The sequence below is a fragment of the Azospirillum sp. UENF 211521 genome, from assembly GCF_058780535.1.
In genome coordinates, this window is the sequence record NZ_JBSNCF010000001.1 from 1685509 (window position 1) to 1741220 (window position 55712).

Sequence of the window (55712 nt, forward strand, 5' to 3'; positions counted from 1 at the left end):
GCTGCTCCAGCGGCGACACGGCCACGCGGGCCACCGCACCGCCGGACAGCACGCCGTGGGTGCAGTAGGCGTGGACCGACTTCGCGCCGGCGTCCATCAGGGCGACCGCGGCGTTGCACAGCGTGCCGCCCGAATCCACGATGTCGTCGAGCAGGATGCAGCGGCGGTTCTTGACGTCGCCGATGATGTTCATCACCTCCGACACGCCGGCGCGCTCACGCCGCTTGTCGATGATGGCGAGATCGGCGTCCAGCCGCTTGGCCAGCGAGCGGGCGCGCACCACGCCGCCGACGTCGGGCGACACCATCGTCACCTCGCCGATGTCCTCGAAGGTCGCGCGGATGTCCTTCTCGAACACCGGGGCGGCCATCAGGTTGTCGGTCGGGATGTCGAAGAAGCCCTGGATCTGACCCGCGTGCAGGTCCATGGTCAGCACGCGGTTGGCGCCGGCCTGGGTGATCAGGTTGGCGACCAGCTTGGCCGAGATCGGCGTGCGCGGGCCGGTCTTCCGATCCTGGCGCGCGTAGCCGTAGTAGGGGAGGACCGCCGTGATGCGCCGGGCCGACCCGCGACGCAGGGCGTCGATGGTGACCAGCAGCTCCATCAGGTTGTCGTTGGCCGGGAACGACGTCGACTGGACCACGAACACGTCTTCGCCGCGCACGTTCTCCAGGATTTCGACGAACACCTCCATGTCCGAAAAACGGCGGATGCTCGCTTTGGTCAGCGGCACGCCGAGACAGGTGGAGATGGCCTCGGCCAGCGGACGGTTGCTGTTGCCGGCAAGCACCTTCATCGCAGTCGGCTCTCTCTGCAGGGAATAGGTTCCGGTGCGCCCGTCAGTCCCTTGCCGACGCCGCCCCTTGAAAACGCGGCGGACCATAACAAAGGGCCGCACCCATGTAAACGTTCCATGACGGGCGGTTCAAGACGCCGCAGCCAGCCGGCCCTGCGATTCCCGCATGGCGCAAGCGTGGCGTTAGGACGTCTGCGCATCACCGCACCGCGAACTTCGCAAGGTGCGTTTTCATGGGCAGGTCGGCCTTCACGAAATGGTCGAAGAACCAGAATTGCAGAAGCTCGTCCGCCTTGCCCTTCACGTAGGCGTACTCGAACGCCGACTCCTCGGCGTCCACCTGCCCGATGATGTCGTCCAGCAGGGTGGCCAGCCGGCGGTGCTGCGCCCGGTGCTCCTCCAGATGCGGGTAGCGCATCGAGGCCTGGACCCGCTCCTCCCGCAGGAAATGGCGGACCGAGACGCGGCGCAGCTCGTTCAGCAGAGCCAGCGCCGGCTTGCGTTCGGCTTCCTCGCCCGGCAGGGCGACGAAGCGGCGGATCAACTCGTGCTGCATCCGGTGATCGGCGTCCAGCCCGCCGTTGTCGAGCACCATCCGCGCGCTGCGCCAGTCGCTCCGCCCATCGCCGTTCCGTCCCTCGCCCCCCAGCGTCGCCTCCCGGTGCGCGTCCATCGTCATGCCGGCGTCCCCCTCCGGAATGTCCCTACCCATGAGACTTGATCTTACCCGAAATGGGTCGTATCGCAATCAGTCAGAGGTAAGAACAATTTTGGGGCAAGCAATTTCCCGCGCGCGGTCAGCCCTGGAGGACGATGGCCGACAGGCCGCGTCCATAGTCCTTTTCGCCGCGCAGGCAGGACCGGCGGTAGCTGAAGAAGCGGTCCTCCTCGACCACCGTGTCGTTGGGGCAGCGCTGAATGATCTCCACGCCGGTGTCGCCCAGGCGGCGGGTGATGTAGCCGGCCAGATCGAACAGGAAATGGTCCGGGCGGCGAGCCGGGGCGAAATAATCGCGGTTGCGCGGGTCCTCATCCAGGAAGGGCGCGGGAAATTCGGGCCCGACCTCGTAGGAGCGCTGGGCGATGCAGGGGCCGATGGCGGCGACGATGCGGTTGCGCTTGGCGCCCAGCTCCTCCATCCGCGCGATGGTCGCCTCCAGAACGCCGCCCTTGGCGCCCTTCCAGCCGGCGTGGGCGGCGCCGATGACGCGGGCCTTCTCGTCGGCGAACAGCACCGGGGCGCAGTCGGCGGTGAGGATGCCCAGCGCGATCCCCGGACGGTCGGTCGCCATGGCGTCGGCGTGCGGTGCCTGATCGGGCGCCCAGGGCTCGGTCACGGCGACGCAGGTCGGGCTGTGCACCTGATGGCAGGTGACGAGCCGCTCCGGCGGGACGTCCATGCGGGCGGCGGCGCGCGCGCGGTTCTCCGCCACGGCGGCGGGCGCGTCCCCGGAGCCGAAGCCGACGTTCAGCGAGGCGTACAGCCCCGTCGACACGCCGCCGGTGCGGGTGAAGAAGGCGTGTCGGATGTGGGTGATGTCGTTCAGCGCGCCAAGCGTAATCACGAACCCGTCCCTTTGCTGTCGCGGTCTCTTGTTCGGATGCCAGTGTTCAGGATGCCAGATCCGGGCTTTCGAAGCCCGCCGGAGGCCCGAGGCCGGGGGAGGCGAGGGCCAACACCTTGAAGAGGGTGCCCATTTGGTCGGGCGCGATCAAGCGGGCCAGCGCGGAGTCGATGTCCGCGGCCTGCTTCGTCGTGGCGCGGCGCTTCAGCGCGGCGGCGCGCGGCTGGATGCCCAGCCGGGCCAGCCAGTCGCCCTGATCCACCGGCCCGAAGCCCTCCGCACCGCCCTCGCGCGCGGCGGCGGCGATGGCGGCGAAATCCACATGGGCGGTCAGGTCGGCCTCGCCCGGCGCATCCAGCACCGGGGCGTAGGCGTGGCGGCGCAGCGCCTGGAGCGTGTCGCCGACCGCCGGCCCGCCGCGGTAGCCGTAGTCGATGACCAGGGCCGCTCCGGGATGGGCCGCCAGACGCTCCCCGATCAGCCGGGCCACCGCCTGGGAGGCCGGGGAGACCTCGACCACGCTGCCCTCCGGGGCGTCGCGCAGGGCCGGCGGGATCAGCCGGGCGCCGGCGCTGCCGAAGGCCTCGAGGACGAAGCGGAAGCGGGGCGTGTCGGCCGCCGTATCGGCGGGCGCGGCGGGATCGATGTCGATCAGCCGCTCGAACCAGCCGTGGTTGGTCTTCTGGACCTGACGGATGGGCAGGGCGTCGAAGAATTCGTTGGCGAGGATCAGGGTCGGGCCTTTGGGCACGTCCTCCAACCGGTCGTGCCACGCGACCGGGATGCCGGCCAGGGTTTCCTTCTGGCGGGCGCGCAGCGTCGGGCTGGTCTCCACCAGATGGACCTGGGCGGCCTCGCGGAAGGCGGGGACGAGCGCGGCGGCGCGCAGGGCGTCCTGCATCAGCGTGCCGCGGCCCGGCCCCAACTCCACCAAGTGAAAGGGGGCGGGGCCGCCCAGCCGCGCCCAGCTGTCGACGCACCACAGCCCGGCCAGCTCGCCGAACATCTGGCTGATTTCCGGGGCGGTGGTGAAGTCGCCGGACACGCCGAAGGGGTCCTGGCGCATGTAGTAGCCGAAGCGCGGATGCCCCAGCGCCTCCGCCATGAAGGCGGCGACCGACAGCGGCCCGTCCATCAGGATGCGGCGGGCGAGGTGGTGGGCGAGGCTGTCCGGGGCGGCATCACTCATGACGGGACCTTCCGACCTCAGATGGCGGCGGGGCGGCGGCGGGCCTGGGCGACCAGCCACACACCGAACAGAACCATCGGCACCGACAGAAGTTGTCCCATCGTCGCCCCGGCGTAGAGGAATCCGAGCTGGGCGTCCGGCTCGCGGAAGAACTCCGCGATGATGCGCGACAGGCCATAGCCGATGAAGAAGATGCCCGCCGTCATGCCGGCCCGCCCGCGCACGGCGGGCATCCGCACCAGGATGGCCAGCAGGACGAACAGCACCGCCCCCTCAAGGAAGGACTCGTAGAGCTGGCTCGGGTGCCGCGGCACCTGCAGCGGGTCGCGCGGGAACACCACCGCCCAGGACACGTCGGGCGCCGGGCGGCCGTACAGCTCGCCGTTGATGAAGTTGGCGATGCGGCCGAAGAACAGGCCGATGGGGGCCGCCGCGGCGATCAGGTCGCCGAAGGCCAGCGGCGACAGCCCGCGCTTCCAGCAGAACAGCAGGATGGCGCCCAGGACGCCGATCAGCCCGCCGTGGAAGGACATGCCGCCGTGCCAGACCATCAGCGCGTCGAGCGGATTCTGGAGGTAGAAGGGCAGGTTGTAGAACAGCACGTAGCCGATCCGCCCGCCCAGGATGACGCCGACCACGGCCCAGGTCAGGAAGTCGTCGTAATCCTCCGCCGAGGGACGGCCCGGCGTGCTGCGGGCCAGCGCCAGGCAGTAGCGCCAGCCGAGCACGAAGCCCGCCAGATAGGCCAGCGCGTACCAGCGGATGACGATCGGCCCGAGTTCGAACGCCACGGGGTCAATGGCGGGAAAGGCGATGGCGAGCATGCGCGGCGGGTGCCTTATGTTGTTTGGGCCATGTTGTCGGGGCCGGTGTGCCGGCGCCCCCTTCACGGCGGGGGAGGCGAGGCCGTCAGCGGTAGGGGTCGGGCTGCGACAGGAAATCCTGGACGTAGCGGCGCACGCCCTCCTCCAGTTCGGTGAAGGGCTGGTCGAAGCCGGCGGCGCGCAGGCGTTCGGTGCGCGCCTCGGTGAAATACTGGTATTTGCCCTGAAGTTCGGCCGGCATGTCGAAATACTCGACGCGCGGCTCCAGCCCCAGAGCGGCGAAGGTGGCGAGCGCCAGATCCTTGAAGCTGCGGGCCTTGCCGGTGCCGACGTTGAACAGCCCGCTGACCTGCGGGTTGTCGTAGAGCCAGAGCATCACCGCCACGCAGTCGTCGACGAAGATGAAGTCGCGGAGCTGGCCGCCGTCCTCGAACTCCGGACGGTGCGACTTGAACAGCCGCGCCGGCTCGCCGGCCTTCAGCTTGGGGTGCAGCTTGGCGACGACGCTCATCATGTCGTCCTTGTGCCGCTCGTTCGGGCCGTAGACGTTGAAGAACTTCAGGCCCGCCCATTGCGGCGGCACGATGTCGCCCTCGGTCACCACGCGGGCGACGCGGCGGTCGATCAGATGCTTGGACCAGCCATAGGCGTTGAGCGGGCGCAGTGCGGCCAGCGCCTCCGGCGACCCGTCGTCGTCGAAGCCGGCGGAGCCGTCGCCGTAGGTCGCAGCGGAGGAGGCGTAGATCAGCCGTGCCCCCCGCCAGGAGGACCAACGCCACAGATCCAGCGTCAGCGCCACGTTGTTGGCGACGATCCGGTCCACGTCGCGCTCCGTCGTCGCCGAGATGGCGCCGAGGTGGAAGATCACGTCGATCTCCGCGGCGTGCTGGTCGAGGAAGGCGAGCGCGTTCTCCGGCGCGACGAGGGTGGCGAGTTCCCGCTTGGCGAGATTCTGCCACTTCTCCCCGTCGCCGAAGCGGTCGATCACCGCGACGTTGGTGATCCCGCGCGCGGCCAGGGCCGCCACGAGGTTCGAACCGATGAAACCGGCCCCACCGGTGACCACGATCATGCGCTTTTCCTTGCCGCCGGACCGAAAGAAAGGACGAGCGTCCTTATAGGGTCCGGGGGGCGGGGCCGCAAGGTGGGGTGGGGCGTATGGCCGCCCTGCGGTTCCGAAAGAGGCGGTTTCGCAAGGTCTCGCGGTCCCTTACGCGCCCTTGCGCCGCGCCTCCTCCTCATCGAGCAGGGCCTTGCGCGACAGCTTGCCGATCATCGTCTTGGGCAGTTCGCCGCGGAACTCGACCGCCTTGGGCATCTCGATCGGGGAGAGCTTGTCCTTGAGGAAGTCGATCAGTTCCTCCCGCGTCAGGGCCTTGCCGTCGTCGACGCGGATGTAGGCCTTCACCGTCTGGCCGCGGTACTCGTCGGGCAGCCCGGCGACCACGCATTCCGCGACAGCGGGGTGCAGGTAGATCGCCTCCTCGACGTTGCGCGGGTAGACGTTGAAGCCGCTGCACAGGATCATGTCCTTGATGCGGTCGACGATGTGGGTGTAGCCGTCCTCGTCCATGTAGCCGACGTCGCCGGTGTGCAGACGCCCATCCACCAGGGTCAGCGCCGTTTCGGACGGCTTGTTCCAATAGCCCTTCATCACCTGCGGGCCGCGGATGCACACCTCGCCCTTCTCGCCGACGGGCAGGACGCGGCGCGGCTCCTCCAGGCTGACGATCTCGATCAGCGTGCCGGGCAGGGGCAGGCCGATGGAGCCGGCCTTGTTCAGCCCGGTCACCGGATTCGCCGTGGCGACCGGCGAGGATTCGGACAGGCCGTAGCCCTCCACCAGGACGCAGCCGGTGTTCCGCTCGAACGCCTCCTTGACCTCCACCGGCAGGGGCGCGCCGCCCGACAGGCAGTAGCGGATCGAGGAAAGGTCGTATTTCTCGAGATGCCTGTGGTGGTTGATCGCCGTGTAGATGGTCGGCACCGCCGGGAACAGCGTCGGCTTCCTGGCGTGGATGGTCTCCATCACCTGGTCCAGCTCGAAGCGGGGCAGCATGACGATCTCCGCCCCGATGCGGATGCTGAAGTTCATCACCACGGTCATGGCAAAGACGTGAAAGAAGGGCAGGACGCCCAGCATCCGCTCCTCCCCCTGCCGTGCGCCGACGAACCACAGACTGCACTGCTCGGTGTTGGCGTAGAGGTTGGCGTGGGTCAGCATGGCGCCCTTGGGCACGCCGGTGGTCCCGCCGGTGTATTGCAGCACCGCCACGTCCTCCGCCGGGTCGATGGCGACCGGCTTCGGGGCGCCGTCGTTGGCGACGAGCCGGCGGAAGGACAGGTGGCGGTCGTCCGCGGGGATGCGCGCCAGCTCCGCCCGCTTGACGATCGGGAACAGCCAGTTCTTGGGGAAGGGCAGGATGTCGGCCATCGGGCAGATCACCAGCCGCTTCAGCCCCGATTCGGCGAGCATCCGCGCCATCTTGCCGTAGAGCACCTTGAGGTCGAGCGTGACCATCAGCTCGACGCCGCTGTCGGTGATCTGGTGGTGCAGCTCCCGCTCGGCGTAGAGGGGGTTGAAGTTCACCACCGTCCCGCCGGCCTTCAGGATCGCGAAATAGCAGATCACGTAGTAGGGCGTGTTGGGCAGGAAAAGACCGACGCGCACGCCCTTGCCGACGCCGATCGCCTGGAAGCCGCGGGCGGCGCGGTCCACCATCCGCGCCACCTCCGCGTAGGTCGAGCGCTTGCCCATGAAGTCCAGGAAGGGGCGTTCGGCGAAACGGGCCGCCGCGTCCTCCAGCAGCGCGGTCAGCGGCTTCACCGGAATCGGCGCGTTCCAGTCCACGTCGGGCGGGTAGCCCAGGGTCCAGCTCTGCTCCGGCAGTTTGCGGGCCGCATCCCCCATCATCGTTTTCCCTCCCATGGTCTGTTCTTGTTCGGCCGCAGTGCCCCTTCGGGCTTGCTTGCGGGCCTTTGGCTCATTGTAGCCTTTTTCGTAACCCGTCCCTTGGAGAAATGGTCCCTGCAACGGGGGCGTCGCCAGAGGCAAACGGTGGTTGTGAAGAAAAAATTACTCTGGAACCCCTATTTTCTGTGTGGCTAAATTCACGCTTGGCGGACGATCCGGCGAAGCCGGGCGGCGCCGGCCCCGCTCACCGCGCCTGGCGCCTCGACCGAAAGGTTCGGACTCGTGTCTACAGCCGATTCGCACTCCAGCGGCGTCCTGGGCGTCGCCTTTCCGGGCGAAGGCGCCCAGGTCCGGGCCCTGGTGAAATGGTTCGATCCGGTCAAGGGCTTCGGCTTCGCGGCACCGCAGGACGGGACGACCGACGCCTTCCTGCACATCTCCGTCCTGAACCGGGCCGGGCTGCACGAGATCGGCGAGGGGGCGGAGCTTCTGTGCCAGGTGGTTCCGGGCGGCAAGGGTCCGCAGGTGGCCGACATCCTGGAGGTGCTGAGCACCGGCACGCCCGCCGAAAGCCGCAGCGCGCCCCCCACCGCGGCGTCCGGCCCCGAGGAGGAACTGACGGGCACCGTGAAGTGGTTCAAGCCGGAGCAGGGCTTCGGGTTCGTCACCGCGGACGACGGGGCCAAGGACGTCTTCGTGCACAAGAGCGTCCTGCGCCGCTGCAACCTGACCGGCCTGGACTCCGGCCAGCGGGTGCTGTTGCGGGCGCGCGCCGCGCCGAAGGGGCGGGAGGCCTCCTGGATCGTGCTGCTGTGACATGCGCCCCGGTGCCGGGCCGGTCGGCGGGGCATACGGATTTGTTGTATTTTCCTTAAGTACCACGGGTTACCGTCGTCGACGTTTCCCGCCTCATCCAGGCTGACGGTGATGCCCCTGTCCGGACCTTTCCACTTCCAATCCTCCGCCGGATTCGACGGCCGCGGCGCGGACGGCGACGGGGCTCGCGCGGACGGCAGCTATCTGGACCGCGAGTTCGGAGCCTATGTGGTGCCGGTGGTGCTCGGCCATCACCGGATCTCCGGCCGCGACGACGACATGCTGGTGACCACGCTCGGGTCCTGCGTCGCCGCCTGCATCAACGATCCGGTCGCCCGGATCGGCGGCATGAACCACTTCCTGCTGCCCGGCTCCCCGTCCGGTGGCGAGGGCTATGGGGTGGCGACCCGTTACGGCAGCGTGGCGATGGAGTGGCTGATCAACGACCTGCTGGAGCGCGGCGCCCGGCGCGAGCGGATGGAGGTCAAGCTGTTCGGGGCCGCCCGCGTCATCGACACCAGCCTGGACGTCGGCGCCGCCAACGCCGCCTTTGCGGTGGACTATGTCCAGCGGGAGGGGCTTTCCCTGGCCGTTCGTGACCTGGGCGGGGAGAAGGGCCGGCGCATCCATTTCTTTCCGGCCACCGGGCGGGCCTTCCGCCGCCTGCTGCGCCCCGAGGCGGAGCGGGAAACGGTGCATCAGGAAATGGACTATCTCCAGGCGCTGCGGCGCTCTCCCCTGGAGGGCGAGATGGAGCTGTTCGAGCGGCGCTGATCGAATGGCGCTGGCGGGTCACTCGCGCAGGATTTCCGCGGCCTCCACGGTCATCCACTCCGCTTGGTCGTTGTCCTCGCCGTCGGTGAAGAGGGCGACGGTCACCGGCTCCTCGCCGGCGGCGCGGGCGGGGAAGTGGTAGGCGCAGGCCGACCCGCCCGGCCCGCCGCCGGTGTGCCCCCAATAGGGGCCGGCCTGCGCGTCGCGCTCCACCATCAGGCCGAGGCCGTAACCCGGCTCCACCCAGGGACGGCCGCGCATGGTGCCGGGAACCGGCAGGGAGTCGTGCATGCGCGCCGCCTCGGCGCCGGGCAGCAGGTCGCCGGCGAACAGCGCGTGGAGAAGATCGGCGATGTCCGCCGCCGTCGCCGCCACCACGCCATGGGCCACCCAGCCGGGATGGTAGCGGACGGCCACGTCGGCGGGCGGGCCGTCCTTGCCGCCGAGATAGGGGCTGGGGCCGGTCCACAGGCCGGACAGGTCGCCACGCTCCGTCGGCACAGACCAGCCGGTCAGGCCCAGCGGGGCGAACAGCTCGCGGTCGAGAGCCTGGGCGAAGGGCAGGTCGGTGACCCGCTCCAGCACCCGCTTCGCCAGCAGATAGCCGATGTTGGAATAGGAGAACTCGCGCCCCGGCGGGGCGAACAGGTCGGCGGCGCGGCAGCGCTCCAGGAAACCGTCCTCGCTCCAGGGGGCCTCGCCGGCCCGAACGGCGGCGTGGTAGGCCGGGCTGCCGCCGTAATTGCGCAGGCCCGCGCGGTGGGACAGAAGCTGGGCCAGGGTCATCCGGTCGGCCGCCGCGAAGTCGGGCAGCCAGCGGTCCAGCGGGGCATCGGGGTCGATCAGCCCTTGCGCGCACAGGCGCAGCAGGGCGGCGGCGGTCAGGGTCTTGGTGATGCTGTAGACGAGGAAGCGGGCGGTGACCGGCGGAGGCGCCGCATCGCCGCGGATCAGGCCGACGGTCCAGGAGCGTGAACCCGAACGGACCGCCACCACCGCGGCGTTGGCGGCGGCGGGACCCTCACCCTCGTCGAGGCAGGCGCCGAGACGGTCGGTCAAACGGTCGATGTGCCGGGTCGGCAGGGCGGCGTCAGTGTCCACGGAACCATCCCTCAAAAAACGAAGGCCCCCAAGGGTGGGGGCCTTCGCGTCGTCGGGTACCGGTCAGTCGCGCTTCACCGTGTCGGCGTCGAGCGCCGCCTGGGCGGCGGCCAGACGGGCGATCGGCACGCGGTAGGGCGAGCAGGACACGTAATCCAGCCCGACCTTCTCGCAGAAGGAGATGGAGGCCGGGTCGCCGCCATGCTCGCCGCAGATGCCGAGCTTGATGTTCGGACGGACCTTGCGGCCGCGCTCCGTGGCGATGGCGATCAGCTCGCCGACGCAGTCCTGGTCCAGCGTCTGGAACGGGTCGTGCTCCAGGATGCCCTGGCGCTGGTACTCCGGCAGGAAGGCGCCGGCGTCGTCGCGCGACAGGCCGAAGGTCGTCTGGGTCAGGTCGTTCGTGCCGTAGGAGAAGAACTCCGCCGTCTCGGCGATCTCATCGGCCTTCAGCGCCGCGCGCGGCAGCTCGATCATGGTGCCGACCATGTACTCGAACGTGACGCCGGTGGAGTCCATGACCTCCTTGGCGACGCGGTCGATGACCGCCTTGAGGATGTCCAGCTCCTTCTTGGTCACGATGAGCGGGATCATGACCTCCGGCATCACCGTCTCGCCCCTGGTCTTGGAGACCTCGGCGACCGCGCTGAAGATGGCGCGGGCCTGCATCTCGTAGATCTCGGGATAGGTGATGCCGAGGCGGCAGCCGCGATGGCCGAGCATCGGGTTGGCCTCGTGGAGCTGCACCACGCGGTGGTTCACCTTGAGCTGGTCGGTGCCGGTGGCCTTGGCGACCTCCGCCATCTCCGCCTCGGTGTTGGGCAGGAACTCGTGCAGCGGCGGGTCGAGCAGGCGGATGGTCACCGGCAGGCCCGACATGATCGTGAACAGCTCGACGAAGTCCTTCTTCTGGAAGGGCTCCAGCTTGGCCAGCGCGGCGCGGCGGCCGGCCTCGCTCTCGGCCAGGATCATCTCGCGCACCGCCAGGATGCGGTCCGGGTCGAAGAACATGTGCTCGGTGCGCGACAGGCCGATGCCCTCGGCGCCGAACTTCCGCGCGGTGCGGGCGTCCAGCGGGGTCTCAGCGTTGGTGCGGATCTTCATGCGGCGCAGCGAATCGGCCCAGCCCATCAGCGTGGCGAAGTCGCCCGACAGCTCCGGCTGGATCGTCGGCACCTGGCCCAGCATCACCTCGCCGGTCGAGCCGTCGATGGTGACGATGTCGCCTTCCTTGATGGTGACGCCGCGGACCGACATGATCTTGGACTTGTAGTCCACGCGCAGGTCACCGGCGCCCGACACGCAGGCGCGGCCCATGCCGCGGGCCACCACGGCGGCGTGGCTGGTCATGCCGCCGCGGGTGGTCAGGATGCCGCGGGCGGCGTGCATGCCGTGGATGTCCTCGGGCGAGGTCTCCACGCGGCAGAGGATGACCGCCTCGCCCTGGCCGGCCAGCGTCTCCGCCTCGTCGGCGGTGAAGACGACCTTGCCCGAGGCCGCACCCGGCGACGCCGGCAGGCCCTTGGCGATGACCTTGCGCTCCGCCTTCGGGTCCAGCGTCGGGTGGAGGAGCTGGTCGAGCGAGGCCGGGTCGATGCGGCGCACGGCCTCCGCCTTGTCGATCAGCCCTTCCTCGGCGAGGTCGACGGCGATCTTCAGCGCCGCCGGGGCGGTGCGCTTGCCGTTGCGGGTCTGCAGCATGAACAGCTTGTTCTGCTGGACCGTGAACTCGATGTCCTGCATGTCGCGGTAGTGCTTCTCCAGCGTGAGGCGGACCTCATTGAGCTGGTTGAAGACCTCCGGCATGACCTCTTCCATGGCGGGGAGGTCGGACTTGTTGGCCTCCTTGCCGGCGATGGTCAGGTGCTGCGGCGTACGGATGCCGGCGACCACGTCCTCGCCCTGGGCATTGACGAGGTACTCGCCGTAGAAGGCGTTCTCGCCGGTGGACGGGTTGCGGGTGAAGGCCACGCCGGTTGCGCAGTCGTTGCCCATGTTGCCGAACACCATGCACTGCACGTTGACGGCGGTGCCCCAGTCGGCGGGGATGTCGTGCAGCTTGCGGTAGGTGATGGCGCGGGCGTTCATCCACGAGCCGAACACGGCGCCGACGGCGCCCCACAGCTGCTCCTGGACGTCCTGCGGGAAGGGCCTGCCGAGCTCGTGCTCGACGGCCTTCTTGTAGTCCTCGATGACGGCCTGCCAATCGGCGGCGCTCAGGTCGGTGTCGAGGTTGTGGTTCTTGTCGCGCTTGTGGTTGTCCAGGATCTCCTCGAAATGGTGGTGGTCAACGTCCAGCACCACGTTCGAGTACATCTGGATGAAGCGGCGGTAGCTGTCGTAGGCGAATCGGGCGTCGCCCGAGCGCTTGGCGAGGCCGGCGGCGGTCGCGTCGTTCAGCCCGAGATTCAGCACCGTGTCCATCATGCCCGGCATGGAGGCGCGGGCGCCGGAGCGCACCGAGACCAGCAGCGGGTTGGCCGGATCGCCGAAGGTGGCGCCCATGGCCTGCTCCAGCCCCTTCACCGCGGCTTCCACCTGGGCCTTCAGCTCCGGCGGATAGTTGCGGCCGTTGGCATAGAAATAGGTGCAGACCTCGGTTGTGATGGTGAAACCCGGAGGAACCGGGAGGCCCAGATTGGCCATCTCGGCCAGATTGGCTCCCTTGCCGCCGAGCAGGTTCTTCATATCCGCCCGGCCTTCGGTGGCATCGGCACCGAAGCAGTAAACCCACTTGTTCTCGCCCTGGCTCGCCATCGTGAAATCCTCGTTCACCTCTATGGTCGTCCGGCCGTCGGCTGTGCGGGGAACCGGTGAAGATCCGTCCTGCGAACGGGTGTCCTTCTGGTATGACCGCGCAACCGCATCCGATGGAGCCCCTTCTAGCCCCCCGCGGAAGGAGAACACAAGACGATCCGTTGCATAGCGTGAGCGCGACGGTGCTGATCCCATTTATGCCACGGCGCGCAAAGGGGGGATGCCGGACGGAAAACTACCCCTTATCCCTTGCGCGAAAAGGGAAATCCGCCGCGGCCCTCACGGGCCGCGGGCCAGATCGAGGACGGCGTCGGTGGCGGGCGGCGGCGGCCGTTCGCGGTCGGCGCCGCGGCGGCTGCGGAAGGTCCGGAAGGCGATGGCCATCCAGGTGCCGTGGAAGACCATGCCGCAGAGCAGGACGATCTCCCCCGCCACCGGCCCGATGGTCGCCCGCGCGAACAGCTCGTCCAGGCTCGACAGCGGGACCGGGTGGATCATCAGCTTGCCCAGATAGGCCACCACCTGGATGAGGAAGATCCAGCCGTAGTTCCGCCGCAGCCGGCGGCCCACCGCCTCCAGGTAGGTGATGTGCAGGTTGGGGTGCTGGTAGTCCTGGAACAGCGTCTCGTTCCAGCCCCGGGCGAACTGGTCGCCCTGGCCGCGCAGGATGGGGCCGAGGAAGTACAGCTCCAGCACATGGGCGCGGATTCGCCAGAAGTCGAAGAAGCGGTAGCGCCGCGCCTCGATGTAGAGGAACACGGCGACCAGAAGCCCCACCAGCACCAGCGGCAGGGGGGAGGCGGTGGCGCTGCTGAAGGTCAGCGACAGGGCGATCCCGGTGGTGACCACCGCCCAGTTGGTGGTGGCGTCCAGCCGCGTCCGCCAGACGGTGCTGCGGTAGATCTCGGCCCTGTAGAGATGCGACAGGGCCGTGACCTCGGCCGAGGTGTAGTGGGTCTTGGGTGCTTTGGCGGCGATGTTGTCCATGCTCGGCGTCCTCCCCCTGGCTTTTCTTGGCGCAGGGGCCGGGGACGCCGGCGCGTCAGTGGGCGCCGCCGTCGGCCTCCAGCCCCAGCCGGTCGAACAGCTGCCGGTCGGCCTCATGCTCCGGGTTGCCGGTGGTCAGCAGCTTGTCCCCATAGAAGATGGAGTTCGCGCCGGCGTAGAAACAGAGCGCCTGCCCCTCGTCGCTGAGCGAGCGGCGGCCCGCCGACAGGCGGACATAGGAGCGCGGCATCAGGATGCGGGCGACGGCGATGGTGCGGATGAACTCGAAGGCGTCCAGCGCGTCGACGCCGCCCAGCGGGGTGCCGGCGACCGACACCAGCTTGTTGATCGGCACGCTCTCCGGCTGCGGCGACAGGTTCGCCAGGGTCTCCAGCAGGCCGGCGCGGTCCACACGGCTTTCCCCCAGCCCGACGATGCCGCCGGAGCAGACCTTCAGCCCGGCGTCGCGGACGTTGGCCAGCGTGTCCAGCCGGTCGCGGTAGCTGTGGGTGGAGACGATCTGCTCGTAGAACTCCTCCGACGTGTCGAGGTTGTGGTTGTAGTAGTCGAGCCCGGCGTCCTTCAGCGCGTCGGCCTGCGGGCGGGTCAGCATGCCCAGCGTCATACAGGCCTCCAGCCCAAGGTCCTTCACGTCGCGGACGATGTTCGCGAGCTTCTCGACGTCGCGGTCCTTCAGCTCGCGCCACGCCGCCCCCATGCAGAAGCGGCCGGCGCCCGCCTGCTTGGCCTTCTCCGCGGCGGCGCGCACCTGGGCGCGGTCCAGCAGCTTCTCCGCCTCGACGCCGGTGTCGTACTTCACGCTCTGCGCGCAGTACTTGCAGTCCTCCTGACAGCCGCCGGTCTTGATGTTCAGCAGGGTGGAGAGCTGGACCTTGTTCGGGTCGTGGTGCTGGCGGTGCGTCTCGTGGGCGCGGTGCAGCAGCTCCATGAAGGGCAGCTCGAACAGGGCCAGGATGTCCGCGCGGGTCCAGCGCCGGGCGATGGTGGAGGCGGCGGAGTCCGCGGTCTGCATGGCGGTGTCGGGCATGGTCGGTCCTCGGGAAAAAGGCAGATCAGAGAAGGGTATCGGCGGCGTCGCGGATCGCGGCGTAGGTGCGGTCCAGCTGCCCGTCCGTCACGCAGTAGGGCGGCAGCAGGTATATCACGGGGCCGAGCGGCCGCAGCAGCAATCCCCGCTCCAGGAAGAAGCGCTTCAGCGTCTGCCCGACCGCGGCGGTGTAGCCCTGCGCGTCGGTCACCTCGATGGCGGCGATGGTGCCCATGACGCGCCCGCGCGACAGCTTCGGGTGCCGAGACAGGTCGGCGATGGCGGCGCGGTGCTGCGCCTCGATGCGCGCGAGGTTGGCGGCGGTCTCCGCCGAGGTGGTCAGTTCCAGCGAGGCCAGGGCGGCGGCGCAGCCCAGCGGGTTGGCGGTGAAGCTGTGGCCGTGGGCGAAGGCTCGGTCGAAGCCGGCGCCGAGGAACGCCTCGTAGATCGAGGCACCGCAGGCGGTGACCGACAGCGGCAGGAAACCGCCGGTCAGCCCCTTGGACAGGCAGATCAGGTCCGGGGCGACTCCGGCCTTCTGGCTGGCGAACAGCGCGCCGGTGCGGCCGAAGCCGGTCATCACCTCGTCGAAGATCACCAGACCGCCCGCCGCCCGCACCCGCGCCGCCATGGCCCGCAGGAACTCCGGACGGCAGAAGCGCATGCCCGAAGCGCCCTGGACCAGCGGTTCGATGATGACGGCGACCATCTCCGTCCCGTTGGCGGCCAGCCAGCGGTCGAGCCAGTCCAGCGCCGCGGCCTCCTTGGCCTCGACCTCCGGGTCGCCGTCCCAGGTAGAGGGGTAGGGCATGCGGTCGACGGCGAACAGCAGCTCCTGGAACGGTTCATAGAAGCCGGAGCCGACCCCCGCCGCCATCGCGCCAAAGGTGTCGCCGTGGTAGCTGCCCTCGAAGGCGAGGAAGCGGCGGCGCTGGCCCTCGCCCTTGTTGCGCCAGTACTGCCAGGCGAGCTTCAGCGCCACCTCCACGGCGGTCGAGCCGTTGTCGGAGTAGAAGACGCGGTCGAGGCCGCCCGGCAGCACCTCCGCCAACCGGGCGGCGAGGCGGGCGGCGGGGCTGTGGGTGAAATCGGCGAAGATCACCTGCTCCAGCTTGTGCGCCTGCTCCGCGATGGCCCCGGCGATGGCCGGGTGGGCGTGGCCGTGCAGATTCACCCACCAGGAGGAGATGAGGTCCAGGATTTCCCGCCCGTCCTCGGTGAACAGGCTGACCCCTTTGCCGTGGGTGACGGCCAGCGGCTCCGGCGCGGTCTGCGCCTGGGTGAAGGGGTGCCAGACGTGAAGGCGGTCGAGAGAAACGGTGTCGGTCATGAAAACACGCTGTCGAAGGAAGGGATGAGCGTCGCCGCTTCCGCGACGGTTTCGGCGTCGATTCGGTCGAGCGTTGGGATTTCGGCCAGTACGTGGACCTTGCCGAACCGCTCGATGGCGGCGCGGTTGCCGGGGTTGGGCGGGCCGTTCAGCACCACCCCGGCCACCGCCAGCCCGCGCGCCCGCAATGCTTCCAGGCTGAGCAGCGTGTGGTTGATGGTGCCGAGCGTGCTGCGCGCCACCAGCACCACCGGCAGGCCGAAGCGGGCGATCAGGTCGATGATGAAGACGTCCTCCGTCACCGGCACCATCAGCCCGCCCGCCCCCTCCACCACCAGCGGGCGGCCGGTGTCGGGCAGGGCCAGGGCGCCGGGGTCGATGGCGACACCCTCCAGCTCCGCCGCGGCGTGGGGGGACAGCGGCTCGGCCAGCGCATAGGCCGGCGGATGCACGCGTTCCGCAGGCAGGTCGGCGAGGGCGGTGACCGTGGGGGTGTCGCCCGGTTCGTCCTTCAGGCCGGTTTGCAGCGGCTTCCAATAGGCGGCGTCCCAGGCCCGCGCGAGGCACGCGGAGACCAGCGTCTTGCCGACGCCGGTGTCGGTGCCGGTGACGAACACCCCGCGGGGCCGGGCGCCGTCCTTGCGGAACAGGCCGTAGGCGATGTGGTGGGTCATGGTCAGTCCTTCCGGCCGTTCCAGCCGGCGCAGCACGCGGCGCAGGGCGCCCGGCGGCAGGGGGCGGCGGCCCTCCGCCGGCAGGTGGGCGCCGATGCCCTTCAGTTCGGCCAGGAACTCCAGACCGTCGGCGTGACGGCGGAGCAGCCGCTCCTCCTCCACCGCTCCGCTGCCCCCGGCGGGCCACAGCCGGTCGAGGGCATGGCGGGTGGGATAGGTGGGCACTCCGGCTTCAAGCCCCAGCGCGTGGTGGGCCTCCCGCCACTCGCGGAAGCTGTCGGCGGCCAACGTGGCGACGGCGATACGCCCGCCCGGAGCCAGCAGCCCCACCCAGCGGGCCAGGGCGGTGGCGGGGTCGCGGAACCATTGCAGGGCGAGGCTGGAGACGATGAGGTCGAAGGGACCGTCGAGGTCCGGCTGTTCCCCGTCCATGATCCGGAACGCGGAATCGATCGGGTCGCCCAGCGCGGCGCGGCAGCGCGCCAGCATGTCCGGCGACAGGTCGGTGAGCAGCCAGTCCGCCGGCCCGATCCGCTCGCGCAGGGCGCGGCTGAGGAAGCCGGTGCCGCAGCCGATCTCCAGCACGCGGGGGCGGGGCGACAAGGGCAGGCGGGCGACGCGCTCCGCCAGACGCTCCGCCGCGATGCGCTGCACGGTGGCGTGCTCCTCGTAGCGGGGGGCGGCCTTGCCGAAGGCGGCGGCGATGGCGGCCTTGCGCGGGTCGGCGGTCATGCGGTCAGTCCGGCGGCAAAGGCGGCGATCCGCTCGGCGCACCAGCCCGGCGCGGTCAGCGGCAGCAGATGCCCGCCTTCGGTGTGCCATTCGACCGAAATCCGACCGCATCCATCATCCCCTCTCCCCTCTGGGGAGAGGGTTAGGGTGAGGGGGTTGCGCAATGCCTGATCGTCCGGTTCCCCGAGCCCCCCTCACCCGGCGCCTTCGGCGCCACCCTCTCCCCGGAGGGGCGAGGGACAGAGTGGTTGCGAAACGCCTGTTCGGTCATGGTCGGGGGGACGATGGGGTCCTGCGCTCCCGCCAAGGCCAGCACCGGGCCGGTGAGCGCAGCGCGGGCGTCCCAGTCGCGCAGCGCCCGCAACGCCTCACCCAGCCGGGCCGTGTCCAGGCCCTCAGTCAGCGGAGCTTCGACGCCGCAGCGGCGCAGGAAGTCGGCGGTCACCGACTCCGGCGCGGCGGCGAAGCGCGCGAGCATGCGGTCCAGCAGCCGGCGCGGCGTGGCGGGGGCGAAGCCGTCGCCCTCGGTGAAGCGGGGGAAGCCGTTGACCAGCACCAGCCCGTCCCAGGCGAAGGGCCGCTCGTGCAGCAGCCATAGCCCCCCGAAGGAGTGGCCGACCGCGACGACGGGGCGCCCGGCGGGAAGATCGGGAAGCGACGGCGGGCCATAGAAGCCGAGATCCACCGCCACGCTCTCCCCCTCGGAAAGAGCGCGCCGCACTGCGTCCCAGACGGCGGGGCCGAATCCCCAGCCATGGGCGAACACGAACAGCGGTGCGGTCATTATGGGCTGGGTCATCGCCGGCTCCAGGCGTCGGCCACCGCGCTCACCAACGTTTCCAGATCGGCGTCCGTGTGGGCGGCGGACAGAGCGAAGCGCAGACGGCTGGTGCCCGGTGGCACGGTCGGCGGGCGGATGGCGATGCCCAGGATGCCGCGCTCCTCCAGCCGCCGACTGAGGGCGAGCGCGTCCTCCTCCGCCCCGATCATGGCTGGGACGATCTGCGTGCTCGACCCCGCCGTGGCGATGCCCAGCCCGTCGAAGGCGGCACGCAGCCGTTCCGCCATGGCCTGGAGCCGGGCGCGCTCGGCGTCCAACGTCGGCACGAGGTCAAGCGCGGCGTCCATCGCCCCCAGCACGGCGGGCGGCAGGGCGGTGGCGTAGATCAGCCCGCCGCAGCGGTTCACCAGATAGTCGCAGAGCGCCCTCGACCCCGCCACATAGGCGCCGAAGCCGCCCAGCGCCTTGCTGAAGGTGCCCATGGCGAGGTCCACGCGCCCGCCGCCCAGCGCCGCCAGCCCCATCCCGCGCGGGCCGAGCACGCCGGTCGCGTGCGCCTCGTCGAGGAACAGGAAGGCGCCGTGCCGCTCCGCGAGAGCGGTCAGCGCCGGCACGTCGGCGCGGTCGCCGTCCATGCTGAAGACGCTCTCCGTCACGATGAAGCGCGCGCCCGGCTCGCCCGCGCGCTGGGCCAGCAGGCTGTCCAGATGGTCGAGATCGTTGTGACGGAAGCGGATCTGCCGCACCCCGGCGGCGGCGCAGCCATGGTGCAGGCTGGCGTGGTTCAGCCGGTCGGTGAAGACCAAGGCCTCCGCGCCCAGAAGCTCGCGGTCGAACAGGGCGGGCAGGACCGCGGCGTTGGCCTGCCAGCCGGAATTGAACAGAAGCGCCGCCTCCGTCCCCTTCAGCCGGGCTAGCTTCGCCTCGACCTCCGCGTGAAGCTCCAGCGTGCCGCAGACGAGGCGCGACGCCGTCGCCCCGGCACCCCAGCGCCGCGCCCAGTCGCCGGCACGCTCCACCAGCAGCGGATGGGAGGCGAGGCCGAGATAGTCGTTGCTGGAGAAATTCAGCAGCGTCCGCCCGCCGCGCCGGATGCGCCCCGCCCCCTCCGGGCGCACGGGCAGCAGATGGCGGCGCGCGTGGCGCCGGTCGAGGCGGTCGAGATGCTGGCGGAACAGCGGGTCGAGCAGGGACATGATGCGGGCGTGATAGCAGAGCGCGCCGCTGGGGCGAAAGGTCCGAATGGCACAGGTGCCCCGACGGCCCAGCGGGCGTAGACTGGCGCGGCCATGCCGTCCGATCCGCGCTTCCACGACCGCCCCGACAATCTGCCGCCCGATCCCGGCGCCTATGTGCTGCTGATTGCGCTGGAGAGGGATCTGCCGCTTCGCCTCCCCGGCCGGCCGGAACGCGTTCTGGCGCCGGGCCGCTACCTCTATTGCGGCAGCGCGCGGGGGCCGGGGGGCCTGCGAGCGCGGGTCGGGCGCCATTTCCGCCAGGGCAAGCCGGAGCGCTGGCACATCGACCGGCTGACCGCGGCGGGGCGGATGCTCGGTGCCTGGATCGTTCCCGGTGGTGACGAATGCGCCCTGGTCGCCGCCCTGTCCGGGCTTCCCGTGCCGGTTCCCGGCTTCGGCAGCAGCGACTGCCGTCGCTGCGCCAGCCACTTGCTGCATTGGCCGGACGGGACGCCGGTTCCGCTGCGCGATGCGCCTTTTTGAGGCGCCGGACGGGCGTCGGCGTGGGAATTGAGGCGAATTGCTTGGTCTGACCATCCTCCAAGGGTTATAGTCCCCCGTCATCGGGAGGCGGGCATGAAGACAGTGACCCATAACCGCCGGGATGTCCTCCGGGCGTTCGGGGGCGCCTTTGGGGCCGCGGCCATGCTTCTGACGGCGCCCCAGGCGTTGGGGCAATCGGCACCCTCGGCATCGTTCGCCCTTGGATCGTCGGACTTGGGCGTCGGCGTCCTCTATTGCGGCGACCGGGCGGATTTCGGCTTCAATCAGGCCCATGCGGAGGCCGCCCGCGCCCTGACCAGCCTGCCCGGCCTGCGGCTGGAGGAGCGGGAGCACGTCGCCGGCACGCTGGCCGCCACGGCGGAGGAGCTGGTCGGTCCCGAGGGCTGCCGGGTCGTCATCGTCACCGCCGCAGGCGACGCCCTGCCGGGGCTGCTGGCCCAGGCCGACGCCCACCGCGACACGGTGTTCCTGTTTTCCGGCGCGCCGCTGGACCGCGACCGGCTGCCGATCAACACCGGCTTCTTCGAAGGGTATATCGAGGAAGCGCAGCACATCTCCGGCCTCGTTGCCGGCTACGCCAGCCGGGCGAAGATCATCGGCCTCGTGGCCTCCCACCCCGCTCCGGACGTGCTGCGCTGCGTGAACGCCTTCGCGCTGGGCGCCCGGCGCGCTGATTCCGCCACCGCGCTGCGCGTCGCCTTCGTCGGCGAGGCGGCGACGCCGCGGCAGGTCGCCGAAGCCGCGCGCGCGCTGGCCGACGGCGGTGCCGACGTGCTGGCTGCCCAGCTCGACGGAGCGCGTCCGGTCTGCGAGGTGGCGGAGGCGCACGGCATCCTGTGCTGCGGCTTGCACACCGACCTGACCGCCTTCGCGCCGCAAGGCTTCCTGACCGGGGCCGAATGGGCCTGGGAGAAGGCCTACGCCGAGGCCGTCGCGCTGATCGCCGCGGGAAAGCCGTGGAAACATCTGCGCCAGGGCGGCTTCGACCAGGGCTTCGTCCGCAACACCGCCTATGGGCCGGCGGTGGGGGTGGAGGCGCGGGCCCACGCCGACGCGGCGCGGATGCAGCTCGCCAATGGCAACGCCGCCGTCTTCCGCGGGCCGATCCAGGACAACACCGGACGGACGGTGGTCGCCAAGGGCAAGGCCCTGCGCGGCGGCGACGCAGAGCTTGGCCGCATGGTCTGGCTGGCCGACGGCGTCACCGAGGTCGCGCGCTGACCCTTACGCCCCGCTTTGCTCCGTCCAGCCGCAGGCGGCCAGCGCGTCGCGCATGTGCGGCGGGGGCGGCGCCACGGCGATGACCGGTTCGCGGTCGAAGGCCATGGTGAAGGTGACCGACCGCGCCAGCAGGTGCAGGTTTCCCGGCGGCACGCGCACCGGACCGTAATAGGGCTCTCCCACCAGCGGGCAGCCGATGGCCGCGCTGTGGACGCGGAGCTGGTGGGTGCGCCCGGTCCGCGGCCGCAGCTCCAGCCAGGCCCGCCCGTTGCCGGTTCCCAGGACCTTGTACTCGGTGACGGCGGGCTGGCCGGTGGGGTGCGTCACGATGTTCCAGGCGCCGGGGTTCAGCAGCTTCAGCAGCGGGAAGTCGATGACTCCCTCCGCCGCCTCCGGAATGCCCTCGCTGACCGCCCAGTAGGTTTTCTCGACATGGCCGGCGGCGAACATGTCGCCCAGCCGCTTCAGCGCCCAGAGCGACCGGCCGAGCACGAGGCAGCCCGCCGTGTCGCGGTCCAGCCGGTGGGCCAGCCGCGGCGGCGTGCCGTCCCCCTCCGCCAGGAAAGGCAGGTAGAGGTCGAGATGGTCGGTGATCCGCCCGGCCTTGTGCACGGCCAGCCCGGCGGGCTTGTCGATGATGAAGACGTCCGAATCCTCGTGCAGGATCCGGTCGCGCAGCGTGGTGGGGGTGAAGGTGGTGCCGGCGTCGCTCATGGGCGCCACCCAAGCACGGCGCGGGGGGAGGGGCAAGCCCGCCGGCGGCGTTGCGCCGCGGAACCCTATCGGCGCGCGGCCTGTTGCCCAACGGGCGGCGCCGTGGACGAAGTCTGGATGGACGAGTCTGGACCCATGCCGCCGCGCCGCCCATCTGTACGGAATGACGACTCACCGTGGCGAAGGGATGCGTGCAATGGCTGAACGCGACAATCTCCCGGCGCAGCAGCGGTCCACGCAGAGCGAGGTGGATGATTTCCTGAGCCGCGTGGCGGCCCTGCCGCGGGCGACGGGGGGGCCGCGCGGGCGGCTGATGTTCGCCATGGACGCCACGGCCAGCCGCGAGCCGACCTGGGACCGCGCCTGCCAGATCCAGGGCGAGATGTTCCAGGCGACCTCCGCGCTGGGCGGGCTGGATATCCAGCTCGTCTACTACCGGGGATTCCGTGAATGCCAAGCCAGCCCGTGGGTTGGCAACGCGCAGGACCTGCTGCGGCGGATGACCGCGGTGTCCTGCATGGCCGGGCAGACCCAGATCGCGCGTGTGCTGGGGCATTGCATCAAGCAGACGCGGGACCGCAAGGTCAACGCGCTGGTCTTCGTCGGCGACTGCATGGAGGAGGACGTCGATCAGCTCGCCCATCAGGCGGGCCAGTTGGGGTTGCTCGGCGTCCCGGTCTTCATCTTCCACGAGCGTGGGGACCTGATCGCCAAGCGCGCTTTCCAGACCATCGCGCGGCTCAGCGGCGGCGCCTATTGCCCGTTCGACGGCTCCTCCGCGCAGCAATTGCGGGATCTGCTGAGCGCGGTTGCCGTCTACGCGGCGGGCGGCCGGGCGGCGCTGGAGCATTACAGCCGCGGGCGGGGCGACGCGGTGCGGCTGCTCACCAGCCAGCTTGGTAACGGTCAGGGGGGACGCGGCGGGCAAAGCCATGCATCATAGGGCAGGATTCGGCTAGGGAAGGAACAGAGCGGGATGTTTGGGTTTTTCCTCCTGGGCATCGCGCTGGTGGCCGGTCTCGCCATGCTGGCCCGCGTCTTCGTGTCCGCGGACCCGAGGACGCTCGCCACCGCGGTGCGCTATGGCGGAATCGCGCTGGCGGCGGTGACGGTCGTCGTGCTCACTCTGACCGGGCGGCTGGGCACCGCCATGATGCTGGGGGCGCTGGCCTTTCCGCTGCTGACACGCTGGCGGACGTTGCGCGACGCTTTCCGCCCCGCGTCCTACGGAGCGGCAAGCGGCGGGCAGACCTCGCAGATCGAGACGCTCTATCTGCGGATGACGCTGCAGCACGACACCGGGGCGATGGCAGGAGAGGTTTTGCACGGGCCGTGGCGTGGGCGGACGCTGGAGTCGCTGACGCTGGGGCAGGTGCTGGCGCTGCTGGAGGAGTGCCGGCGCGACGATCCCCAATCGGCCTCCGTCCTGGAAGCGTGGCTGGAGCGTTCCCATCCCGGCTGGCAGACGGCGGAGGAACAATCCGCTGGGTCGTCAAACAATTCCGGTTCGAAGGACAGTGGCGGCCGCGGTGGCGGCGGTTCTATGACCCGTGACGAGGCCTATGATATTTTGGGGTTGTCGCCCGGAGCCACACCCGAACAGGTAAAGGACGCCCACCGACGGCTGATGATGAAAGTGCATCCAGATCATGGGGGGTCCACCTATTTGGCAGCCAAGATCAACCAAGCGAAGGATTTGCTGCTGCGCAACTAACCTTTTGCCGGGTTACGGAAGGGGAGTTGCGTCACCGAATTGCCTGTGGCAGAAAGCTGGACGAGCGTTTTGCAAATCTGCGAATCGTCTCCATATTCGAAGTATTTCCTCAAGCAACCACAAGAGAACCCCAATGCGAAAGCCTGTGCGCAAGGTGGTGTTCCCCGTCGCCGGTCTCGGTACGCGCTTTCTGCCGGCGACCAAGGCGATTCCAAAGGAAATGCTGCCTTTGGTCGATCGGCCTCTGCTTCAGCATGCCGTGGAAGAGGCGCGGGCCGCCGGCATCGAGGATTTTGTGTTCGTCACGGGCCGCAGCAAGCGCGCCATCGAAGACCATTTCGACACCGACACGGAGCTGAACCGCACCCTTGAGGAGCGCGGCAAGCAGGATGCCCTCGATGTGGTGCGCCACAGCGAGATCGCGCCGGGCCGCTGCTTCTACACGCGCCAGCAGGTCCCGCTGGGCCTCGGCCACGCGGTGTGGTGCGCGCGGGCGGTGATCGGCAACGATCCCTTCGCCATCGTCCTGCCCGACGACTTCGTCCAGGGCGACACCCCCTGCCTGAAGCAGATGGTCGACGCCTACAACGAGGTGGGCGGCAACATCGTCGCCGTCGTGGACGTCCCGCGCGAGCGGACCAGCAGCTACGGCATCCTGGACGTGGAGAAGGACGACGGCCGTCTGGCCACCGTGCGCGGCCTCGTCGAGAAGCCGAAGCCGGAAGAGGCGCCCTCCACCCTGTCCATCATCGGCCGCTACATCCTGCAGCCGGAGGTGTTCGATCATCTGGAAAAGCAGCAGCGCGGCGCCGGCAACGAGATCCAGCTGACCGACGCCATGGCCAAGCTGATCGGCACGCAGCCGTTCCATGGCCTGCGCTTCGAAGGCACCCGCTACGACTGCGGCGACAAGGTCGGCTTCATCGAGGCCACGCTGGCCCACGCGCTGCGCCGTCCGGACATGGCGGACAAGGTCCGCGACATGCTGCGCAAGTACTGCTGACGCGGAAGCGCTGATGAGGCATCCGGCCTGCGGGGAGGGGCGCCGCCCTTTCCCCGCGGGCCGGATGCCCGTCAACGGCCGGCGGCGGCCCGGCGGGGAGCGCGCGCTGCTTCCTCCGGCGGGGCGGAGCGCCGGAAGGTGCTGAGTTCGGGGATGCGGTTCACCGACAGGCCGGCGACCCGGCAGGGCACCACCTCCAACACCTGGAATCCCGCCTTGCGCGGGTAGCGGGCGCTGACGCGCTCGCGCACCTCCCGTTCCGTTTCGGCGGTCAGGAGGCAGCGGCGGATGCCCATCCAGCCGCGCTGCCCCGTCATCACCGTCGCGTCGCTCGGCACGTGGCGCACCGCGGCCTCCCAGAAGCGGCCCGGACGGGGCTCGGAGCGGTCGAAGACGTGATAGCGCACGACCGGTGCCGCCTGCCGCGCCTCCAGTTCGTTCAGGGCGGCCTGCATATCCTGCTCCGCCTTCAGGGCGCGCTTCTCGGCCTCGGCGTGCTTCTGGGTAATCTGGGAATAGGCGGTGGCGATGTCCTCCACGTCCTTCCCAACTTCCTCCATCTTCTCGCGGATGCGCAGCTGGCCCTGCCGCAACCCCTCCAACTGGCGCCGCCAGTAGCGGTTGGACAGCACCGTCAGCACCATCAGCCCGAGGCTGAGGTAGAGCATCATCCCGGTCATGCCGCCTCTCCTTGCGCGTCGGGGTCGGGGGCATGGGCGAGCGGGACGACCATGGTCGGCAGGACGCCGTTTTTTACCGTGAAGGCGACGCGCGCCATCGCCGCAGCCTGATCGGCCGAATAGGTCCAGACATGGGCGACGTTCGAATAGCTCCAGATCTGGCGGGCGAAGATCACGTCGCGCCGTTCGATGGCGGGGAATTCGTCCTGCACGGTTAGCCGGACCCAGAAGGCGCTGGCCTCCTCGCCGTCCCCCAGCTCGTGGACGAACTCCACCTTGGTGAGTTCCAGCGCCCGGATTTCCGACAGCGCCTTCTGCCGCCGCCCGTTGCATTCGGTGGTGCGGGCCAGGAAGGCGGTCATCTCCTCCTGCCGCTGCTCCAGCTTGCGGCTCCATTCGCCCAGCGCGGTCTTCTTCCGGTCGTGCTGGCGCATCATCATGGTCTGGCGCGCCTTCTCCGACGTGATCTGCCCGACGTCGATGACGATGGACAGGCCGAGCGCCGCGGCGCTGGTGACCAGCAGAAGCATGCCCAGGAACTCGGCCGATAGAACCATTGGTGTACCTTATGGTTGCGGCGGAAGCTTCGCGTCTCCTTTATTGAGGACCGGGTTTCACGACTTGGCACCGCGGTATTCCGTCGCACGGCCCGTCGCATGCAGACAGGAATATGTCTCGCGATTGCAACAACAGGTCGTTCGGCCTGAATTCCATTGATCTTTTCTGACCCATGCGCAAGCGTTCGGCCACAATGTCGCAGTGCTTGGACACAGTCCTGAAATGTTGCGCACCCCTGGTCACAGGACTGACATTTCCACCGTTTGAAGGGAGGACCCATGCTGGACCTGATGACTCGCAGCGACGAGGCGCTGGACACCATCCGCCGCACCTTTCCGGTGGCTCTTGGCGATTACGCCATGCCGGCCGGGGGCACCGGGCTGGTGATCATCGACGAGGTGAAGGGGTTCGCCGCCGTCGGTTGCGGTCCGCTCGCCCCGGCGGCGCCGAACGCCCAGGTGGAGCGCATGATCGCCGAGACGGACCGGCTGGCCCGCCGCTTCGCCGGGGCCGGCTGGCCGATCTGCGTTTCCCTGGACCGTCACGACCCGGACAGGCCGGAGCCGCCCTATCCCCCGCACTGCCTGGTCGGCACCGGCCATGACGAACTGGTGTCCGAACTGGCTTGGCTCGAGTCGGAGCCGTCGGCCACTCTGATCGCCAAGGACTGCATCAATTTCTTCATCGGTGCGACCGAGTTGGGCGCGGCCGGCAAGGCCGGGCGCAACCGGCTGGTGGACTGGGTCAACGGCAACCGGCTGGTGTCGGTCGTCACGGTCGGCATCTGCACCGACGTCTGCGTGATGGATTTCGTCCTGACCCTGCTGTCCGCGCGCAACCACGGCATGATGCCGACGCTGAAGGACGTGGTGGTCTACGAGCCGGGCTGCGCCACCTACGATCTGCCGGCGGAGGTCGCGGAGGAGCTTGGCCTGCCGGAGACGGCCGCCCACCCGCAGGAGCCGGCGCACCATATGGGCCTCTACATGATGGCGTCGCGGGGCGCGCGTCTGACCGACACGCTGCGCTGAGGTGCGGCGGATCAGGGCTTTCGCTTTTTGCCGACGGCTCTGGTAACATCCCAGCGTGGCAAGGGTCCCGAACGTTCAACCGGTGTGCGATGCCGGGGGAGACGGCCGGACGGCGCGGAGACGTCGCACGTGGAAGAGCGATATCTGAGGGCGATCCGCAACGCGCTGGTCCGGCATCAGCAGTGGCTGACGCGCGACCCCAGCATGAAGGGTCGTTGCGCCGACCTCAGCTTTCACAACCTGTCGGGCCTGGGCCTGCGCCGCATCAACCTCAGCAGCGCCAAGCTCAGCGGGGCGAACCTGAGCAGCGCCCGGCTGACCGGCGCCGACCTGTCGCGCACCGATCTGTTCGGCGCCGACCTGTCGAAGGCCGAACTCACCGGCGCGTCCCTGGAAAGCGCCGATCTGCGCGGCGCGCGGGTGGAGGGCGCCACGCTGGAGGAGGCGAACCTGCGCGGCGCCGACCTGCGCAAGGGCATGATGCTGGGAGCCGACGAGCGCAAGCCGGCGGGCAACGCCGACGGCAGCACCACCTTCATCGGCTCCAAGATGGCCCGCGCCATTCTGTCCGACGCCCGTCTGGCGCAATGCGACTTTTCCGGCTGCGACATGGCCGGAGCGACCTTTTCCGGCAGCGACATGACCGGGACGATCCTGATCGGCGCCAATCTGATCGGCGCGGTGATGGAGCGGGTGGAGATGCAGGGCGCCCTGCTGTGCGGCGCCCGGCTGGACGACGAGCTGCGCCAGACGCTGGAGCGGCGCGGGATCGACGTGGACGGCACCGGACTGGTCAGCCTCGCCGGGCGGATGGCCGACAGCATTTCCGCCCACCAGCTCTGGGTCGAGCGCAACGCCGCCGCCGGCTTGAGGCTGGAGATGCAGCGCGTCGACCTTCGCGGCTACAACTTCGCCAACCAGCTTCTGGCCGGTTGCGTGATGCGCTTTTGCGGGCTGCGCGGGGCGGATTTCTCCGGGGCGAAGCTGGTCATGGCGGACCTGTCCTACTGCGACCTGCGCGAAGCGGACTTCACCAGCGCCGATCTGTCCGGCTGCAACCTGCGCGGCGCCAATCTGGCGGGGGCGAAGTTGTGGCGGGCGCGGCTGCGCCCAGTGGACCTCGCCGGGGACGGCAGCCGCCTGTGGCCGACCAACCTCGCCGAGGCCAGCCTGACCGGCGCCGACCTGCGCGACACCAGCCTCGCCCGCGCCATCCTGCACGGCACCGACCTGACGCGCATCCGCGCCACGGCGGAGACCCTGCGCGGCGCCGACCTGAGCTTCGCCGTCGGGGTCGAGCCGCAATACGCCTGAGACGGTTTTACGAAGCCTCCGCCACCCGGATGCGGCCCTGGATGATCGCCTCGCGCGCCTCCTCCAGCCGGTCCTTCATGGCGGGGGTGACCAATGCACGGTTGTTGTCGTCCAGCGCGTAATCGACGCCGCGCTCGGCCAGCCCGAGGGCGCGCGGGCCGGGGGTCCAGGCGCCGCTGCGGCCCTCCCCGAAGGCGCGCTCCACCGCCAGATCCACCCGCTTCAGCATCGAGGTCAGGATGGTGCCCGGGTAGAGGTGGTTCTGGTTGCTGTCCACCCCGATGGCGAGGCGACCGCCGTCCTTGGCCGCCGCGAAGATGCCGAAGTTGGAGACGCCGGCCCCGGCGAACACCACGTCGGCACCGCGCTGGAACTGGGCCTTCGCCACCTCGGCCCCGGTGGTCGGGTCGTTGAAGGCGGCGGGGGTGGTGCCGACGAAATTGACCAACAGGCCGACGTCCGGGCGGGCGTGGCGGGCGCCCTGCTGGAAGCCGGCGATGAACTTGCGGATCAGCGGGATGTCCAGCGCCCCGATGAAGCCGACGGTTCCCGTCCGCGAGGCCATGGCCGCCAGCATGCCGACGAGGAAGGACCCCTCCTGCTCCTTGAAGGTCACGGACTGGACGTTTGGCGCCTCCACCACCGCGTCGACGAGGGTGAAGCGGACGGCGGGGTGTTTCGGCGCGAGGCTGGCGAGCGGGGCTGCGTAGTAGAAGCCGATCAGCGCGAGGTCGGTCACGCCGCGGCGGAGCAGGGCGGCCACCGCCTGTTCGAACTGCGCCGTGCTGGCCGGCAGATAGTCGCGGTAGGCGACCCCGGTGGCCTCCTTGAACCGCTCCGCGCCGGTGAAGGCGCCCTCATTGAAGCTCTTGTCGAACTTCTGCCCGACCGCGTAAAGCAAGCCCGGCGCAAAGTTCTGCGCCCGCGCCGGAGCGGCGAGCGTGGCGAGGCCGGCAGCACCGAGTGCCAGGACGGAACGGCGGGAGAGATGGGTCGTCATCGGGCGGGCTCGGCGGTCAGAATTTCGGACACCAGCGCCGCGTGCCGCGCCCGCAGCGGGGCGAGGGCAGGGCTGTCGGGCTGGGGCGGCTGGAGGACCAGCCGCGCGTCGGCGCGCCCGGTCGCGGCCAGGACCGCGCCGGGGAAGGCGTCGGCGGCGCGGCGCAAAAACTCCGCGAAGGCCTCGTCGGGCAGGCCGCTGTCGGGCGTCCCGTCGTCGCCGCGCAGGTTGAGGAACAGCAGCGTGTCGCCGAAGGCGGTGTAGCCGCCACCGAGCCCCTCATGCTCCGCCGCGGCGGCGAGGAAGAAGCGCTGGGCGCGCTCCGGCGTCAGGCTGTCGGCGGGAAAGCGGACCAGGGCGTAGCCGGTGGCGCCGTCCGCGCTGTCGAAGTCCGCCACCAGGACGCTCTCCTGTTCGAGGCTCCAGGCGATGGCCCCGGCCAGCCGGTCGGCGGGCGCGTCCTCCAGCCGCAGGGTCAGGTGGAGCGATGGGTTGGTCTGGAGCCGGTAGCCGCCCATCCGCAGGTCGGCCACCGCGACCGCTCCACCCAGGCCGGCGGCGTCGAGGATGGCGGGCAGCAGCTCGGTCCGGGCTTGCTCGGTCAGGCGCTGCCGCGCCTCGTAGGACGCTCCGGGCGGGGCGCCTGCCGGCACCGCTTCAAAGAACAGGTGCTGCGCCACCGCCTGCGCGAAGGCGGGCGCCGCAGTGAGGATCAGCGCGAAGGCAAGGGCAAGACGACGCACCGGCCGGGGTTCCCGAGCGAGAAGGGCAAGCGCAGTCTAGACGGGATGGGTGTATTGACGCATAGGTTAATTGAATGACGCATGCGTCTGGACGAGCCCCGGGTGATCTGTGCTAGCATCGCCGACAAACAGGGCGGCCGCGGCGGCCAGCCCCGACGGAAGAACCATGGGGAGGGCAAGCGATATGACGGACGCGCGCACGCTGACGGGCAAGACCCTGTTCATCACCGGCGCCAGCCGGGGCATCGGCAAGGCGATCGCGCTGCGCGCCGCCCGCGACGGCGCCAACGTCGTCATCGCGGCCAAGACGTCGGAGCCGCACCCCAAGCTGCCCGGCACCATCTTCTCCGCCGCGGAGGAGGTCGAGGCTGCCGGCGGCAAGGGGCTGCCGATTCTCTGCGACATCCGCGACGACGCCCAGGTGGCCGAGGCGGTGGCCCGCACGGTGGAGGCGTTCGGCGGCATCGACATCCTGGTCAACAACGCCAGCGCGATCAGCCTGACCGGCACGCTGGACACCCCGCTGAAGCGCTGGGACCTGATGATGGGGGTCAACGGGCGGGGCACCTTCGCCTGCGCCCAGGCCTGCCTGCCGCATCTGCTGAAGGCGGAGAACCCGCACATCCTGACCCTGTCGCCGCCGCTGAACCTCAATCCGCGCTGGTTTCAGCACCACACCGCCTACACCATCGCCAAATACGCGATGAGCCTGTGCACGCTGGGCATGAGCGCCGAGTTCCGCGGCAAGGTCGCCGTGAATTCCCTGTGGCCGCGCACGATCATCGGCACGGCGGCCATCGCCATGCTGAAGGGCGCCGCCGAGTTCGACAATTGCCGCAAGCCGGAAATCCTGGCCGACGCCGCTCACGCCATCCTGACCCGCGACGCCAGGACCTGCACCGGACACTTCTTCATCGACGACGAGGTGCTGGCTGAGGAGGGCGTCACCGACCTGGAGCCCTACGCGGTCAAGCCGGGCGCCCCGCTGGCGCCGGACATCTTCCTGGATTGAGGGCGGTCCGACGGAGCCGTAACATGTTGCGGGGTGGCCGGGCCACGGCTACCCCTTTTGCGTCCCGTGAGCGCTCTTGGCGCAGAGCAGCGTTCCCACGATATCACAAGCATCGGCCGCCGATTTCGATTACACTGCGGTTTGTTTGCTCCCCAAATCGAAAGGGACCCTTTTCGCCGATCGGCTGATCCCCGGATTCAATCCGCCAACCGGCAAGTGTCCGCACGTCCCTTTCCAGCTTGTTTTCACACACCGTCCGGTTGGGGCGGAGCGGATGCTCGAACAGCGTCAAACACTGAGCTTGTCCCAGAACAATCGGTTCATTCCGGAGCTCTTATGACCATCGAGCTGCACACCTTTACCGTTACCCTGAATCACTCGGAAGCAACGGCGTACAAGAGTCTGGCCGAGCATCGGGCCTGGGTCCGCACCGCGGTGTCCGACCTGTCGGAGGTGCTGCGCACCGCCGGCATGGGCGCGGAGGCCCGCCTGCGCGGGCACGACCGCTGTGGTCACCTCGTCGTCGAGGCGACCGACACGGGTGCGAATTTCCTGCGCACCCTGCCGGCCATCGTCAGCGTGGAGGTCCACTGACCGGCGAAGCGCAACGGTCTACGGACAGTTTAAAAGGGGCCGGAGCGGCAACGCTCCGGCCCTATTGCGTCCAGGGCTATCGCAGTTGAGATCCCCTCTCCCCTCTGGGGAGAGGGTTAGGGTGAGGGGGATGCCCGTGTCGAACCGTCCGGCAAAAGCGCGACCCCCTCACCGGCCCTTCGGGCCACCCTCTCCCCGGAGGGGAGAGGGTTAAATTAGCCAAATGCGACAACCCTGCCTTTGGGTCAAATCCCAACCCGTGCGGCGTCCCTCAGCCGGTGCAGGAAGCGCTCGGCGCGGGCGAGTTCGCTCAGCTCCACATACTCGTCGGGCTTGTGGGCCTGCTCGATGTCGCCGGGGCCGCAGACCACGGCGGGGATGTTGGCGATGCTGGTGAACAGCGCGCCCTCCGTGCCGAAAGCCACCTTGCCATGGCCGTTCTGCTCGGCGAGGTTCTTGACCAGCGTCACCTCCTCCGACTCCGGTGGGGTGTCGAGCGCCGGGCTGTCCGACAGCGTTTCCCAGGAGAAGCCGGCGTCGGGGCGGACGGCGCGCATCTCCGGCTCCAGCGTCTTGGCGAAGTCCCGCAGCTCCTTCAGCATCGGCGCCACGGGGTGGTCGGCGAGATGCCGGATCTCGAACTCGAAGGAGGCGTCGGAGGGGACGATGTTGCGGGCGGTGCCGCCCTCCATCACCCCGGTGTGCACCGTGGTGTAGGGAATGTCGTAATCGTGGTCGAACGGCCCCTGTTCGGCGAAGCGGCGGCCCATGCCGCGCAGGAAGGACACCAGCTCCGCCGCGTACTCCACCGCGTTCACCCCCTGCGGGGCGAGCGAGGAGTGGCAGGCGTGGCCGTGGACGCGGCAGCGCAGCGCCACCTTACCCTTGTGGCCGACGATCACCCGCATCCGCGTCGGCTCCCCAACGACGCACAGGCGCGGCTTTACCGTCATCCCGGCAAGCTGGGTCAGCAGGCCGGGCACGCCGAGGCAGCCCAGCTCCTCGTCGTAGGAGAAGGCGTAATGGACCGGCGTCGTCAGGTTGGCGGCCAGGAAATCCGGCGCCATGGCCAGCGCCGCCGCGATGAAGCCCTTCATGTCCGCCGTGCCGCGCCCGAACAGCTTGCCGTCGCGCTCGGTCAGGGTGAAGGGATCGCTGGACCAGTCCTGGTCGTCCACCGGCACCACGTCGGTGTGGCCGGACAGGCAGACGCCGCCGCGGTCCATCGGGCCGATGGTGGCGTAGAGGTTGGCCTTGGTCCGCTCCTCGTTGAACACCAGCGTGCTGGACACGCCCAGCGCCGCGAGATGGTCGCGGATGTAGTGGATCAGGTCGAGGTTGGAGTTGCGGCTGGTCGTGTCGAAGGCGATCAGGTCGCGCAGCAGCTCCAGCGTGCGCGGGCTGCACGCGGATGGGCCGGCGGGATCGGGTGAGGGCATCATGGACCTGTGGTTTCGTTCAGATGGCAGGCGGACCAGCGCCGGGGCGCGATCGCGCGCAGGGCCGGGCGTTCCGCCGAACAGCGTGGCATCGCGTGCGGGCAGCGCGGATGAAAGGCGCAGCCCGACGGCGGGTCGAGGGGCGATGGAATTTCTCCGCGGATCGGCGCGAACCGCCGCTTCTCCACGGACACGCGCGGCGCCTCGTCCAACAGCGCCTTGGCATAGGGATGATTGGGTTTGTCGAACAGCTCCGGTGTCGGGGCCAACTCCACGATCCGTCCAAGATACATGATCGCGGTGCGGTCGGAAATGTGTTCCACGACGCCCAGGTCGTGGCTGATGAAGAGATAGGTGAGCGACAGCTCTTCGCGCAGGCGCATGAACAGGTTGATGATCTGCGCCTGGATCGACACGTCGAGCGCCGCGACGGACTCGTCGCAGACCAGCACGTCCGGCTTCACCGCCAGGGCGCGGGCGATGCCGATGCGCTGCCTCTGCCCGCCGGAGAACTGGTGCGGGTAGCGCCGCAGATAGGCGGGGTCCAGCCCGACCTGCCGCAGGGTCGCGGCCACATAGTCCTCCGCCTGCCGCCGGGGGACCAGCCCGTGGACCACCGGCGCCTCCCCGACGATGTCGGCCACGCGCAGGCGCGGGTTGAGCGAGGCCATGGGGTCCTGGAAAACCATCTGGATCTTCAGGTTGGCGTGGTGGCGGTCGGCCGGGGACAGCTCCCGCAGGTCGCGGCCGCGCCAGCGCAGGGTGCCGGCGCTGGGCGGCAGGATGCCGGCGACCATGCGGCCCAGCGTGCTCTTGCCGCAGCCGGATTCGCCGACCAGCCCGACCACCTCGCCCTCGGCGATGGACAGGTCCACGCCGCTGACCGCCTGCACCGCCCGGTCGTCGATGGCCGCCCCCAGCCGGCGGGCGAAGCGCTCCACCACGTCCAGCTTGCGCGAGAAGCGCTTGGTCAGCCCGTCCAGTTCGATGATGGATGCGGTGCTCATGCGGCGTCTCCCCGCGCTTCGGCTCCGACGGGGTTCCAGCAGCGCCAAGCCCGATCCTCCCGCTCTCCCACCAGTTCGGGCATGGTCGTGCAGGCACCGGTGGACCGGTCGCAGCGCGGCCGGAAGGCGCAGCCCTCCGGCAGGTCGAGGACGGAGGGCGTCATGCCGGGGATGGAGCGCAGCGGCACGCCGCGCCGGTTGCGGCTGGGCACCGATTCCAGAAGGCCGCGGGTGTAGGGGTGGCGCGGGTTGCCGATGATCTCGGCCACCGTCCCGGTCTCCACCACCCGGCCGGCGTACATCACCGCCACCCGGTCGGCCAGAGCCGACACAACGGCGAGGTCGTGGGTCACCCAGATCAGCGCCGTCCCCGTCTCGCGGCAAAGCGTCTGCACCTCGAACAGGATCTGCGCCTGGATGGTGACGTCGAGCGCGGTGGTCGGCTCGTCGGCGATGATCAGGTCGGGGGAGTGCAGCAGCGCGATGGCGATGGCCACGCGCTGGCGCATCCCGCCGGAGAACTGGTGCGGGTAGGCGGCCAGCCGCTCGTCGGGCGAGGCGATGCCGACGCGGGCCAGCGCCCGGCGCGAGCGTTCCCACGCCTCGGCCCGGCCGACCGTCTCATGGGCCTGCACGGCCTCGACCATCTGCGTGCCGATGCTCAGCACCGGGTTCAGCGTCATCATCGGGTCCTGGAAGATCATGGCGATGCGCCGCCCGCGGATGGCGCGCAGCCGCTTCTCCCCGGCGCCCACCAGATCCTCGCCCTGGAACAGCACCCGGCCGCCGACCACCCGCCCCGGCGGATCGACGAGGCCGAGGATGGATTGCCCGGTCACCGACTTGCCGGAGCCGGACTCGCCGACCAGCCCGAGGATCTCGCCGCGGTCGAGCCGCAGGTCGACCCCGTCCACCGCCTTCACGGTGCCGGCGCGGGTCAGGAAATGGATCTTCAGCCCGTCCACGCGCAGCAGGGGTTCGGTCATCGCGTGCCCCCTTTCAATGGTTGATCTTCAATGGTTGAGCCGCGGGTTGAGGACGTCGCGCAGCCGGTCCCCCACCAGATTGATCGCCACGATGGTGACCAGCAGGGCGAGGCCGGGGAACAGGCTGACCCAGTAGTCGCCCGAAAGCATGTACTGGTAGCCCGACGCGATCAGCATCCCCAGCGACGGCTGGGTCACCGGGACGCCGACGCCGAGGAAGCTCAACGTCGCCTCCAGCGCGATGGCGTGGGCGACCTGGACCGTCGCAACGACGATCAGCGGCGGCAGGCAGTTGGGCAGCAGGTGGCGCATCATGATCCGCCGATGGGGCAGGGCAAGGCACTGCGCGGCCTCGATGTATTCCTTGCGCCGCTCCACCAGGGCGGAGCCGCGGATGGTCCGCGCGTAATAGGCCCACTGCACGGCGGCCAGCGCGACGATCACCTTGTCCACCCCCTTGCCCAGCAGGGCCAGCAGGATCAGCGCGATCAGGATGGCCGGGAAGGAGAGCTGGATGTCGACCAGCCGCATGACCAGCCCGTCCACCCGGTCCCCCGCATAGGCGGCGAGCAGCCCGACCGCCACTCCGACGGCGAGCGCGATCAGCGTGGCGACCACCCCGACCAGCAGGCTGGTGCGCAGGCCGAAGACGATGGCCGACAGCATGTCGCGCCCCTGGTCGTCGGTGCCCAGCCAATAGGTCCAGCCGCCGCCCAGCGATCCCGGCGCCATCATGCTGTCGAGGATGTCCAGTTGGGCGAGGTCGTAGGGGTCCTGCGGCATCACCCAGCGGGCGAGCAGGGCGGCCAGCACGATCAGCACCAGCGCCGCCAGACCGGCCAGCGCCGTGCGCGACCGCGCGAAGTCCCGCGCCAGCCGCAGGAAGGGCGTCTCGACCGCCGGAGCCTTGGCCGTGATGGTGCTCATGCCCGTCCCCCGCCCAGCCGGATTCGCGGGTCGAGCAGCGAATAGACCAGATCGACGATCAGGTTGATGACGACGAACAGCAGCACCGTCACCAGCAGGTAGGCAATCACCACCGGCCGGTCGAGCTGGAGGATGCTGTCGATCAGCAGCTTGCCCATGCCCGGCCAGGCGAAGACCGATTCCGTGACCACCGAGAAGGCGATGACGCTGCCCAGCTCCAGCCCCAGGACGGTGACCACCGGGATCATGATGTTCTTCAGGATGTGCACCCCGACGATGCGCGCGGGCGACAGCCCCTTGGCGCGGGCGAACTTCACATAGTCCTGCAAGGCGACCTCCCGCGTGCCGGCGCGTGCCAGACGGATGACCAGCGACAGCTTGAACAGGGCCAGATTGACGGCGGGCAGGATCAGATGGGCCAGCCCGTCGGCGGTCAGGAAGCTCCACTGCACGCCGAACAGGCCCGCCGTCTCGCCGCGACCGCCCGCGGGCAGCCAGCCCAGCGTCACCGCGAAGGCCATGATGAGCATCATGCCGACCCAGAAGGTGGGCAGCGAGAAGCCGAGGATGGAGCCGGTCATGATGACCCGCCCGGCCAGGCTGTCCGGTTTCAGCCCGGCCCACAGCCCCAGCGGGATGCCCAGCACCACCGCCACCAGCATGGCGCAGAGCGCCAGCTCCAGCGTCGCCGGGAAGCGCTGCAGCACGAGGCCGAGCGCCGGCACCCCATGGACGAAGCTGGTGCCGAGGTCGCCGCCGAGCGCGCTGTCCACGAAGCGCAGGAACTGCTCGTGCATGGGCTTGTCGAGGCCCAGCCGTGCGATGGCGGCGGCGCGTTCGAACTCGTCGGCCTCGGGGCTGATGAGCACGTCAATGGGGTTGCCGATGGCGAAGATGCCGGCGAAGACCAGCACCGACATCGCAACCACGACGACCGCGCTCTGCGCCAGCCGCCGGAGGATGAAGACAAGCATGGCGCTCCGCTACTGTCTAACCCTCTCCCCTCTGGGGAGAGGGTGGCCCGGAGGGCCGGTGAGGGGGATGCGCGTTACGGAGCGTTCGATAGAAGCGCAACCCCCTCACCCTAACCCTCTCCCCAGAGGGGAGAGGGAAAGAGGGCGGCGCTCGCTCCGCTCACTTCGCGGGGGTCACCTTCTGCGCCAGCGTGTACTGGTCGGCGCGCGGTTCGTAGCTCAGCCCCTTCTTCATCGCCCAGACCGTCACCTCGTAATGCAGGGGGATGATGATGTCGGCGTCCACCGCCCGCTTCACCGCGGCCTGGAGCAGCTTTTCCCGCTTGGCGTCGTCCACGGTCGCCAGCGCCGTGTCCAGCATGCCGTCCAGCTCCGGGTCGGAGTAGCTGGTGTAGTTGGTGGTGCCGTAGCCCTTCTCCTTGATCGGCGTGGCGATCAGCGCCTTCAGCGGCGAGGACATCTCGCCCGAATCCGCTCCCCAGCCGGCCAGGAAGACGCTGTATTCCTGCTTGTTGCGCTTGGAGAAGAAGACGTTGGCGGTGGTCGCGTCGACCTGGGTCTGCACGCCGATGCGGGTGAACATCTGGGCGACCGCCTGGGCCACCTTGTCGTCGTTGATGTAGCGGTCGTTCGGCGTGCCGAGCGTGAGCTGGAAGCCCTTCGGGTAGCCGGCCTCGGCGAGGAGCTGCTTGGCCTTGTTGGCGTCGGTGGCGACGGTGACCTCCGGGTTGTTGCCGTAGAAGCCGGCGGGGAGGTACTGGTTCGCCGGCTCCGCCACGCCCATCATGATGCGCTTCACGATGGCGTCGCGGTCCACCGCCAGCGACAACGCCTTGCGCACCTTCGGGTCCTTCAGCGGATTCTTGCCGTCGGTCCCGGTGATGGTCGGCGGGGTGTCCTGGACGCCCAGCGCCAGATAGATCACGCGGTTCGACTGGGCCTGGGCCAGGGAGACGTTGGGGGCGGATTTCAGCCGCTCGATGTCCTGCACCGGGGGCGATTCGATCATGTCCACGTCGCCCGCCAGCAGGGCGGCGACGCGCGGCCCGTCGCTGGTGATCGGGCGGAAGACCACCGTGTCCCAGGCCGGCTGTTGTCCCCAATAGTCAGGGTTGCGCTCCAGCACCTGCCGGTCGCCCTTGGTGTAGGACTTGTGCTTGAAAGGCCCGGTGCCGATCATCAGCGAGCCGTCGTTGAAAGCTTGGGTGGTCGGCCAGGAGTCGGCCTTGCAGCCGGCCTTGTCGAAGGTGACGGCCTCGCCGCCCGCCGCCTTGGCGGAGATGATGCCGAAGGTCGACAGTTCCACCGGCAGCAGCGGGTAGGGCTTGCCGGTCTTGATGATCAGGGTGTGCGGGTCCGGCGCCTCGATCCCCGCGATGCCTTTGGTGTAGACGGTGAAGGAGGACGGGCTGTTGGCGACGTTCGGGATGCGGCAGACCGAGTAGACGAAGTCCTGCGCGGTGAACTCGGTGCCGTCGTGGAACTTCACGCCCTTGCGCAGCTTGAATTCCCAGGTGGTTTCGTCGACGGCGCGCCAGCTTTCCGCCAGTTCGGGCTGGAGCCGCATCTTGGCGTCCATGCTGACCAGCGACTCGAACACATGCTTGCGGGCGCGCGTGTTGGGGCCGAGGTTGTGGTAGTGCGGGTCGAGCGCGCTCGGCTCCGCCGAGGTGCCGACCGTCAGGGTCGCCGCCCGCGCCGGTGCCGAGACGGCGGCCAGCAGGGCCAGGGCGGCCACCGCCGGCAGGGTGTGTTTCAAGGTTCCTGAGCGCAGCGCATCCGCAAGACGTCGATCACGCCAATGCCGATCACGTAAGGCCATCCCTCGTCCCCCTGATTGTACGTTTGAATTGTACCCGTGAAGCAGGCTCCCAGCCCTTGGACCGCGGTTGTTGCGACCCGATTCTTGTCGTTCGGCTCGCCGTGACTGTGGCGCCGGCACGTATGTGTTCAACGATCAGAGCTTGAAACCATTGATCTGTCAACAGGGTCCGGTCTTCTGACCTATCCGGTTTTTCCCGATGGAAAGCTTTGGCAAACGGCGCCGGACGGGGCAGGATCGCTTCACCCGAAAACGCCAACGAAGAGAGCGAGGGGATTAGAGATGAAGACCTGCCAATCCTTCTACATCGGCGGCGCCTGGACCGAACCCGCGGCGGGCGCCACCGTGATGGAGGTGTTGAACCCGGCGACGGAGCAGGTGTCGGGCACCGTGGCGCTCGGCGGGCCGGAGGACGCGCAGCGCGCGGTGGCGGCGGCCCACGCCGCCTTCGACGGCTTTTCCCGCACCCCCCTGAACGAGAGGCTGGAGCTGCTGGCGGCCGTCTGCGCGCTCTTCGAGAAGCGCATGGACGAGGTCGCCGACGCCATCACCGAGGAGATGGGCGCGCCGCTGGCCGCGCTGTCCAAGCCGGCGCAGGCCTTCATGGGGCTGGCCCATTTCAAGACGGCCCTGGAGGCCGCCCGCGAGTACCCGTTCGAGCGGACCCGCGGCACCACCCGCATCCTGCGCGAGCCGGTCGGCGTCTGCGCCATGATCACGCCGTGGAACTGGCCGATCAACCAGATCGCCTGCAAGGTTGCCCCGGCGCTCGCCACCGGCTGCACGATGGTGCTGAAGCCCAGCGAGTTCGCCCCCTATTCGGCCTGGATCTTCGCCGAGATCCTGCACGAGGCCGGCGTGCCGGCGGGCGTCTTCAACATGTTCTACGGCGACGGCGCGGTGGTCGGCCCGGTGCTGGCCTCGCACCCGCTGGTCGACATGGTGTCGCTGACCGGCTCCACCCGCGCCGGCGCGTCGGTCTCCCACAACGCCGCCGACAGCATCAAGCGCGTGTCGCTGGAACTGGGCGGCAAGTCCGCCAACATCATTTGCGAGAGCGCCGACCTGACGAAGGCGGTGACCCACGGCGTGCGGTCGATGATGTCCAACACCGGGCAGAGCTGCAACGCGCCGTCGCGCATGTACGTCCCGGCCTCCCGCCTGGACGAGGCGGAAAAGATCGCCGCCCAGGTCTGTGCCCGTCTGGTGGTCGGCGACCCGCGCGGCGACCGCACGGGCGTCGGCCCGATCGCCAACCAGCGCCAGTACGAGCGGGTGCAGCGCCTGATCCAGGCCGGCATCGAGGAGGGGGCGTCCCTGCTGTGCGGCGGTCCGGGCCGTCCGGAGGGGCTGGAGCGCGGCTTCTTCGCCAAGCCCACCGTCTTCAGCCGCGCCACCGACAGCATGACCATCATGCGCGAGGAAATCTTCGGCCCGGTGCTGACCATCCGCCCCTACGAGGACATCGAGGAGGCGATCCGCAGCGCCAACGACTCGCTCTACGGCCTGTCCGGCTACGTCTACGCCGGCACGGTGGACGAGGCGCGGGCGGTGGCGAAGCGTCTGCGCACCGGCATGGTGCACCTGAACGGCGCGTCCATCGACCTCGCGGCGCCCTTCGGCGGTTACAAGCAGTCCGGCATCGGCCGTGAGTGGGGCGAGGTCGGTTTCGAGGAGTTCCTGGAGACCAAGTCCGTCTACGGCAGCGAGCCGGCCGCGTAAGGGGCTGAAAGTGGCGTTGAATATCCCCTCTCCCCTCCGGGGAGAGGGTTAGGATGAGGGGGGTGCGCATTGCTGTACGTCCGGCAAATGCACAACCCCCTCACCGCCCGCTTCGCGGGCACCCTCTCCCCAGGGGGAGAGGGCTAGACGGTTCGTCCCCTTATGCCTCCGCGGTTTTGGCGGCGGCGACGAACTCCTCGCTGGTCGCTTTGCCCAGCCCGTTGAAGAACAGGTTCAGCAGGACCGCGGCGATGGTGCCGAGCAGGATGCCGCTGTGCAGCAGCGGCGACAGGAAGGGCGGCATCTTCTGAAAGATCTTGTCGGCGACCAGCGGCACCATGCCCAGGCTGATGCTGATGGCGACGACGTAGATGTTGCCGCGGTTGGTCGTGTAGTCGACCTTCGCCAGGATCTTGATGCCGGTCGCCGCGACCATGCCGAACATCACCAGGCCGGCTCCGCCCAGCACATAGGTCGGGACGGAGGCGACGACGTGCGCCAGCTTCGGAAACAGGCCGAAGGCGACCAGGATGGCCCCACCGGCCACGCAGACCCAGCGGCTGCGCACCCCGGTGATCCCGACCAGTCCGACATTCTGCGAGAAGGAGGTGTAGGGGAAGGTGTTGAAGACGCCGCCGATCAGCGTGCCCAGCCCGTCCGTGCGCAGGCCGCGGGTCAACTGCTCCGGCGTCACCGGGCGGCCGACCATCTCGCCCACCGCCAGGAACATGCCGGTGGATTCGATCATGACGACGATCATCACCAGCGACATGGTCAGGATCGACCAGAACTCGAACACCGGCATGCCGAACTGGAACGGGTAGATCACGTCCACCCACTTGGCCTGTCCCACCCCGTCGAAGCTGACCAGCCCGAGCACCATGGTCAGGGCGAAGCCCGCGACGATGCCCAGCAGGACCGAGATGTTGGCCCAGAAGCCCTTGGCGTATTTGGTCACCAGCAGGATCACCGCCAGCACGAACAGCGCGACGCCGAGATAGAGCGGATCGCCGAAATTCGGGTTCCCGGCCCCGCCGCCGGCCCAGGTGATGCCCACCCGCATCAGCGAGATGCCGATGATGGCGATTACGGTCCCCGTCACCACCGGCGGGAACAGCGGCAGCAGGCGCCCGACCAGCGGGGCGGCCAGCGTGGCGAAGACGCCGGCCCCGATCACCGCGCCGTAGATGCCGAGAAGCCCCAGCGACGGGTTCCCCGCCATGGCGACCATCGGCCCGACCGCGGCGAAGGTGACGCCCATCATCACCGGCAGGCGGATGCCGAACTTCCAGAAGCCCAGCGTCTGGACCAGCGTGACGATGCCGCAGGCGAACAGGTCGGCGTTGATGAGCAGGGCGATCTGGTCCTTGGGCAGCTTCAGCGCGCCGCCGATGATGAGCGGCACGGCGATGGCGCCCGCGTACATCACCATCACATGCTGCATGCCCAGCGCCAGCAGGCGCAGCAGCGGAAGCTTCTCGTCAACCGGGTGGGGTCGGGTTGGTGATTCCAGCGACGACATGATCCATGACCTCCGCGAATGAACAGGCGCGAAATGCATGGCCCGTGCCACAACCGGCGGGGCAGAGGATCGTGGTGGAGCCCGCCCGGATGTGCCGCGAAAGACGGCGGTGCTCGGGAGGGATGCTCAATCCATGGGCAGCCCCATATTCCCTCTCCCCTCTGGGGAGAGGAGTAGGGTGAGGGGGTTGCGCGTGGCGGATCGTCCGGCAAAAGCGCACCCCCCTCACCGGCCCTTCGGGCCACCCTCTCCCCGGAGGGGAGAGGGCTAATGCGCTGCAAGCGAAGGGCGTTCGCTCAGGGCCGCGCGCCGGACAGCGGTTGCGCCGCTTCCGCCACCACCGCCTTGCGGACGGGCAGGCCGGCGCCGCGCAGGGCTTCGGTGATGCGGTCGCCGTGGCCCTCGTCCTCCACCTCGATCAGCAGGGCGACCTCGGCGGACTTGACGGAGAAGGCACCGAACAGGCGCTGGTGCTGCACGTCGATGATGTTGCCGCCGCACTCGGCCACGATGCGGGCCACCTGGGCCAGCGCGCCGGGCTGGTCGGCCACGTCGATGTCCAGGTTGATCAGGCGCCCGTCGCGGGCGAAGCCGCGCATCAGCACGTTGGCGAGCGTGCGCGTGTCGATGTTGCCGCCCGACACGATCAGGCCGACCCGCTTGCCGCGGAAGCGCTCGGGGTGGAAGAGCAGGGCGGCCAGACCGGCGGCCCCGGCGCCCTCCGCCACGGTCTTCTCCACCTCGATCAGCATGGCGATGGCGCGTTCGATCACCGCTTCGGGCACCAGCACCACGTCGCAGCCGTTCTGCTTCAGGATGTCCATGGGCCGGTCGCCGACGTCGCGCACGGCGATGCCCTCGGCCACGGTCGGGCCGCCGACCTTGACCGGCTGCCCGGCGAGGCGCTGCGCGGCGGCGGGGTAGGTCTCCACCTCCACCCCGACGACCTCCAGGCCGGGCCGCAGCGCGCGGGCGGCGACCGCGGCCCCGGCGGCCAGTCCGCCGCCGCCCACCGGGATGGCCAGCGCGTCGAGGTCCGGCACCTCCGCCAGCATCTCCAGCACGACGGTGCCCTGGCCCGCGATCACCGCGTCGTCATCGTAGGGATGGACGAAGACCAGCCCGTCCCGCTTGGCGAGGTCGTGGGCGAAGGCCGCGGCTTCGGCCAGGGAGTCGCCCTCCAGGATGACGGTGGCGCCGTGGTAGCGCGTGCGCTTGACCTTCACGAAGGGAGTGAAGCGCGGCATGACGATGGTCGCCGCGATGCCCAGCCGCTTCGCGTGGTAGGCCACGGCCTGGGCGTGGTTGCCGGCCGACATGGCGATCACCCCGGCCCGCCGCTCCTCCGGCGTCAGGTGGAGCAGCCGGTTGGCCGCCCCGCGCTCCTTGAAGGACGCGGTGAACTGGAGGTTTTCCAGCTTGACCCAGACCTCGGCGCCGGTGATCTGCGACAGGGTTTCCGAGCGCAGGAAGGGCGTGCGGCTGATGCGTCCGGCCAGCCGTTCGGCGGCGGCGTGAATGTCGTCGATGGTGACCGGCATATTCCTGTGCTTCCTCTACGAACCGCCCTTCCCAGGCGCGCTGGAGACCGCACCGTACAGGTCCGGACGGCGGTCCGCCAGATGCGTGCCGACCCGGCGCAGGACGGGGTCAAGATTGACGGTCAACAAAGCTTCGCCGTCGCCGGCCCGCGCCAGCACCGATCCGTCCGGCGCCGCCACGCTGCTGAGCCCGCAATAATCGAGTGTCCCCTCGCGCCCGCAGCGGTTGGCGTAGGCGACGAAGATGCCGTTCTCGAAGGCGCGGGCCGGGACGATCGTGGTGGCGACGACCTCATAGGGCGCCATCAGCGCGGTCGGCACCAGCAGCACGTCCACCCCGGCCAGCGCGTGGCGGCGCACCAGTTCCGGGAACTCCACGTCGTAGCAGATGGCCACGCCGAGCCGCATCCCGCCGATCTCGGCGGTTGGAAAGGCGTCGCCGCCCGGCGCGAAGGAGCCGCGGTCGAGATCGCCGTAGAGATGGGTCTTGCGCTGGTTCAACCGGGGCCGCCCGTCCGCCCCGATCAGTTGCGCGGCGTTGTAAACGGCGCCGTCCGCCCCGCGCTCCGGATAGCCATAGAGGAGGGCGACGCCGTGCCGCCGGGCCATCTCGGCGACCCGCGCGGCCATCGGCCCATCCGCCGGCTCGGCCAAGGTGCGCACCGCCTCCGCTCCGATGTCGTAGCCGGTCAGGCCCATTTCCGGCCCGATCAGCAGGGCCGAGCCGCGTCCCGCCGCCTCCGCCGCCGCCCGTTCCAGACGGTCGAGGTTGCGGTGCGGCGTACCGGGCTCCGCGTCCGCCTGGAGCAGGCTCAGCCGCATGGCGTCAGCCCTGGTTCTGGCGGTTGGCGAGGGCGCGCACCGACAAGCAGAGGATTTCGAACAGCATCTGGGCGCCGGCGTGGGCGGTGTTGGTCGTCGCGTCGTACTGGGGCGCCACCTCCACCACGTCGCCGCCGATGATGTCCAGACCGTCGAGCCCGCGCAGGAGCGCCAGAGCCTCCCGCGTGGTCAGGCCGCCGACCTCCGGGGTGCCGGTGCCGGGGGCGAAGACCGGGTCCAGGCAATCCACGTCGAAGGAGACGTAGACCGGCCCGTCGCCCACCACCTTGCGGGCTGTCTCGATGACGCCGGCGATGCCGCGCTCCGGGATGTCCTCCGCGTGGATCACGGTCATGCCGCTGTCGTAGGAGAACTCCCACAGATACTCGGTGCTGCCGCGGATGCCGATCTGCACCGTGCGCTCCGGGTCCAGCACGCCGTCCAGCACCGCCTGCCGGAACGGGCCGCCGTGGTGGAACTTGGCGCCCTCGTAGGGGCCGCCGGTGTCGCAATGGGCGTCGAAATGGATCATGCCCACCGGACGCTCGCGGCCCAGCGCCTTGAGGATCGAATAGGTGATGGAATGGTCGCCGCCCACCGACAGCGGGATGACGCCGGCGTCCATCACGCGGTTGTAGAAGGCCAGGATGTCGCCGTGGCAGGACTCTAGGCTGAAACGGCTGGACAGCGGCACGTCGCCGACGTCGGCCAGCTTGCAGGAGGCCGCCGGGACCATGCGCAGGGCGTGCTCGTAGGGGCCGATGCGCTCCATCCCGCGCACGGCGCGCGGGCCGAGGCGGGCACCGGCCCGGTTGGTGACGCCCAGGTCCATCGGCACGCCGATCAGCGCGATGTCCAGCCCGCCGAAGTCCGCGGCGTCGGCCGCGTCGGGGCGGTAGGGGGCGTCGAGCAGGGTGGACACCCCGGCGAAGGGCTGCACCCGCTTGCCGCCGGAGAACTGGAGGGCGGCCACCCGCTGGAACTCCGGATCGTGGAAGTCGTCGCCGCCGGAGCCGCTGTACTTCGTACGCAAACGATCAAGCTTCTGAGGGTCGATCATCGTCCGGATCTCTTTGAAAAAGGAAGGAAGGTTAGTCGTTCTTGGCCCAGGCGCCGAGCAGGCGGGGCAGGTCGCCGAACCACGCGATCAGCCCGAAGACCACCGCGGTCAGCGATACGAACAGCACCGTCACGGCGGCCATGGTCGGGGTGTAGCCGTAGCGGAGCGCGTTGAAGATCTTGATGGGCAGCGTTTCCAGCGTGAAGCCGACCACCATGTAGGCCACGATGTACTCGTTCAGCGACAGCACGAAGGCGAAGGCGAAGCCGGAGATCACGTAGGGCCGCACCAGCGGCATCACCACCGTGCGCAGCACCGTCCGGTCGTCCGCCCCCATGGTCGCCGCCGCCTCGACGTAGGAGCGGTCCACCGCGCCGAAGCCCAGCGACAGCGTGACCAGCGGCAGCGTCACGAAGAAGACCGCGTGGCTGACCACCACCGTCCAGGGCGACCCGTATTCCCCCACCGCCGCCCAGAAGCTGAGGAAGCCCAGCGCGGTGATGACCGGCGGCAGGATGAAGGGCGTCATGCCCAGCACCTCGAACGCCCGCGCCCAGGGGGCGCGCCAGCGCCACAGGAACCAGGCCAGCGGAAAGGCGATCAGCACCGCCAGCGCCGCCGACAGGGTGGCGACGACGAGGCTGGTGATGAGGGCGCCGCGCCAGCCGGGATCGGTGAAGACCTCCGCGTACCAGGCGAGCGAGAAGCCCTGCGGCGGGAAGGTCAGCGATTTCTTCTCGTTCACCGAGACGCCGGCCACCACCAGGATGGGGGCGGCCAGGACCAGGGCGATCAGGCCGGCGGCCAGGGAATTCAGCGTGCGCATCAGCATCAAGCCGTCTCCTCCCGCCGCCCGGCAAGCAGCGCCAGCCCGACGAGGGCGAGGCTGACCAGCACCAGGAAGACGGCCATGGCCGCCGCGAAGGGCATGTTGGACTGGTAGATCGCCTGATCGGTGATCAGCACCGACAGCGTCCAATGCTGGGGCCGTCCGAGAAGCTGCGGCAGCAGGTAGGAGCCGAGCGCGAAGACGAACACCATGATCGTGGTCGCCACGATGGTGTTGCGCAGCGCCGGCACCACCACCGTGAAGAAGGCGCGCAGCGGCGAGGAGCCGAGCGTGCGTGCCGCCTCCTCCAGATAGGGGTCGAGGCGGGCGAGCGCCGGGTAGAGGACCAGCACCGTGTAGGGGAAGGCCTGATAGACCAGCCCGGCCAGCAGCGCACCGAAGCTCGGGCTGAGCGATTGCGGCTCGGCCATCAGGCCCAGCGCCACGAACAGGTTGGTGATGCCCGCGGTGCGCGACAGCAGGGTGGACCAGGCGAAGCCGATGATGACTTCCGACAGCGAGAGGATCGACAGCAGGAAGACCAGCCAGCGGATCTGCGCGCCGCGCGGCAGCTTGACCAGCCGGTAGGTGAAGGGGAAGGCGATGCCCACCGACAGCGCCGCGACCAGCGCCGCCAGCCCCAGCGAGAAGGACATCACCCCGCCGAAGAAGGCGGTCAGAAACCGCTCGTAATTGGCGAAGACGAGGTCCGGCTCGTAGAAGCCGCCGGGCACGCGCCGGAAGACGCTGACCGCGATCATCAGGCTGAAGGGGATGACGAAGAAGACGACCAGCATCAGCGCCGGGAACAGGATCGGCGCGTGCTCGGCCAGACCACGGGGCGCGCGGCGGATCATTGCGGACGCTCCGCCATTGGCGGCAGCACGACGCAGGCCGCCGCGGGGAACTCCACAGCCAAGGCGCCGCCGGGGGCGACCGGCGGGCGGTCCTGCGGGCGCGACAGCGCGACGATCTCCTTCCCGGCGACGTCGATGCGGAACTCCACGCTGGCGCCGAGGTCGCGCATGAAGGACAGCGTGCCGGTCAGCCGGTTCGGCCCGTCCGTCCCCGCGGGGTGGACGATCACGTCCTCCGGCCTGACGGACAGCAGGACGCGGCCGGTCGGCGGCAGGTCGGGCAGGTGCAGGGTGCCGCCGGGCACGGCGGCGGTGCCGGGGGCGGTGACCTCGCCCTCCAGCAGGTTGGTCATGCCGATGAAGTCGGCGACGAAGGCGTCGGCAGGCTGGCGGTAGACCTCCATCGGCGGGGCGGCCTGATGGATGCGGCCCTGCGACATCACCACCACGAGGTCGGCCATGGTCATCGCCTCCCGCTGGTCGTGGGTGACGACGATGGTGGTGATGCCCAGCCGCTGCTGAAGCTGCTTCAGTTCGATCTGCATGGCCTCGCGCAGCTTGGCGTCAAGCGCCGACAGCGGCTCGTCGAGCAGGAACAGCTTGGGCGACAGGGCCAGCGCGCGGGCGATGGCGACGCGCTGCCGCTGCCCGCCCGACAGCTTGGAGACCGGCCGGTCGGCGACGCCGGGCAGGCGGACCAGCTCCAGCAGCTCGTCGGCGCGCTTGCGCTGCTCGGCCTTCGCGGCGCCGCGGATGCGCAGGGGATAGGCGATGTTCTCGCCCGCCGTCAGGTGCGGGAAGAGGGCCAGCGACTGGAACACCATGCCGAATTCCCGCGTGTGGGCGGGGGCCGTGGTGATGTCGCGCCCATCGATGACCAGCCGTCCGCCGGAGGGGTCCTCCAGCCCGGCGATCATGCGCAGCAGCGTCGTCTTCCCGCAGCCGGACGGGCCGAGCAGACAGACGAATTGCCCGTGCGGGATGCGCAGCGACGCGCCGTGCACCGCGGTCACGGGACCGTATCGTTTGGTGAGACCGTCGAGGACAAGGGCTGACATGGGATGGCTTTTTGACTGTCGTTCACAACGGGCTTTTCCCCTCGCCCCTTTGGGGAGAGGGTTAGGGTGAGGGGGCACCCATAGGGCGTCAACGCAGCCTCATTGCAGTGCGTGTCCGGCCTGCGGCCGCCCCCTCATCCCATACCCTTCTCCCCAGAGGGCAGAAGGGCTGTCACTCACCCGACGATCATTTCCGTCCACTTCTGGTTCAGCCAGTCGGACTTGCTCGTGTAGAGGTCATAGCGCGGGATGATCGGCGCGATGTCGGAGGACACGGCGGCGAACTCCTGATCCGTCAGGTCGGTCATCTTGCGGTCGATGGTCGGGGCGGTGCCGACCTTGCGCGACAGCAGGGACTGGATCGACGGCTGGCACATGTAATCCACGAAGACATGCGCGAGGTCGCCGGCCTTGGAGGCGCGGGTGACCGCCCAACTGCCGGAGTCAAGGATGCCGCCCTCTTTCGGGAAGGTCGAGCGCACCGGCTGCCCGTCCGCGGCGGCGAGGCCGGTCACGTCGTGGTAGTACTGGCCCATCGGGATTTCGCCGGACTTCAGCGAGGCCTCGAACTGCGCCTCGTCGCGGTACCAGAGCTTCACGTTGGACTTCAGTTCTGCCAGCTTCTTGAAGCAGTCGAGCTGCCCCTGCTCGCTGTCGAGATGCTTGGTGCCGCCGAAGAAGGTCGCCGCCGTGACCTCCAGCAGGAAGCTGTTGCTGACCAGCGCCAGCAGGCCGAGCTTGTCCTTGTTCGCCGGGTCCCACAGGGCCGCCCAGCTGTCCGGAGCCTGCGGGTAGCTCTTGGTGTTGGTGACCAGCGTGATGTACCAGGACACCGCGCCGATGCCGCTGACCTTGCCGTCCGGATACTTGTTGACGAGGTGCGGGACGACCTTGGCGGCGTTGGGGATCTTCGACAGGTCGAAGGGCGCCCACAGCTCTGCCGAGGCCCCCTTCAGCATCGCCACCTGCGACATCATCGAGACGTCGGCGGGCGCCTGACGGGCGCGGGCCGCCTGTTCGAGCTGGACCAGCCACGCTTCGCCGGTCGGCTCGGCGATGGCCTCCACCGTGATGCCGGTGGCCTTGGAGAATTCCGGGAAGATGTGCTTCTCGAAGGATTCCTTGAAGTAGCCGCCGTAGACGCCGACCTTCAGCGTCTTCGACTGGGCACGGACGATGTTCGGAAAACCGATGGCGGCCACCGTGGCCAGCGTGCCCGCTCCGGCCAGAACGGCGCGGCGGCCGATGCCGCCGGTCAAAGCGGCGTGAAGTCCCTGCTTACCCGTCGTCTCGTTCATGGATGCGACCTTTCCTTGCGGACGAGCTTATCTGTTCGTGAGGCCAGCATTGTGGCCTGCGATCATTAGACCCCCGGCGCCGTTGCCCGAAAATCAGAAAGTTTTGTATCTTACTTCGATCCGGGTCGAAGTATGGGGCGTGCCGGACGCGGCGGGCGGGGCAGGGGAGGGCGGCGTCGTGGCGATGATTCAGCTGGAAACCGTGGATCTGCGCCTGTTGCGGTTGTTCATGACCATCGTCGAGGCCGGCGGATTCAGTGCGGCGCAGAGCGAACTGAACCTGTCGCTGTCCACCATCTCCACCCATTTCGCTGATCTGGAGACCCGGCTGGGCCTGCGGCTGTGCCGGCGGGGACGGTCGGGATTCCAGCTCACCCCGGAAGGGCAGGCGGTCTATGACGAGGCGCGGCGCGTGTTCGACTCGCTGGACCGCTTCCGCGGGCGGGTGCGCGGCCTGCGCGAGCGGCTGACCGGCACGCTGGCGGTCGGGCTGGTCGACAACACGCTGACCGACCCGCGCGCCCCGCTGGAGCGCGTCTTCGCCCGCTTCACCGAGGCGGCGCCGGAGGTCTCGCTGATCATCAACGTGCGCCCGCCGAACGAACTGCTGCGCGACGTCATCGGCGGGCAGTTGCAACTCGCCATTGCCAGCTTTCCGCGCATCGTGCCGAGCCTGTCCTACCAGGACCTCTACAACGAGACGATCCACTTCTGCGTGGCGGACGGGCACCCGCTGTTCACCCTGCCGGACGAGGCCATCGACCTGGACGAGATCCGCCGCTACCGGCTGGTGGCGCGGAGCTATTGGGGATCGCGCGACCTGAAGATCTTTGCGATTTCGACGCCCAAGGCAACGGTCAGCGACATGGAGGGGGCGGCGCGGCTGATCCTGTCCGGCGCCTACGCCGGCTATCTGCCGGACCATTACGCCGCACCCTACGTCAAGGCCGGGAGGCTGCGGATTCTGCTGCCCAAGGTCTTGTCCTATCAGGCGCCCTTCCAGGTGGCCTTCGACGCCAACCGCTCCAAGAGCCCGGTGGTGGACCTGTTCACCGCCCTGACCCGCGAGGAGATGACCGCTCCGGAGTTCCGGAGCGGTCCCGTCGTCCGACCGGCCTGATCGTGGTCCGGTGCGAGGCGATGTAAAGCATACTTGACAGTGGTGAGGCGTCGCATGTAAAGCTTCCTTGTCATTGGGCGGCATGGTAAGGGGCGGGGGATGTTCAGCATCAAGCGCTACGGCGTCGAATTGTCCGGGGCTCTGGCTCTCTACGCGGCGCTTCTGCTAGGCGCCAACGCGGCGGACCGGTTGCTCCAACCGGAAGGCGCGATGAAAATGGCGCTCGCGCTTTTGCCGATCCTCGGCACGGTCGCCGTCGCCTGGACGGTCTTGCGTGGGCTGCGGCGAATGGACGAGCTTCAGCGCCGCATCCAGTTCGACGCGATCGCCCTGTCCTTCACGGGCACGGCGTTGGCGACCTTCGCCTGGGGGTTTGCGGAAGGTGCCGGCGCGCCGGAACTGCGCGCCTTCCATATCTGGCCGCTCATGGCGGTGTTGTGGGTCGTCGGGGTGTGCATCGCCCAGTGGCGCTACCGATGAGAAACGCGGTGAAAGACATCCGCACGGCCCGCGGCTGGAGCCAGAGTGAGCTGGCGGAGCGCCTTCAGGTGTCCCGCCAGACGGTCAATTCGATCGAGAATGGGCGCTACGACCCCAGCCTTCCGCTGGCCTTCGCCATCGCCCGGACGTTCGGCCTGACCATCGAGGAGATCTTCTTTCCCTGAAGGATGTTCGGCCCGGAATCCGCCGGTTCCGTCAGATGTGATACTCCGGCTCCGGCACCGTCTGGTCCATGGCAAGGGCCGGCACCGTGTCGCGGCACCAGCCGACGATCCGCGCCGGGACGCCGACCACGGTGGCGCAGGGCGGCACGTCCTTCAGCACCACGCTGCCGGCTCCGACCTTGGCGCGGCTGCCGATCTCGATGTTGCCCAGAATCTTGGCCCCGGCCGAGAGCAGGACGCCGTCGCGCACCTTCGGGTGACGGTCGCCATGCTCCTTGCCGGTGCCGCCGAGCGTGACCTCCTGCAGGATCGACACGTCGTTGCCGACCACCGCGGTCTCGCCGATCACCACGCCGGTGCCGTGGTCGATGAAGACGCCGCGCCCGACCGGGACCGCCGGGTGGATGTCCACCGCGAACACTTCCGATACCCGGCTTTGCAGGAAGTGGGCAAGGTCGCGCCGCTCGCGCCGCCACAGCCAGTGGCCGATGCGGTGCCATTCCAGCGCGTGGAAGCCCTTGTAGTAGAGGAACGGCGTCAGGCAATTGTCGGCTGCCGGGTCGCGCGTGCAGATGGCCTGGAGGTCGGAGCAGGCCTCCTCGACGATGCAGGGCGCGTCGGCGACCGCCGAGCGCACGAGCATGGCGAGCTGGTCGGCGGAGATGTAGGAGTCGCCCAGCTTGCGCGCCAGCAGGCTGCCCAGCGCCGACGGGAAGTCATGGTGCAGCAGGATGGCGGTGTCGATGAAGGGGCGCAGCCACGGCTCCTTGACAACGACGTTCTCCGCCTCGGCACGCAGCATCGCCCACATGCCGTCGACGCCCTCCAGAAGGGGCGATTCCGGGTGGTCCAACCCCTTGAGGTTCTGGTCCTTGAGGCCCTGATCCTTGAAGCAGGGGGCGACGATGTGATTCATGGTAGGCTTGTCCTGATGTTCCCGACCGGTCCGGCCGTCGGTCCGGTCATGGGCCTTTCAACAGGCCGGATGAAAGCCTAGCACGCCGCTTTCCGGAAGGGGAGCCATGTCGTGGGAAATGAAGGGCCACTACGAATTTTTGCACATTTCCACGCTGTGAAAATTGCCTGCCCACTCAGGCAGCCCCATCCGCGCAGCGGGCGGGTTTACCAAGTGATCACGTAGTCGCCGGTGTAGGGGCTGGACCCGACCTGCATGTTCCTTGTGCCGAACGTCTCCTGCAAGGCGGCGGCGTTGCCGTTCACCGTGATCCCACGGGCGCTCCAGCCATTGCCGTCGCGGGCGACCGTGAACTCGCCCTTGGACTGCACAAGGTTCGAGTCGCTCACGGCGTGTATTGTCATCGTGCCTTGCCGGGCCGCGGCAAGTTCGGACTCGCGGCTGGCGATGATGTCCTCCCAGCCATCCTCCTTCTTCAGGGAGCCGGAGGCGAGGCCGCTTCTCATGCGGTTGATTTCATCCGGATAGGCTTCGAGCACCACCGCCTTCCGGTCGGCCAGGGCTTGGTCCATCGTTTTCGGCATGCCGTCATAGAGCCCCTGGAGAGACCGGACCGTGCCGTAGACGTTCCGTTCCGCCTCGCTCAACTGATTCAACTGGTCGTCATCGAGGGCAGGCAATTGGGAAAGCCGGCCGTCGCGAACCAGGGTTCGGACCTGATCATCGGCAACGGCGTTGGCGGCGTTCCGGAAGACGTCCGACTTGGCCCATTCCTTGACGGCGGCGATGCTCTCCAACGCTTGCTTCGACGCGGATGGTTTCGAGGACACGCCATCGGTGTCGGTCCATTGTGTCGCGTCGAGAGGGGGCATGGGAGCCGCCGGATTGCGGCCGCCTCCGGCCAGATGCGCCGCAAGCCGGCTGGCAACAGCGCTCTCATGCTCGGCTTTCGCCAGCAGCGCCTTGGCGCGATCCGACAGCTCGACCGTGGAGGCTGGTCTGAAGCCAGTCGTGGCGTTGTCCGCTTTCTTTGCAAACACGTCCGTGGCTGGGCCGGGGTTCGGACGAATCGGACGAAGGAAGCCCGCTTGCGAACCCGCAGCGTTGATGACGCTCATGAGTCCCGATCCTTGTTGCCAGCTTCGATGAGTGACGACGCGGAAACACGGTCCCAGGCCTACATCACCAAGCCCGCATCGCTGGATTGAGAACATACCACACAAAAACCCTCATGGGTAGTTGTGCCGGTGTATTTTCCATAAGACACCTTATGGAATTTTTGCGACAACTTACACAAACACCCGTCATGCATACACCCAACACCGGATTCGTGCATCTGCTTACCGTGCTCCGGGGTTCGGCCCCCCCTTTCCGCTCGGGAGCGTGTTCTCGCGGCTAGAGTGTCCCGCCGGGCCGGGCAGCGGTGGCTCCGGAACGGTCGCGGCGCGCCATGGCGTCCACGAAATGGCCCATCGCCAGTTTCATGTCGTTGAAGACCGTGCCCGGCGAAACGCCCAGATGGGCGGCGATCTGGGGATAGGACAGGCCCTCGACCCGGTTCAGGAGCCACACCTGACGGGCCCGCGCCGGCAGACGGTCGAGAGCGTCCATGAAGCACGACACCCGCTCGCGGTGCAGCAGGCGCTCCTCCGCCGACGGGGTTTCCGACGCGATGCCCAGCGCCTCGGCGGTGTCCGCCGGGCCGGCTTCGAACCGCTCCTGGGTCCGGCAGCGCCGGAGATGGTCCAGCGCGAGGTTGTGAACCGTCCGGTGAAGAAAAGCCCCGACGTTGTCGATGGGTCCCCTCTCCACCGCCTTGCAGGCGCGCAGGTAGCTTTCCTGCAGCACGTCCTCGGCAATCTGAAAATCGCGAACGATCTTCATCGCGCACCCGAACAACGAGCGGCGGTGATCGAGATAGATCGCAATCAGGCTTGCGGACATGATAGCCCTGTCGGTACGACGGCGGAGGGGACACCACCGCGGTCGGTGCGACGTCGGCGGCCTTGCAACGCCGAAATTGATAATGATTCTCAATTTCAGATGTCAAGCCGGTTGGACGGGTGCAGGAGCGATCACCATCGGGGGGCTGCGGTTTGCGGATTGTGGCCCGGCGGGCGATGAAACGTCTCAACCTTACGTGAGTCCGATCACAGGAAGAGTGGAAGGCCAGCGTGGAGCAGGACAAGGCAGGCGGCGGACAGGATGCCGGGGCCTACCGGCATGCGGATCCGATCACGGACGAGGCGCTCACCTGGTTCGTGACGCTTCTCGACGCGCCCGTGGACCCAGACGCCCGCGCCGCCTATCAGGCATGGCGGAACCGCGACCCGCGCCACGCCGCTGCCTTCGATCGCCTGTCGTCGCTTGGAAGCATGCCCGAACTCCAGCAGGCGTCGACGCTCGCCCATTTCCCGCAGGCGACCCCTTCGCCGTCGGCCATCCGGTCCGCGACGCGGCGGAGGTCCGGGCGGTTTGGCGGATGGCGGGCCTCGCTGGCCGCCGCCGCGCTGCTGCTGGCCATCGGCGTCCATCTCCAGCCCACATTGGCGCTCCGCCTGACCGCCGACCACCGCACCGCCGCCGGGGAGCGGCGGGAGGTCGCCCTGCCCGACCGGTCGCGGCTGATCCTCGACACCGACTCCGCGGTCGCGCTCGATTTCGCCGAGGGCCGGCGCCACGTCCGGCTGCTGCGCGGGCAGGCCTACTTCGACGTGGTCAGCGACCCCGCCCACCCCTTCCGCGTCACCGCCGGCTTCAGCGAGGTGGAGGTGACCGGCACCGCCTTCACCGTGCGGGCGGACGGCGGGCAGGACGCCGTCTTCCTGGAGCGCGGGCGGGTGTCGGTCAGCCGGAGGGAAGCGCCGGGGCAAACGGTGTCCCTCGTTCCGGGTGACCGGGTGACGGCCACGGTGGACGGCCTGTCGGCGCCCGCCCGCCCGGACCCGGCGGAGGCGCTGGCCTGGAAGGACGGTCGCTGCGTGTTCCACGACCAGCCCTTCGCCGCGATCGTCGACACGCTCCGGCGTTACCACGGCGCACCGATCGTCCTGATCGGCGACCGGCTGGCCGGCGCGCGGGTCAGCGGAAACTACCGGCTGGACGATCCCGTGGCGGCAATCCGCTCGCTGGCCGACGTCGTGGGAGCCCGCGTGACCGAGCTTCCTGCCGGACTCATCCTGCTTCGATAGGGTTTGTCGTTCTTTCGGGATTTTTTTGTGAGACGCCACGCCCCCGTGCGTCTGCCGAAAAGAGGGGGCACGGTTCATACGCCGGTCATCACGCCCCCGCCACCAGCGCAGACGGGAGTTGTGAGGAATGGAAGGCCGGACGGTTTCGACAGGCAAGTTCTTGGTATGCGCGCGGGGAACCGCCGCCCGGCATCTGATCCTGGCCCTCATGGCGACCACCGCGCTCGGCGGCGTCCTGGCCCTCCCCTCCCCGTCCCTGGCCCAGCCGGCCGCTCCCGCCCCTGGCGCCGCTCAGACGATGACCTTCGCGCTGCCGGCACAGCCCCTGCCCGCGGCGCTCGA

The 55712-nt window shown here is 69.2% G+C and carries 53 protein-coding genes and 1 pseudogene (2 of these 54 only partly in view); 17 read left to right on the top strand and 37 right to left on the bottom strand.

The features are described 5' to 3' along the window. The 7 genes from ACWPN5_RS07915 to ACWPN5_RS07945 all read right to left on the bottom strand — a co-directional run. Window positions 1-796: the 5' portion of a ribose-phosphate pyrophosphokinase gene (locus ACWPN5_RS07915; protein WP_014199935.1), read on the bottom strand. Its footprint begins 140 nt before the window's first position; 796 of the gene's 936 nt are visible here — the first part of the coding sequence; it begins with the start codon at window positions 794-796; its stop codon lies beyond the left edge, outside the window. 199 nt (window positions 797-995) lie between these two features. Further along, window positions 996-1475 carry a bacteriohemerythrin gene (locus ACWPN5_RS07920; RefSeq protein WP_145687259.1) on the bottom strand — a complete coding sequence of 160 codons (480 nt, stop codon included), beginning with the start codon at window positions 1473-1475 and terminating at the stop codon, window positions 996-998. A 118-nt stretch (window positions 1476-1593) separates the two neighbouring features. Continuing rightward, window positions 1594-2361: a peptidoglycan editing factor PgeF gene (gene pgeF, locus ACWPN5_RS07925; protein WP_492295114.1), complete on the bottom strand. Its 768-nt coding sequence runs from the start codon at window positions 2359-2361 to the stop codon at window positions 1594-1596. Between the two features lie 46 nt (window positions 2362-2407). Continuing rightward, window positions 2408-3550 (bottom strand): class I SAM-dependent methyltransferase, encoded by a 1143-nt coding sequence (locus tag ACWPN5_RS07930; protein WP_492295115.1) that lies wholly within the window; start codon window positions 3548-3550, stop codon window positions 2408-2410. 17 nt (window positions 3551-3567) lie between these two features. Beyond that, the gene (gene lgt, locus ACWPN5_RS07935; protein WP_035682583.1) at window positions 3568-4374 is read right to left on the bottom strand and encodes a prolipoprotein diacylglyceryl transferase; all 807 of its coding nucleotides are present in this window, start codon (window positions 4372-4374) and stop codon (window positions 3568-3570) included. 85 nt (window positions 4375-4459) lie between these two features. Next, the gene (gene rfaD / locus ACWPN5_RS07940; protein ID WP_200478172.1) at window positions 4460-5446 is read right to left on the bottom strand and encodes an ADP-glyceromanno-heptose 6-epimerase; all 987 of its coding nucleotides are present in this window, start codon (window positions 5444-5446) and stop codon (window positions 4460-4462) included. A gap of 138 nt (window positions 5447-5584) precedes the next feature. Then, window positions 5585-7285: a long-chain-fatty-acid--CoA ligase gene (locus tag ACWPN5_RS07945; RefSeq protein ID WP_247888393.1), complete on the bottom strand. Its 1701-nt coding sequence runs from the start codon at window positions 7283-7285 to the stop codon at window positions 5585-5587. A 285-nt stretch (window positions 7286-7570) separates the two neighbouring features. On the opposite strand from ACWPN5_RS07945, the gene ACWPN5_RS07950 reads away from it, so the two are divergent. Further along, a complete protein-coding gene (locus ACWPN5_RS07950; protein ID WP_492295116.1) occupies window positions 7571-8104 on the top strand; it encodes a cold-shock protein in 534 nt (177 codons plus the stop codon). A gap of 111 nt (window positions 8105-8215) precedes the next feature. Beyond that, on the top strand, window positions 8216-8878 hold the full coding sequence (locus ACWPN5_RS07955; protein WP_145687250.1) for a chemotaxis protein: 663 nt from the start codon (window positions 8216-8218) through the stop codon (window positions 8876-8878). Between the two features lie 18 nt (window positions 8879-8896). Here ACWPN5_RS07955 and ACWPN5_RS07960 read toward each other — a convergent pair whose 3' ends face one another. From ACWPN5_RS07960 to bioF, 8 genes are all read right to left on the bottom strand, one after another. Further along, window positions 8897-9979 carry a serine hydrolase domain-containing protein gene (locus ACWPN5_RS07960; RefSeq protein WP_492295117.1) on the bottom strand — a complete coding sequence of 361 codons (1083 nt, stop codon included), beginning with the start codon at window positions 9977-9979 and terminating at the stop codon, window positions 8897-8899. 63 nt (window positions 9980-10042) lie between these two features. Next, window positions 10043-12736, bottom strand: coding sequence for a pyruvate, phosphate dikinase (gene ppdK, locus ACWPN5_RS07965; protein ID WP_145687509.1), 2694 nt, complete (start codon window positions 12734-12736; stop codon window positions 10043-10045). Between the two features lie 279 nt (window positions 12737-13015). Beyond that, entirely contained in the window at window positions 13016-13723 is a 708-nt protein-coding gene (locus ACWPN5_RS07970; RefSeq protein ID WP_492295118.1) for a DUF2270 domain-containing protein, read from the bottom strand. Between the two features lie 55 nt (window positions 13724-13778). Next, entirely contained in the window at window positions 13779-14771 is a 993-nt protein-coding gene (gene bioB, locus ACWPN5_RS07975) for a biotin synthase BioB (protein WP_492295119.1), read from the bottom strand. 25 nt (window positions 14772-14796) lie between these two features. Further along, window positions 14797-16101: an adenosylmethionine--8-amino-7-oxononanoate transaminase gene (gene bioA / locus ACWPN5_RS07980; protein ID WP_492295120.1), complete on the bottom strand. Its 1305-nt coding sequence runs from the start codon at window positions 16099-16101 to the stop codon at window positions 14797-14799. Further along, window positions 16098-17507: a dethiobiotin synthase gene (bioD, locus tag ACWPN5_RS07985; protein ID WP_492295121.1), complete on the bottom strand. Its 1410-nt coding sequence runs from the start codon at window positions 17505-17507 to the stop codon at window positions 16098-16100. The genes bioA and bioD overlap by 4 nt, the downstream gene beginning before the upstream one ends. Before the next feature lie 142 nt (window positions 17508-17649). Further along, window positions 17650-18306, bottom strand: coding sequence for an alpha/beta fold hydrolase (locus ACWPN5_RS07990; RefSeq protein WP_492295122.1), 657 nt, complete (start codon window positions 18304-18306; stop codon window positions 17650-17652). Further along, window positions 18303-19484 carry an 8-amino-7-oxononanoate synthase gene (gene bioF / locus ACWPN5_RS07995; RefSeq protein ID WP_492295123.1) on the bottom strand — a complete coding sequence of 394 codons (1182 nt, stop codon included), beginning with the start codon at window positions 19482-19484 and terminating at the stop codon, window positions 18303-18305. The genes ACWPN5_RS07990 and bioF overlap by 4 nt, the downstream gene beginning before the upstream one ends. 93 nt (window positions 19485-19577) lie before the next feature. Here bioF and ACWPN5_RS08000 point away from each other — a divergent pair, with 93 nt between their 5' ends. Both ACWPN5_RS08000 and ACWPN5_RS08005 read left to right on the top strand, forming a co-directional pair. Continuing rightward, the gene (locus tag ACWPN5_RS08000; RefSeq protein ID WP_492295124.1) at window positions 19578-20009 is read left to right on the top strand and encodes a GIY-YIG nuclease family protein; all 432 of its coding nucleotides are present in this window, start codon (window positions 19578-19580) and stop codon (window positions 20007-20009) included. Window positions 20010-20243: 234 nt separating this feature from the next. Then, window positions 20244-21251: a BMP family ABC transporter substrate-binding protein gene (locus ACWPN5_RS08005; protein WP_247888382.1), complete on the top strand. Its 1008-nt coding sequence runs from the start codon at window positions 20244-20246 to the stop codon at window positions 21249-21251. Between the two features lie 3 nt (window positions 21252-21254). Here ACWPN5_RS08005 and ACWPN5_RS08010 read toward each other — a convergent pair whose 3' ends face one another. Next, window positions 21255-21965, bottom strand: a complete 711-nt coding sequence (locus ACWPN5_RS08010; RefSeq protein ID WP_492295125.1) for an RluA family pseudouridine synthase — start codon at window positions 21963-21965, stop codon at window positions 21255-21257. 196 nt (window positions 21966-22161) lie between these two features. On the opposite strand from ACWPN5_RS08010, the gene ACWPN5_RS08015 reads away from it, so the two are divergent. The 3 genes from ACWPN5_RS08015 to galU all read left to right on the top strand — a co-directional run bounded on the left by ACWPN5_RS08015 (window position 22162) and on the right by galU (window position 24682). Then, entirely contained in the window at window positions 22162-22908 is a 747-nt protein-coding gene (locus ACWPN5_RS08015; RefSeq protein ID WP_492295126.1) for a VWA domain-containing protein, read from the top strand. A gap of 33 nt (window positions 22909-22941) precedes the next feature. Then, window positions 22942-23679: a DnaJ domain-containing protein gene (locus ACWPN5_RS08020; protein ID WP_145687227.1), complete on the top strand. Its 738-nt coding sequence runs from the start codon at window positions 22942-22944 to the stop codon at window positions 23677-23679. Between the two features lie 133 nt (window positions 23680-23812). Then, the gene (gene galU, locus ACWPN5_RS08025; RefSeq protein WP_145687224.1) at window positions 23813-24682 is read left to right on the top strand and encodes a UTP--glucose-1-phosphate uridylyltransferase GalU; all 870 of its coding nucleotides are present in this window, start codon (window positions 23813-23815) and stop codon (window positions 24680-24682) included. Between the two features lie 71 nt (window positions 24683-24753). Here galU and ACWPN5_RS08030 read toward each other — a convergent pair whose 3' ends face one another. Together ACWPN5_RS08030 and ACWPN5_RS08035 are read right to left on the bottom strand one after the other, a co-directional pair. Next, complete coding sequence (locus ACWPN5_RS08030; RefSeq protein ID WP_200477516.1) at window positions 24754-25362, bottom strand: hypothetical protein; 609 nt, start codon at window positions 25360-25362, stop codon at window positions 24754-24756. Beyond that, entirely contained in the window at window positions 25359-25919 is a 561-nt protein-coding gene (locus tag ACWPN5_RS08035) for a hypothetical protein (RefSeq protein ID WP_145687221.1), read from the bottom strand. Before ACWPN5_RS08035 ends, ACWPN5_RS08030 begins: the two co-directional genes overlap by 4 nt. A 279-nt stretch (window positions 25920-26198) precedes the next feature. Here ACWPN5_RS08035 and ACWPN5_RS08040 point away from each other — a divergent pair, with 279 nt between their 5' ends. Next, entirely contained in the window at window positions 26199-26951 is a 753-nt protein-coding gene (locus tag ACWPN5_RS08040; RefSeq protein WP_145687217.1) for an isochorismatase family protein, read from the top strand. Window positions 26952-27080: 129 nt separating this feature from the next. Next, window positions 27081-28265, top strand: a complete 1185-nt coding sequence (locus ACWPN5_RS08045) for a pentapeptide repeat-containing protein (RefSeq protein ID WP_492295127.1) — start codon at window positions 27081-27083, stop codon at window positions 28263-28265. 7 nt (window positions 28266-28272) lie between these two features. Here the strand turns inward: ACWPN5_RS08045 and ACWPN5_RS08050 are convergent, their stop codons facing one another. Beyond that, the gene (locus tag ACWPN5_RS08050; RefSeq protein WP_492295128.1) at window positions 28273-29265 is read right to left on the bottom strand and encodes a BMP family lipoprotein; all 993 of its coding nucleotides are present in this window, start codon (window positions 29263-29265) and stop codon (window positions 28273-28275) included. After that, window positions 29262-30008 (bottom strand): hypothetical protein, encoded by a 747-nt coding sequence (locus ACWPN5_RS08055; RefSeq protein ID WP_492295129.1) that lies wholly within the window; start codon window positions 30006-30008, stop codon window positions 29262-29264. Before ACWPN5_RS08055 ends, ACWPN5_RS08050 begins: the two co-directional genes overlap by 4 nt. A gap of 184 nt (window positions 30009-30192) precedes the next feature. Between ACWPN5_RS08055 and ACWPN5_RS08060 the strand changes: the two genes are divergently transcribed. Both ACWPN5_RS08060 and ACWPN5_RS08065 read left to right on the top strand, forming a co-directional pair. After that, entirely contained in the window at window positions 30193-31020 is an 828-nt protein-coding gene (locus ACWPN5_RS08060; protein ID WP_145687209.1) for an SDR family oxidoreductase, read from the top strand. 336 nt (window positions 31021-31356) lie between these two features. Then, window positions 31357-31614 carry a hypothetical protein gene (locus ACWPN5_RS08065; RefSeq protein WP_109072703.1) on the top strand — a complete coding sequence of 86 codons (258 nt, stop codon included), beginning with the start codon at window positions 31357-31359 and terminating at the stop codon, window positions 31612-31614. A 245-nt stretch (window positions 31615-31859) separates the two neighbouring features. Here the strand turns inward: ACWPN5_RS08065 and argE are convergent, their stop codons facing one another. The 6 genes from argE to ACWPN5_RS08095 form a co-directional block, all read right to left on the bottom strand. Beyond that, entirely contained in the window at window positions 31860-33056 is a 1197-nt protein-coding gene (argE, locus tag ACWPN5_RS08070; protein WP_492295130.1) for an acetylornithine deacetylase, read from the bottom strand. Further along, a complete protein-coding gene (locus ACWPN5_RS08075) occupies window positions 33053-34060 on the bottom strand; it encodes an ABC transporter ATP-binding protein (RefSeq protein ID WP_145687205.1) in 1008 nt (335 codons plus the stop codon). The genes argE and ACWPN5_RS08075 overlap by 4 nt, the downstream gene beginning before the upstream one ends. Then, the gene (locus ACWPN5_RS08080) at window positions 34057-35046 is read right to left on the bottom strand and encodes an ABC transporter ATP-binding protein (RefSeq protein ID WP_492295131.1); all 990 of its coding nucleotides are present in this window, start codon (window positions 35044-35046) and stop codon (window positions 34057-34059) included. The genes ACWPN5_RS08075 and ACWPN5_RS08080 overlap by 4 nt, the downstream gene beginning before the upstream one ends. Before the next feature lie 27 nt (window positions 35047-35073). After that, the gene (locus ACWPN5_RS08085) at window positions 35074-35973 is read right to left on the bottom strand and encodes an ABC transporter permease (RefSeq protein WP_492295132.1); all 900 of its coding nucleotides are present in this window, start codon (window positions 35971-35973) and stop codon (window positions 35074-35076) included. Continuing rightward, entirely contained in the window at window positions 35970-36947 is a 978-nt protein-coding gene (locus tag ACWPN5_RS08090) for an ABC transporter permease (protein ID WP_492295133.1), read from the bottom strand. Before ACWPN5_RS08090 ends, ACWPN5_RS08085 begins: the two co-directional genes overlap by 4 nt. A 160-nt stretch (window positions 36948-37107) precedes the next feature. Continuing rightward, a complete protein-coding gene (locus ACWPN5_RS08095; protein WP_492295134.1) occupies window positions 37108-38706 on the bottom strand; it encodes an ABC transporter substrate-binding protein in 1599 nt (532 codons plus the stop codon). Window positions 38707-39051: 345 nt separating this feature from the next. On the opposite strand from ACWPN5_RS08095, the gene ACWPN5_RS08100 reads away from it, so the two are divergent. Continuing rightward, window positions 39052-40491: an aldehyde dehydrogenase family protein gene (locus tag ACWPN5_RS08100; RefSeq protein ID WP_492295135.1), complete on the top strand. Its 1440-nt coding sequence runs from the start codon at window positions 39052-39054 to the stop codon at window positions 40489-40491. Window positions 40492-40651: 160 nt separating this feature from the next. On the opposite strand, the gene ACWPN5_RS08105 is transcribed toward ACWPN5_RS08100, so the two are convergent. From ACWPN5_RS08105 to ACWPN5_RS08140, 8 genes are all read right to left on the bottom strand, one after another. Then, window positions 40652-42013, bottom strand: coding sequence for a nucleobase:cation symporter-2 family protein (locus ACWPN5_RS08105; RefSeq protein ID WP_492295136.1), 1362 nt, complete (start codon window positions 42011-42013; stop codon window positions 40652-40654). 296 nt (window positions 42014-42309) lie between these two features. Further along, entirely contained in the window at window positions 42310-43554 is a 1245-nt protein-coding gene (locus tag ACWPN5_RS08110; RefSeq protein ID WP_492295137.1) for a threonine ammonia-lyase, read from the bottom strand. Between the two features lie 15 nt (window positions 43555-43569). Continuing rightward, the gene (locus tag ACWPN5_RS08115) at window positions 43570-44376 is read right to left on the bottom strand and encodes a carbon-nitrogen hydrolase family protein (RefSeq protein WP_492295138.1); all 807 of its coding nucleotides are present in this window, start codon (window positions 44374-44376) and stop codon (window positions 43570-43572) included. Between the two features lie 4 nt (window positions 44377-44380). Then, on the bottom strand, window positions 44381-45436 hold the full coding sequence (speB, locus tag ACWPN5_RS08120) for an agmatinase (RefSeq protein ID WP_492295139.1): 1056 nt from the start codon (window positions 45434-45436) through the stop codon (window positions 44381-44383). 31 nt (window positions 45437-45467) lie between these two features. After that, window positions 45468-46268: an ABC transporter permease gene (locus tag ACWPN5_RS08125; protein ID WP_114861232.1), complete on the bottom strand. Its 801-nt coding sequence runs from the start codon at window positions 46266-46268 to the stop codon at window positions 45468-45470. Further along, window positions 46268-47122: an ABC transporter permease gene (locus ACWPN5_RS08130; protein WP_114861233.1), complete on the bottom strand. Its 855-nt coding sequence runs from the start codon at window positions 47120-47122 to the stop codon at window positions 46268-46270. Before ACWPN5_RS08130 ends, ACWPN5_RS08125 begins: the two co-directional genes overlap by 1 nt. Beyond that, window positions 47119-48180 (bottom strand): ABC transporter ATP-binding protein, encoded by a 1062-nt coding sequence (locus ACWPN5_RS08135; RefSeq protein WP_492295140.1) that lies wholly within the window; start codon window positions 48178-48180, stop codon window positions 47119-47121. The genes ACWPN5_RS08130 and ACWPN5_RS08135 overlap by 4 nt, the downstream gene beginning before the upstream one ends. A 176-nt stretch (window positions 48181-48356) precedes the next feature. Further along, complete coding sequence (locus ACWPN5_RS08140) at window positions 48357-49478, bottom strand: ABC transporter substrate-binding protein (RefSeq protein ID WP_492295141.1); 1122 nt, start codon at window positions 49476-49478, stop codon at window positions 48357-48359. Between the two features lie 184 nt (window positions 49479-49662). On the opposite strand from ACWPN5_RS08140, the gene ACWPN5_RS08145 reads away from it, so the two are divergent. The 3 genes from ACWPN5_RS08145 (at window position 49663) to ACWPN5_RS08155 (ending at window position 51263) form a co-directional block, all read left to right on the top strand. Continuing rightward, window positions 49663-50598: a LysR family transcriptional regulator gene (locus ACWPN5_RS08145; protein WP_492296369.1), complete on the top strand. Its 936-nt coding sequence runs from the start codon at window positions 49663-49665 to the stop codon at window positions 50596-50598. Between the two features lie 99 nt (window positions 50599-50697). After that, window positions 50698-51078, top strand: a complete 381-nt coding sequence (locus ACWPN5_RS08150; protein ID WP_492295142.1) for a hypothetical protein — start codon at window positions 50698-50700, stop codon at window positions 51076-51078. Window positions 51079-51086: 8 nt separating this feature from the next. Beyond that, window positions 51087-51263: a helix-turn-helix transcriptional regulator gene (locus tag ACWPN5_RS08155; protein ID WP_282184623.1), complete on the top strand. Its 177-nt coding sequence runs from the start codon at window positions 51087-51089 to the stop codon at window positions 51261-51263. Window positions 51264-51294: 31 nt separating this feature from the next. Here the strand turns inward: ACWPN5_RS08155 and cysE are convergent, their stop codons facing one another. The 3 genes from cysE to ACWPN5_RS08170 form a co-directional block, all read right to left on the bottom strand. Continuing rightward, window positions 51295-52179, bottom strand: a complete 885-nt coding sequence (gene cysE, locus ACWPN5_RS08160) for a serine O-acetyltransferase (protein WP_200477499.1) — start codon at window positions 52177-52179, stop codon at window positions 51295-51297. A gap of 206 nt (window positions 52180-52385) precedes the next feature. Then, window positions 52386-53297, bottom strand: a complete 912-nt coding sequence (locus ACWPN5_RS08165; protein ID WP_492295143.1) for a hypothetical protein — start codon at window positions 53295-53297, stop codon at window positions 52386-52388. Window positions 53298-53574: 277 nt separating this feature from the next. After that, complete coding sequence (locus ACWPN5_RS08170; protein ID WP_145687157.1) at window positions 53575-54123, bottom strand: RNA polymerase sigma factor; 549 nt, start codon at window positions 54121-54123, stop codon at window positions 53575-53577. A 230-nt stretch (window positions 54124-54353) separates the two neighbouring features. Here ACWPN5_RS08170 and ACWPN5_RS08175 point away from each other — a divergent pair, with 230 nt between their 5' ends. Next, window positions 54354-55370 (top strand): FecR family protein, encoded by a 1017-nt coding sequence (locus ACWPN5_RS08175; protein WP_492295144.1) that lies wholly within the window; start codon window positions 54354-54356, stop codon window positions 55368-55370. 298 nt (window positions 55371-55668) lie between these two features. Beyond that, window positions 55669-55712: pseudogene (locus ACWPN5_RS08180) on the top strand (STN domain-containing protein) (its annotated part continues 115 nt past the right edge of the window); the annotation flags it as partial.

Coding starts and splice junctions, on each gene's coding strand:
- ACWPN5_RS07920 (WP_145687259.1), bottom strand. CDS start 1,475: ATGACGATGGACGCGCACCGGGAGGCGACGCTGGGGGGCGAGGGACGG.
- ACWPN5_RS07930 (WP_492295115.1), bottom strand. CDS start 3,550: ATGAGTGATGCCGCCCCGGACAGCCTCGCCCACCACCTCGCCCGCCGC.
- lgt (WP_035682583.1), bottom strand. CDS start 4,374: ATGCTCGCCATCGCCTTTCCCGCCATTGACCCCGTGGCGTTCGAACTC.
- rfaD (WP_200478172.1), bottom strand. CDS start 5,446: ATGATCGTGGTCACCGGTGGGGCCGGTTTCATCGGTTCGAACCTCGTG.
- ACWPN5_RS07945 (WP_247888393.1), bottom strand. CDS start 7,285: ATGGGGGATGCGGCCCGCAAACTGCCGGAGCAGAGCTGGACCCTGGGC.
- ACWPN5_RS07955 (WP_145687250.1), top strand. CDS start 8,216: ATGCCCCTGTCCGGACCTTTCCACTTCCAATCCTCCGCCGGATTCGAC.
- ppdK (WP_145687509.1), bottom strand. CDS start 12,736: ATGGCGAGCCAGGGCGAGAACAAGTGGGTTTACTGCTTCGGTGCCGAT.
- ACWPN5_RS07970 (WP_492295118.1), bottom strand. CDS start 13,723: ATGGACAACATCGCCGCCAAAGCACCCAAGACCCACTACACCTCGGCC.
- bioB (WP_492295119.1), bottom strand. CDS start 14,771: ATGCCCGACACCGCCATGCAGACCGCGGACTCCGCCGCCTCCACCATC.
- bioA (WP_492295120.1), bottom strand. CDS start 16,101: ATGACCGACACCGTTTCTCTCGACCGCCTTCACGTCTGGCACCCCTTC.
- bioD (WP_492295121.1), bottom strand. CDS start 17,507: ATGACCGCCGACCCGCGCAAGGCCGCCATCGCCGCCGCCTTCGGCAAG.
- ACWPN5_RS07990 (WP_492295122.1), bottom strand. CDS start 18,306: ATGACCCAGCCCATAATGACCGCACCGCTGTTCGTGTTCGCCCATGGC.
- bioF (WP_492295123.1), bottom strand. CDS start 19,484: ATGTCCCTGCTCGACCCGCTGTTCCGCCAGCATCTCGACCGCCTCGAC.
- ACWPN5_RS08000 (WP_492295124.1), top strand. CDS start 19,578: ATGCCGTCCGATCCGCGCTTCCACGACCGCCCCGACAATCTGCCGCCC.
- ACWPN5_RS08010 (WP_492295125.1), bottom strand. CDS start 21,965: ATGAGCGACGCCGGCACCACCTTCACCCCCACCACGCTGCGCGACCGG.
- ACWPN5_RS08015 (WP_492295126.1), top strand. CDS start 22,162: ATGGCTGAACGCGACAATCTCCCGGCGCAGCAGCGGTCCACGCAGAGC.
- ACWPN5_RS08020 (WP_145687227.1), top strand. CDS start 22,942: ATGTTTGGGTTTTTCCTCCTGGGCATCGCGCTGGTGGCCGGTCTCGCC.
- galU (WP_145687224.1), top strand. CDS start 23,813: ATGCGAAAGCCTGTGCGCAAGGTGGTGTTCCCCGTCGCCGGTCTCGGT.
- ACWPN5_RS08030 (WP_200477516.1), bottom strand. CDS start 25,362: ATGACCGGGATGATGCTCTACCTCAGCCTCGGGCTGATGGTGCTGACG.
- ACWPN5_RS08035 (WP_145687221.1), bottom strand. CDS start 25,919: ATGGTTCTATCGGCCGAGTTCCTGGGCATGCTTCTGCTGGTCACCAGC.
- ACWPN5_RS08040 (WP_145687217.1), top strand. CDS start 26,199: ATGCTGGACCTGATGACTCGCAGCGACGAGGCGCTGGACACCATCCGC.
- ACWPN5_RS08050 (WP_492295128.1), bottom strand. CDS start 29,265: ATGACGACCCATCTCTCCCGCCGTTCCGTCCTGGCACTCGGTGCTGCC.
- ACWPN5_RS08060 (WP_145687209.1), top strand. CDS start 30,193: ATGACGGACGCGCGCACGCTGACGGGCAAGACCCTGTTCATCACCGGC.
- ACWPN5_RS08065 (WP_109072703.1), top strand. CDS start 31,357: ATGACCATCGAGCTGCACACCTTTACCGTTACCCTGAATCACTCGGAA.
- argE (WP_492295130.1), bottom strand. CDS start 33,056: ATGATGCCCTCACCCGATCCCGCCGGCCCATCCGCGTGCAGCCCGCGC.
- ACWPN5_RS08075 (WP_145687205.1), bottom strand. CDS start 34,060: ATGAGCACCGCATCCATCATCGAACTGGACGGGCTGACCAAGCGCTTC.
- ACWPN5_RS08080 (WP_492295131.1), bottom strand. CDS start 35,046: ATGACCGAACCCCTGCTGCGCGTGGACGGGCTGAAGATCCATTTCCTG.
- ACWPN5_RS08085 (WP_492295132.1), bottom strand. CDS start 35,973: ATGAGCACCATCACGGCCAAGGCTCCGGCGGTCGAGACGCCCTTCCTG.
- ACWPN5_RS08090 (WP_492295133.1), bottom strand. CDS start 36,947: ATGCTTGTCTTCATCCTCCGGCGGCTGGCGCAGAGCGCGGTCGTCGTG.
- ACWPN5_RS08100 (WP_492295135.1), top strand. CDS start 39,052: ATGAAGACCTGCCAATCCTTCTACATCGGCGGCGCCTGGACCGAACCC.
- ACWPN5_RS08105 (WP_492295136.1), bottom strand. CDS start 42,013: ATGTCGTCGCTGGAATCACCAACCCGACCCCACCCGGTTGACGAGAAG.
- ACWPN5_RS08110 (WP_492295137.1), bottom strand. CDS start 43,554: ATGCCGGTCACCATCGACGACATTCACGCCGCCGCCGAACGGCTGGCC.
- ACWPN5_RS08115 (WP_492295138.1), bottom strand. CDS start 44,376: ATGCGGCTGAGCCTGCTCCAGGCGGACGCGGAGCCCGGTACGCCGCAC.
- speB (WP_492295139.1), bottom strand. CDS start 45,436: ATGATCGACCCTCAGAAGCTTGATCGTTTGCGTACGAAGTACAGCGGC.
- ACWPN5_RS08125 (WP_114861232.1), bottom strand. CDS start 46,268: ATGCTGATGCGCACGCTGAATTCCCTGGCCGCCGGCCTGATCGCCCTG.
- ACWPN5_RS08130 (WP_114861233.1), bottom strand. CDS start 47,122: ATGATCCGCCGCGCGCCCCGTGGTCTGGCCGAGCACGCGCCGATCCTG.
- ACWPN5_RS08135 (WP_492295140.1), bottom strand. CDS start 48,180: ATGTCAGCCCTTGTCCTCGACGGTCTCACCAAACGATACGGTCCCGTG.
- ACWPN5_RS08140 (WP_492295141.1), bottom strand. CDS start 49,478: ATGAACGAGACGACGGGTAAGCAGGGACTTCACGCCGCTTTGACCGGC.
- ACWPN5_RS08145 (WP_492296369.1), top strand. CDS start 49,663: ATGATTCAGCTGGAAACCGTGGATCTGCGCCTGTTGCGGTTGTTCATG.
- ACWPN5_RS08150 (WP_492295142.1), top strand. CDS start 50,698: ATGTTCAGCATCAAGCGCTACGGCGTCGAATTGTCCGGGGCTCTGGCT.
- cysE (WP_200477499.1), bottom strand. CDS start 52,179: ATGAATCACATCGTCGCCCCCTGCTTCAAGGATCAGGGCCTCAAGGAC.
- ACWPN5_RS08165 (WP_492295143.1), bottom strand. CDS start 53,297: ATGAGCGTCATCAACGCTGCGGGTTCGCAAGCGGGCTTCCTTCGTCCG.
- ACWPN5_RS08170 (WP_145687157.1), bottom strand. CDS start 54,123: ATGTCCGCAAGCCTGATTGCGATCTATCTCGATCACCGCCGCTCGTTG.